Genomic DNA, 57,671 nt, shown 5'->3' with positions numbered 1-57,671 from the left:
AATTGATTATTGTTCACATTAATCGTTTCGCCATTATAATCCTGGTCCGAAAAATTAGTGCTTTGCGCTAAACCGGTTTCATTTGGAATTAAAAATACCGTTACAGGGAATTTCTCACCTTGAAATACCATGTGCAAACTTTTAATCCGACCAAAATAACACGTATTCGCAAATGATATATTTGGCAATGCATCAATAATCTCACCACCATAAGCCGCTAATTTTGAATTAATTTGAGCTAGGCTGTAGGTATAGTTATCACTGGCATGTTTTATATCCGCATTATGATGTGCGATAGCGTACTCACCAACATTATCAAAATTGTTAGTCAGTCCAAACTTTACAGAAATAACACCGACCAAAACAGCAACAGACGCGGCGATGGCCAAATGAACTTTTGTACGTTTACTTGAACCGTTCTGAGTATCGATTGATTGTGATAATAAAATTTTCTCAGCCAAATTGTCTGGAGTACTCACTGTTAAAGCTTGTTTTAATTTTGAATCAAATGTTTTCATATCTGATTTGAATTTCGCTTTATTTTTATCATCCTGGCATGCATCAACAATATCTTGTGCATTATCATGGGGATTAGCATAAATACGTTTACGAAAAGTTAAATCATCCATTTTCGATACCTCTGTTTTGTTCCTGTGGCTCTAATACGTCTTTCAATTGGTTTCTTGCTCTAAATAATCTTGTCATTACTGTGTTTTTATTTAGCTCAAGAATTACAGCAATTTCTTCACCTGAAAACCCACCAATAACCTGCAATACTAATGGCTCTCGATATTCAGGTTCAAGTTCGGCAATCTTTCGTCGTAACAAATGATTTTCAACCTCCTGCTCCGAACCAACCGACAACGTATCCGGAACATAAGACTCTTCAATATCCACTAAGTCGAATTGTTTCCTTTCAAAACGCCTAGCATTCTCCCGGCGTAAAATGGTAATTAACCATGACTTTGCCGCTCCTTGATCTTTTAAAGACTCTAAAGACCGCCAAGCACGTAAGAATGTTTCTTGAACTAAGTCTTCGGCTATGTTTGGATCGCGGCATAACCAGACACCATAACGATATAAATCGTCGCTATAGGCTCTCACTAGTGCTTCATATTTTAATTGTTTTGTTTTCATGCCTAAAGAGACCTGAGGACGTCGGAAAAAATTTCCCATAAGTGAAATCAAAAGTTAAATTAATGTGTCCACTAGAATAACCTATCTATTAACTATAATGAAAAAAATGATATCAAACATAAGTGTTGCCAGTATTCTCGACTCGAACAAACCTTGGTTAAAGGTGTTGTCCCCACTTATAGATAGGGTGATGGGCATCCATAAAGTTAGGCGTTTTTATCAAAAGTCACAACTGGCAGGCAAGGCAACGCAGGAGTTTTCTCAATTATTTTTAGAATCGTTAAATATAGAAGTACAAGGAACTCAAGGTCTTTTTGCACAAGTGCCTAAAACGGGCAGTGTGATCATAGTGGCTAATCATCCGTTTGGTTGTGTAGAAGGTGTTGCTTTAGCGTATGAGTTAAAGAAAATACGTCCGGATGTAAAAGTGCTGGCTAATAATGCGTTATCTATGTTTAGTGAAATACGAGATTATTTTATTTTTATAAACCCTTTGTCCGCGTCCGATCCTAAAAATGGCAAAGGTATTCGAGCATGTAAACAACACTTATTAGCAGGTGGCGTGTTATTGATATTTCCCGCTGGAAAAGTCAGTTATTACAGACCAGAGAAACAACGTATCTGTGATGGTCAGTGGAATAGGTTACCGGCTCAGTTATCTAAAACAACATCTTCACCTGTTTTGCCAATTTTTATCGAAGGTCACAACAGCCGATTATTTATCAATATGGGACGGGTTTATTACCGATTGAAATTGATTATGTTATTTCGTGAAATGTTGAAACATAAAGGACAACCAATTAAATTAAATGTAGGCCATATACTGACCAGTAAATTGTTAGGGAAGTTTGATGATGTTACTTCATTAAACGATTATTTAAGACTACAAACTTATTTACTGGACCCTAATCAGCAACAAACGTGGCCAGAAGATAATGTTATTGAATTTTCACCAATTATGAAGCCAGCTGATAAACATCAGCTCAAGTTAGAAATTGATGATTTACCCGAAACGCAGCATTTGGTCGACTATAAGTCATTTTCAGTTTATTACGGTAAACAAGGTCAGATGCCGTTGGTCGTGAAAGAGATCACTCGGTTAAGAGAAGTGGTATTTCGTCAATATAATGAAGGCTCAGGTCAAGCTTGTGATACCGACATCTTTGACGCCAGTTATTTACATCTTTTTATTTACAACAATGCTGATGGTGAAATTATTGGTGCATATCGAATGGGACAGTCGGATGTATTGCTAGAAAATGGTGATATTAATAACCTGTATTTAGCTAAAATGTTCAACTTTTCTACTGAGTTCATTAATCAGCAACGGCCTTGTTTAGAAATGGGCCGATCGTTTTTGGTGCCAGAACACCAAAAAAGTTTTTACGGTTTATTCTTATTATGGCGTGGTATAGGGGAGTTTGTAGTGAGGCACCCACAATACCGCACTTTGTATGGCACTGTATCTTTAAGCAAACTGTATTCGCCTATGAGTGTGCATTGTATAAACCAATTGTCATTAACTCCAAGCGATAAAGTGACAGCAAAAGTACCGTTTCAACACCCAGCCCATCCAGAATTATCCGAGTATTTTGTAGAGCAAAAAGGATTGGCAACCCAGTCCATGTTATCTAAGTTAGTAATGGGCATAGAAAGCGACAATAAAGATATCCCAATATTAATGAAACATTATCAAAAGATGGGGGCGCGTTTTTATTGTATCGGTATTGATAAAAGTTTTAATGATACTCCTGGACTTCTGTTAAGTGTCGACTTACCAAAAGCACCAGATAAATCATTAAACCAATATTTAGCGCAGGGTAAAGATTCTTATTTGCAATACAACCAAGAGCAATGTTAAATACGTCGCTCTGATTTTATAATGAATTCCAAAGGTAGGTTAATGCGAGCCAATCGTTTTGCTCAGATGTTTAGTTTTATTGTGATGTCGACAATCAAAATACTAACTCACATTTTTTATAAGTTTGAAGTTAAGTGGTTGAGTGAAAAACAATTTAAACAGTTAGATAACGTGAAACTTGTGGTGTTGTTAAACCACACTAGCCTTTATGAAGCCTTGTTTGTTAGGTTAGCGCCGTTTTCATTTTTGTGGCGAATAGCGCGCCATATGTTAGTTCCTGTGGCAGATGTCACCACCAAAAGGCCATTAGTAGGTATGTTTTTTCATGCATTAGTGCCTGGTGTAGTGCCTATTAGTCGTAAACGTGACGCGTCTTGGCGCAACTTCTTAACTCAAATTAATGATGACTCCATTGTTGCTATATTGCCGGAAGGGCGTATGCGCCGGCATGATGGTTTTGATAAACATGGTAAACCTATGTCGGTGAGAGCTGGCGTGGCCGATATTATTGAACAAATAGACAGTGGCGATATATTATTTGTTTACAGTGGTGGTTTACATCATATTCAAGTGCCTGGTCAGGCAATACCTAAATTATTTAAAAAAATAAAAACGCATATGGAAGTGGTGAGCGTCGATGACTATAAAGATGCTTTATACCATCCTGAAGTGAAAAACAGAAAAGTGGCTTTTGTCCGTGATATCCAAAAAAGGTTAAATGAGTTAACGCCATATTGTGAAGATCAGCCGTATAACAGAAAAAATAGTGATATATAGCTAAAACGAGAGCTTATTTGAGATATATCGCACAAAGATAAATTAATACTTTGCCATACTGTGTGTATCAAAATAACACTGAGAGATAGGTAATCCCTATTTAAGCAAATGACGGAAATTAAAACCTCGATAAACAAATTGAAAGCTGCGACTAAATTATTGGAAACAATCAGCAGTAAGTATGACAGTGAAATCGATATGCAGTCTTTAAAAGACACGTTAACGGAAATTAACGACTCGGTAGAAGATTTAAAAACGGAAGTGAATATCACTGAAAATTCACCTATTCGTTATAACAAATAAATTTACAATAATTGGAAAAAGGCTTACCGCAAGGTAAGCCTTTTTTATTTAACTTGTTCGTTACATTTTATGGGAGGGATAATACCTGTGGTCTGGGATTTTAATAGTAATTAACGCACCGCCCATACTTGAACTACTAATTTGTAACTGACCGCTGTGCCAAATAACTATCTTATTAACGATAGCTAAGCCTAAACCAAATCCACTTTTTGAAGTGTTGTTGTCCACTCGGTTAAATGGATTTAATACGGCTTTATGATGTTTAGCTTGAATCCCTTCACCATCGTCTTCCACGGTTAACGTTAGTTGTTTGTTGTGTGTTATCAGCGTCACCTTAACTTTTGATTTTGCATACTTAAACCCGTTGGTGATTAAATTTTGCAAACATCGCTCTATTAAATGACCATCACAATAAAAGGCATTGGCCTGATTGCAATCAATGTCTAATGTAAGATCTGAGTTTCGACTCAATTTGTCCGCTGTATTATGCATAAGCTGTTGTAAATCCACTTGCTCAATTTTAAGGACTTGTTTGTTTTCTAACCGTGCATAAGTCAATAATTCCGAGGTTAACTGGTCGATTTCTTCAACATCTTGCAACATCTCGTTAGTGGTCTTTGTGATCAACTGAGGCTGCGAGTTCAAGATGGCTAATGAAAACTTTAAACGGGCTAATGGGGTTTTAATGTCATGGCTGATGGCCTGTGTCATTTGTTTTTGGCTAGATATCAACTGCTCTATTTTGCTGGCCATTAAATTAAACGAACTCACAATAGGATAAATCACGGATTGTTTTCTGATTAAGGTATTGGGAGTAAATTGACCTTGTTTAACCTGTTCTGCCATGACCTTCAGTGTGGTTAAATCTCGCCATAATATTCGGCTCCATACTAAAACAAAGACAGCTAAAATCAGGTATGAGAATATAATGATGCCATTGGCAAGTTCCGTTGAAGGATTAGACAGTTTTATCGGCCCAATTTTTAACAACTGTTGCTGCTGATGTTTTACATATAAATTTAAGTTTTGCTGATTATCAAATAAAGAGATCACACTTCCTGACTCAATGGCGCTTGTTTGCTCTGGCTGCAAACTCATATGTTCAGCGTCTATAAGTTGAGCATCATAAGGGATGGAATCTTGTATTTTCGAGAGGCTGAGTTGGGAAAATGCCGATGCCAGTTGTGATAGGTTATTCAGTTCATTGTCTTTGTCAGTATAAAACTGATCTTGCAGGTGTTGGTATAAAAAGCTAGAAGCGTAGTTTATAATTACTAACCCCAAACATATTGCAAAGTATAAGCTTAAAAATAAACGCAACATTTATAAGTCATCCCATGCATTCGGGCAGAACATATACCCTTTGCCCCAAACGGTTACAAGTTTGAAAGGTTTGTTACTGTCATCATTTAGCTTTTTCCTTAACCTAGAAACACGTACATCAACGGTCCTATCTAGTCCATCGTATTCGCGACCAATCATAGATTTGTGGATCGACTCTCTGCTTTGAGGTTCTCCTGCACAACGGGCTAACAACCATAATAATTCAAACTCATGCGTGGTTAAATCAATCGGTTTACTGGCCAAACTTACTGTTCGAGCTTGTTTATTGATGGTGAGCTGCCCAAAGGTTAATTCATTTTTCGTAAGCTGATCTTTGTTGTTAACTTTACGTAAAATTAGATTAATTCGGGCTAATAATACATGTGGGTCAACTGGTTTAATGATGTAATCATCAGCCCCAATTTCCAGTCCCATTACATGGTCGATACTGCTGTCTCTCGCCGTGAGGAATAAGATAGGGTTATTAAATTGTTGCTTGATCTCACGGCAAATCGTAAATCCATCCTTGTCCGGTAAATTAATATCTAACAGCAATAAATCGGGCTGCAGACGAGCAATTTCGGTGACTGCATGTTGCCCACTATTTAATAAACTTACCTTAAAGCTATTCTGTTGTAAGAAATTTTGCACTAAGTTGGCGAGTCTTAAATCATCTTCGATTAATAAGATGTGTTTCATCAAAATATGCTCCATTGTGAGCGCAACCGTCGGCGATGAGTATCACTATGAGTATAATTAATTTTGATATTCTGCTGCGCCAGTATTACTTGGTTACCTTCTAATCTTAAGCTAAAACGGGTGTTTTTTATTAATGTTAAGGTTTCTTTATGCTGACCTTGTCGTGCATTTTCCCAGCATTTAATTAAGCGCGTTTCTTGATAAACACAAAAGTCTGAATTGATGTTACTGCGCCAGTTAAGTTTGATTTTTAATTCGCAATTGTTTCCTAACATTTGAGTAATACATATTAATGGCCGTATCTCAAATTGCTCAATTATAATTTTAGTTGAATTAACTTTAGGCAAACCTTGTTCTAAAGAAAAACCATAAGGCGAAAAGAACAGTAATAAAATGAAAGGGAGTCGAATATGTTTGTGAAAATCGGATACTAAACTAAAACACATAGGTTAACCCTATAAAGCTTGTATTGATCTGATCTGATGTTATCACCGGGCTTTTGGATATTTTGGCATTCAGGTTTTGATGTTTGATATACAACATCAAAGATAAATGTTTCGTTAACTTCCGGTTGAGATTTAGTGTAATGGCCGGGATCATAATGTGACCTGGATAGTATGGCTCGATATACGATGTTTCTAAATTTTCATCTGAGAAACCAAAATAATAGTTGGCGGAATTAGCGTCTAAATAATCTAAGCCCAAACCTAACTTAGCTCTCCAAGGTTGTTGGCCAAATAAAGCAAACTGAAAGCCCATATTCCAATTCAAATCAAATCTGTATCCATTATGCAAGTCAGAGACATCGTGTAAAAGACTGAAATCAATTCTTTGATTGGCCCCCAGAAAATAATTCAATTGGATGCCACCATCCAAAGAGATACGTTTTTTTCTCATTAACTCGGTAGTGACCTTTTTGGTCAGGATAAGGTATTCATTATCACTAGGCGTAATCACCTGATCACCACTTGCTGAATCTAATACGCCTTCATAATCCGGACTTGGAACTGCCTCAGAAAATTCTAAGAAGCTGTTGCTAATATGGTTGTGATTAAAATATTTAGCATACGGATTTAATTCAGTGATGACACTGAAAGCCCATTGAGCTTCTTCCTTGAAGGTATAACCTAAAGTGCCATTATCAAAAAATAAATGGGCGCCGTAATAACTAATTGAAGGGGCTAAATAGAGTTTTAAATCGTCTTGACCGACGACAAACTGATCCCGTTGTCCGATACCAAAAGACAAGCTGATATTGAACTGATCTATCTTTAGATTTTCAGTGTCGTTGACTTCGTTATCAGCATAGACTGAATAACAAATACCAAAGGTGAATGTAATTATTAGGAGAAGGACTTTAGCCATTATATTTTTGTTTAATGATAACTTGGCGCTCAATTTAACACGAAGTTTTGCAATACTATAGCCGGGTTACAATTGATAACATTTGATTGCAAATCACAACAGTCTACAAAATTTATTAGAGTAAAGTTTAATGCTATCGGTTTAACTGGAATCAAAAAAATGAAAATAAAAATCTTAGTCAGCCTTTTAGTAACAACGTTAGTCGCTTGTAATAATAATCATGTTTTAAATCATAATGACTTAAAAGAGATGGAACTGGATGGGAATAAATTAGTAAAAAGCAATGTAAATAAAACTGAATTAGTGATTAAAAATGGCGTGTTTTTATCCAGCACTCGTTCATACACTCAATACTTTTGTAATGAATGTGAAGAGCCAGTTGCAGTAGCGGAAAGTGTTTCTGCGGATAACAGTGCAACCCGATTCTCTGGCACCACCACTCAAGAAGCCGGTGTGGCTGAAAGCGATCGTGTTAAGTACAACGGCAACACTATGTATTTAGCAAGTAATAGAGATATTTACTCTGGAGGAGGTGACCAAGCTCCACATATCCGTGTTTTAGATAAGCAAAGCGATGACAGTTTGCTTGAAGTTGCCATTATTCCAACAGATACAAATGCAAATTATCTTTCCGATTTATACCTTAATGATCAGCGTATGATGGCGATTTATTCAAAAAATAGAGTTGATGATTTAACTACCGCAGGCGGTAATAGTGTGGTTGGAATTGCGGCAGAGTCTTATTGGTATCAGCCGCAAGCGTTTGGGGTAAACATAAATGACGTAACGGATCATGCTACCCCGACAGAATTAGTGAATTACAGTATTGATGGGCACGTGCTTTCTTCAAGAAGAATTGGCAATAAAGTCTATATCGTCAGTGCTTATCAGCCAGAACTTTCAACTTATTCCCGCGATTTGTCCTCTGACTATGAAATGCAATCTCTTTATCAAGACGTACTCGATACCGATATATCTGATTTATTACCTACCATCACAAAAAAAGGAAGCAGCGCTCAGTCATTGGTGAATATTGACCAATGTTATTTACCTGATTCTACCCTTAATGAAACGGGTTTTAACAAAATAACCACATTAACCACCTTTGACCTAAATGATCCTGAAACATTTAATTCAATTTGTGTCATTGCCCCATTAGATGGTTTGTATGCTTCACCAAATAATTTGTATTTGTATGGTCGAATATTCGAGCAAGAAAACGGTCAATATAAAACAGTAATCCATCAATTTGCACTAAACGATGACAATATAAGTTATGCGGCTTCAGGTTCAGTATTAGGTCACTTGGCTTGGAATAACTCACACTTAAGGTTTAGTGAACGTGATGAGTTCTTACGCGTGGTTACCTCGGACAATAATGTGTTAAATGATAATAATGAAAGAGTACATAGGTTATTCGTACTTAAAAGTAATGAGCAACAACAATTAGAAACCGTTGCAACCTTGCCTAATGATGAAAATCCAGCGTCAATAGGTAAGCCAGATGAAGACATATACGCAGTACGCTATTTTGCAGACAAAGCCTATGTTGTCACTTTTAGAAGAACCGATCCTTTATACGTCATTGATTTATCCGAACCTACACACCCTGTTATTGCCGGTGAACTTGAAATTCCAGGGTATTCTGGTTATTTACAGCCATTAAATGACAACTTTATTTTAGGTATTGGCCAACAAATTGATCCCAATACCAATGGTTTAGTCAATGCCACTGAGCAGGAATTTACAGAAGGGGCTAAAGCAGAATTGTACGATGTATCTAATCCCAACAATCCTATTGTGGCAGCGACTTTAGTGTATGAGAACCGATCGTCCGTAGCAGAATGGGACTACCATGCGTTAACTCAACTTAAAGTTGATGACACCAATTTCAAATTTTCATTTCCTTTATCTGGTTGGCAACGAAGTATTGCATCAAACGGTGATTTAAATTGGCAGTATTTCCAGTCTATGCAAATGGTGGAAGTTAGTTTAGATAACGGCGGAGTCCTCAATAATGTTGGTAACTTAACGACAGATTCAAATTATTATGGCAGTTGGGGAGACAGAAGTGTTATCCATGGTGATGTGTTTTATTACATCCGTGACAATTTAGTGTGGCAAACATATTGGTCTAATCCGACTAACATGACAGGTCCGTATTAAGATTACTTGATAATGTGATTATTATTGAAGGAAAGGCAATGAGATTGCTGATTATTAGTTTATTTATAATTTTATTGCTGGGATGCAGCAGCGGTAATGATGATGAAATACATTTATCTAAATTGTATTCCAGTGACATAGAGTTAATTCAAGCTGATAAACTGACTTTTTCGGAACTTGACTTAGTTAATGAAGAACTAAATGTTAATGAAAAGTTGCTCAAGTTAGACACATTTTTATGGCGTGATTTTATGCCAGGAAATTCGTTAGATAGTTCGCTGAAAATGAGCCTGAAATTAGTTGAACAGTATTATACAAACCTTTCTGATTTTAATGTGGCGGCTGTATATATTATTAACGGTGATGAGGTGTGGTATTCAGAACAACTAGAGAAACAAGAATATCAAGATACTAGTTCGGAGTCTCGATATAGACTTGATGATGGGCCTGAATGGGATACTGGCATTTTTGTTGACGTGGTAGCCGTTATAGAGTTCCAGCAACAAAATTTTTATTTAAAAGCAACAAAGCAATTTATCGATGAGACTCATTAAGCATCAGTTAGGCGTGTTTTAATTTATTTATTGGGCGTTTTTCATTTATAAGACTCGAAAAACGCCCTAATAGATTGACCGTTTGATTAATCGATTGTTACTTGTGCGGCTTGCACATCTTCACTTGGGTAACAACCTAACACCTTAAGGTATGGGGTTAATGCTCTTAGATCTCTAATTGCATTCGCAAGGTTTTTATCTTGTAAGTTAGCATGGACATCCACATAAAACATTTCTTCCCAAGGGTTACCTGTAATTGGGCGAGATTCCAATTTACACATATTCACCTTGTGTTCTTTTAACACCAATAAAGCATCCACTAACGCACCTGGTTTTTGTTCGGTAGACATAATCCACGTTGTTTTCGCTGGTATTTGTGTTGATACCGAGACTTCTTTAGGTGCTAACACAATAAATCGGCTGTAGTTTTCTTTTTGGTTAGCTAAGGCTTCGGCAATAATTTGTAAGCCATATAACCTAGCGCCTTCACCGCTGCCTAATGCAGCTAACTCACCAGAGGTATCATTTTTCACTTGTTCAAATGCGGCAGATGATGCTTCACAGTATTCAATTTCTACATCGTGGAATTGGTTTAAGTAATTACTGCACTGTGCGTAAACTTGCGGGTGGGCAAATAACTTTTTAATTTTTTCTGGTTTAGTATCAACCGCAGACACCATGCAGTGATTAACGGGGTGTGTCAGCTCGCCAACGATTGATAAATTGGTGTGTTGCAGTAAGTCATAAACTTCGTTAATACTGCCTGAAGACGTATTTTCGATAGGTAAAATACCATGGTCGGCTTTGCCTTGCTCTACCGTATCTATGATCTCATTAAAGCTGGTACAGCCTAATTGTTTTAATTCAGACGGATGTCTAGAAAAGTACTTTTGAGTCGCTAAGTCGCTATAAGAACCTTGACTACCAAGATAAGCAACACGATTAATAGGCAAGTGGCTAGAAGCTGCATTTGAGTGTTTTTGCAATAACGCTTGTTGATGTAATACCGAATCTTCAATTACCGTTTGAAAAACTTGTTTTACATAATAACCGTCAAGGCCAAGTGATTTTCCGCCATTGATCAATTCAACTAACATTTGCTCTTCACGTTTGATGTCACGAACCGGTTTATTTTGCTGAATTTTAGCTTCTGCTACTAAGTGAGAAATGCGACGACGTTTAGCCAGTAAAATCATTAACTCATTGTCTATTTCATTTATATCTTGTCTTAATTCCGATAACTCAATCACTTGTTAGCCTTAATCATTTTTACTTGCATAAAAAAACCTTCCGTGTGGAAGGTTTTAGAATTGGTTTCTTTTTAACACACCAAGTCCACCTTCCTATTCACAAAGTGTAAATAGAAAAAAGTGTCTAAATGTAAAATTTAAAAATAAAGTATTTGTTTTCATGCATTCCAATCTATTTTTGTTTGGAATTAATGTCAATCATTTATTTGGGTAAAAACTCTAATTTAAATGCATAAATCCAGCATAAAAAGAATAATAAGACATCAATATTGATATAAATTAACCTAGTTTAAAATTTAACGCTATCTTTGGATAATAGCCATTGAATAAATTTTCTCAATTGGTATAAGTATGTTTTAGTCTAGGTTAAACATAGTTTGACGGTAACTATCATATTCCGAATAGGGCACATCATTTGTGAGCGTATTAAGTTCAAGAAGCATCATCTTTAAAATTACTTTCATTATTGTGACCAGCTTATGTATTTTTATGTTGTTAGCCGCAACTCTTTATTTTAAAAATGAAAAAAAGATATCCACTCAGTTAGTTACTAATAATTTACTCAAACAGTCAGAATACATAACAAGATTGTTTGATAATCAATTACACAATCATCAACAAAACACGCAAGTTTTAGGTTCTTTATTCGAAGAATTATTGTCATCAGAACACAATTTAAGCATTGAACAAAGTTGGCAAATTGTTTTACCTTTAATCAGTAATAATGTAGTCATCAGTTATATGACCAATGGCCTTGATGTGCGACACAGTGCCCCCGAAAATTGGCAAATATCCAATGACATTCGACGTAAACAAAAAGAACTCATAGATCAAATATCTGCGGCTGAGCCAAGCCTTGAACAAGGAACATGGAGTTCGTTGTTTTTTGAACCTCTAGTTAAACAGTGGTTATCATTCTATATGTCACCGATAGCGGTGGATGGTAAATCAGTGGGTATCTTTGCCAGTGCAATTAATGTCGATAATGTCATTAATGAACTTCGGAACAAATTAAAAGAGTCTCAAAATGGGTCAGAAATATTCATTTATGACGCTAGCGGCAATTTAATATTTCATCCTGATTATGGTTCACGTTTAATTCGTCAAAATGACAACTTACACTTATTACAGCGGACTAACTCAATTGTACGTTCATCAATCGTTGACTTTATTAACCTTGATAAACAAAGTGGTGAGGTCTATCAGTTCACCGATTGGGGGAATAAGGTTTTTGCCGTCGTGCAAGAAATTTCTGAAAATGGCTGGACTGTGGTTAGTTATGTTCCTGAAAAAGTGATGTTGCAACATGCCAATCAACAGTTGATGAAGATGTTATCAATCATTGCCATATTACTTACCATCTTGTTCTTCATTACTATTTGGTTAACTAGACGTTATGTATCAATACGTTTAAGACAAACCGCAAACTTAATAACCAGAGCGAGTAACGGTCATCTAGACTTACGCCAACACATTCAGGGGGAAGATGAAATTGCACAAGTTAACGATAAACTTAATCATTTGTTTGATCGTTTTGGTAGCCGTTTAGAGAGTAAACGAAATGTTATAGAACAATTAAAATTAGAAGTTGAAGAAAACCGGGCACTAGCTCAAGCGGTTAGTTATTCAGACAATGCCGTTCTAATTTTAGAATTGGATTTCACCATTAGTTTTGTCGATAGTAAGTCGTTAAAGCTATTAAATTGTGACCGAGATATCGTGTTAGGTTCTCGTTTTTTCAGTCACATTCATAATCTGATGGCCTTCATTCCAGAGCAGATAGTCAATGATATTAGACGGAAACAAAGCTGGCATGGGGAACTGGTGTTAAAGGAGTTTGGCTCTGAAAATCAAGTGTGGGTCAATACCACAATAACACCGATGCGAGATGATAACGGACACGTCACTAAGTATGTGGTGTCGTTACAAGATATATCGTTTATCAAAGACAGCCAAAGCAAAATTGAAAAGTTAGCTTATACCGACGAATTAACTAATTTAGCTAACCGTAGCTTTTTTGTTGCCCAGTTAGAAAAGTTTGTAGAGATGAATAAACGCGGCCACTTTAATTTTGCCTTATTACATTTTGATATTGATGACTTTAAACGAGTTAATGATAAATATGGTTATGAAGGCGGCGACTCAATCCTAATTCAACTTGGTCAACGTTTAACCGAACGCTTGCGCCGAGAAGATGTTGTGGCTCGTATGGGCGGGGATGAATTTGCGCTTATTATAGGCATGGGTGACTCTGAACAAAGTATTTTGAATACGGCAACCACCATTCTCAATTTAGTTGCGGAGCCATTTAAGATTAAAGATCAAAGCGTGCAAATAAACACAAGTATAGGTATCACGCTGTCTAATGATGACGTTAAAGATGCAGAGATATTATTACAGCATGCAGATCTGGCGATGTTTGAAGCCAAAAATAATGGTAAGAACACGTTTAACTTTTTCACTCAAGAATTAAATGACACAGTCAAAGAGCGTTTAGATATTGAACTGGCGCTAACCAAGGCGTTAAGCCAAGATAAGTTGGAATTATATTATCAGCCAAAAGTTGACTTTCATAAACAACAAATTGTTGGTTATGAAGCCTTATTACGCTGGATGGATGACGATTTAGGTTTTGTATCGCCGGCTAAATTTATTCCCATCGCTGAGCAAAGCCATTTGATATTAGAGATCAGTGACTGGGTAATGGAAAACGCCATTAAGTTTGTTAGCAGTTTAGATAACAAAGTCCCTGTGTCTATTAATATTAGCGCACGTCAGTTTGAATCAGGAACCTGCAGTGAAACCATAGAGTTACTGATCAAAAAATATAATGTTGATCCAAACCTGGTTGAATTGGAAATAACGGAATCGTATCTGATGGCGGATGTTGAAGATGCCATTTTGCAGTTGCACGAAATGAAACAAATAGGTGTGCAGATCTCCATTGATGACTTTGGTACTGGTTATTCGTCTCTGAGTTATTTAAAACGTTTCCCTGTCAATACTCTTAAGATTGATAGGTCATTTATCCAAGATATACCGCATGATGTTAATGATGTTGAGATCACTGGCGCTATCATCGCCATGGCCAAAAAATTAGGGTTGGAAGTCATAGCCGAAGGGGCTGAAACACAAGAACAAATAGACTTTTTACAATTAAACGAATGTTACTTAGTACAAGGGTATTTCTACAGTAAACCATTACCTGAACATGCCGCACGTCAATGGCAATTTACGAATTCGAAATAGACAGCTAAAGCCATTAGTCGCCTAATGCCAGAGACGTTAAGTCAGCGAACTATTTAACATTAGGTTTAGCTTTGCTAGTTTGCATCAACAGGCATAGAGAAACTAAAGCAATACCTAACCAACCAATAAATTTAAATCTTTCACCAATAATTAAAACAGCCAAAAGAGTTGCAACTAATGGCTCTATTAAGGTAATGAGTGTTGCTTTACTTGCATCTATGTAATTCAAGCCAAAACCAAATAATAAATATCCCAAAAACATTGGGATAATTGCCATATATAAAGATACTAGCGTATTTGTTCCGCTTGAAAATAAGTTCTCACCGGTAAAGTATAATGATGGGAGCAGTAAAATTGCAGCACAACCAAATAGTCCAGACATGGACGATTTTGAATTAACACCACTTTCAATAAATTGTCTAGCGGCCCATGAATAACCTGCATAAGTTAATCCTGCAATGCCGCCTAAAACAATACCTAAACTCTGTTGATTAATACTATACGACGTAATACTGCTTTGGTCTCGACCAATAGTTAACATGACTATACCTATAGCCCCTATGATAAAGCTTAAAATCCATTGCAATGATATTTTCTTTTTACTTATTAGATGTTCAAAAATTGCAGCAAAAAAAGGCGCGCTGGCTATTGAAATTACAGTACCGACGGCTACACCAGATAAATGCATAGAACTATAAAATGCTAATGGGTAAATAGCGACTGAAGCGGCACCCAATATTAATGTTTTAGGTTGATTTAACATCACCTTATAATCTATAAGTAACTTTGTCCTAGCGGTGATTACAAGTAAAACTCCGCCTATTCCCATAGAAAACGCACCAATCGCCAAAGAGTTTATATCAGGTGAAAAGCTTGCCACAGTGCCAGTTGTACCCCACAGAAAACTAGCAATAATAATAGCAATGACGCCTTGAAAACTGTCTTGATTCTTTTCCATAATGAAACCTAGAATATTAACTTCAATACAGGAATAATATGTTAATTGTGACAGGCGATTTTAACAATTAAGACGCTATTGTTAACAATTCAGACTCAGTTTATTTTTTGAATTTATTAGGTGATATACCAAAGTATTGTGAAAACCTACGGCTAAAAGCAGAAGGTTGTTTGAATCCTACTTTTTCACCAATAATAGGTAAAGGATAGTCTGTGTGAGTTAGTAATGCTTGAGCTTTCTCCATTCGTGCCTTTGTTATGAATTTCATTACAGTCAACCCTGTTTGCTGTTTAAATAATTTCTTAAATTGTGTCTCGCTTAAGAATGCAGATTCAGCTAAACATTTAATATTAAGTTTCCCAGCAATATTTTGCTCTATGAAGGAGATTGCTGTTCCAATACGATTATCTACTTTTGGTAATAACGGTTCTTCCGCCAGCAGTAAATTAAACATTTCGAACATTGCTCGTTCTAATTGAGCATTAACCTTGTTTTCCAGTTGATTTTCTATAAACGTTAAGTAACGGCTGAGGGATGTGTTGATTGCAAAAACAACACAGTTTGAAGATAAAATATTTGAGGGAAGGGTTTCTATATCAACGACGACAAATCTAGCTTCAGTATTAGCTGTAAACAAGTGTTCTTCGTTGGTTTTAACGACAACACATTCACTAGGTGCTACTTTACCATTGAAATTACCAACAGATATATTGATGACGCCGCGCAAAGGTAAAACCAGTTGATTAAATTGATGTGAGTGACGTGTTGGCTTGGTACTATAAGAGCGAATGGATAATAGATTTTTCATAATAATACAAAATGTATGGTCTTACTTCATCTTGATTATACATATTAGAGTAATGGATAATAAAGTGAAGAGTTAACTTCGCTATTCACTGTCACAAAACTTCTAAATAATATGAGTATCAGGAAAGTTATGCGCTAGCGTAACTAGTTCATTGAGAATAACTAACGCTTTATTTTAAAGGACAAGGATTGTTTTACAACAGGCCACTCAGATTCAATTATGGAAAACACCACAGTATCCCTTATTGTGCCGTCTAACCCTATCTGGTGATTACGTAATACGGCATCTTGTTTGGCACCAAGTCCTGCAATCGCGGCTCTTGATTTTACATTATGCCAATGGGTCCTAAATTCAACCGCAATGCAATTTAATTGCTCAAAAGCCAGTTGTAATAACAATAGTTTACATTGACGATTCACAGCGGTTCGCTGGACACGTTTGGCGTACCAAGTGTAACCGATCTCAATTCGTTTATGTTGTTCAACGGCATTACAAATACGTGTGCAACCAACAACGGTTTGTGTTGCATTCTCAATGATGACAAAGGGTAAAGCAGTGCCATCTTGTTGCTGCTGTAATGCTTTTTCAATATATCCGTGCACCGTATCGGCTGAGGGGACGGAAGTAAACCATAAGTTCCATAATTCACCGTCAGAGGCGGCCTGTACTAATGCCTCAGCATGTTCTAGGCGTAATGGCACCATAGATACTAAATCACTGGTTAATGTGGTCTCAACTAGCCATGGTGTAGTCATAACACTATCCTATCCATTTAACGGTGGTAAATTACTGTCGCTCTGTTTTTTGTTCGTAGAGTTAAACATTTTAAACGCATTCCAAAAGGCTTTACCAGACCACTCGGTATTATGTTTTGAATATTGGCTGTTTTGTAATATTGAAATTTGTTGCTGTAATTCAGGATTAACCAATGGCATTAACGCCGATAAGGTTAATACTGGTTGAGTAAATTCGATTTTTGCCCATTTTAATAATTCGGCGCGCACCATGTTCGCTTGGTTGTTCAAACACGCTTGTTTTAATACTGATTTATCATAAGTCACTTTGCTATTAGGTGACTGAGATTGTTTATTTTGTTTACTGCGTAATAAGCTGGATAGCAACCAACTTAATGAGGTGAATATCCATAATGCCCAACCGGCCCACATTAATAGGGTGTTATAAGAACCGGTAGGGAGATTGCTGCTGTCGTTGTCTGAATGAGTTGAATTAGATGGCAGATCACAAGTTTGTTCACCTATAGCCGTTGATTCTATGATAGGTGTTTGTAAATTGGTCATCGGTGCCGCTTGAGCATTTGTTGATGGAACAATGTTGATTGTTTTAGCTGGAATTGTGGCAACTTCTTCACGTTTTGTTTTGGTATTAAACCAATTCACGGAGACTTCAGGTAAAACAAACTCACCAGCTTTTGTGGCAACTATGGCTTCTGTACTTACCCGTTGCGACACGATGGCATTTTGACGAACTTCCGAATGCGACTCAGATTGATCTGGGTACGTTTTAAATGAGTCTGGATAATTACCAATAACTTCTGGCAACTGCTCTTCGTTTACGTTTAACGCGGTTAACGTGAAGGTTCGAGTGATAGGTTCACCCACTTCATAACTGTCTTGGTTTGGCTGCCATTCTTCGTTTAACATCACTAAGTCACTTGGTAACCAAGTGCCAGAATATTGTTTTGGAATCGATGAAACATTTATCTCTATATCACTGCCAATACTTGTCACTGGTTTAGTTCCACCAAAGTTACTAAACGTAGAACGTCGACGACCTGTGCTAATTTCACCATTAAAAGCCGGTGAACTAATGGTAAATGTGCCACTTGATTGCGGCGTTACAGTGTAAATACGCTCAATCACACGATAACGAACCCCCATAATAATTTCGCTGGAGTCCTTGTCTTTACCGTGCTGTTTGATAAACGCTTGATCCAAAATAGGATCGCTTAACGTACCGCTTTGTAAATCTACATTTGGCGCAAAGTATAAACGTGTGACTAGCTTGACGGTTTGCTGTAGATATAAGTCGGTTTGTTCAATTATGTTTTTTAAGAAAATAGTTTGATTGTTTTGACCTGCTGCGGCATTGGACTGCACTACAGATACGGTAATAGGCTGACTTGAAACTCCATCAATAGTGAGAGAAGGAATAGTATAATTGCCTTCTTTTCTTGCTAATAACACGACATTCCAGCTAGTGGTTTTTGAAATACTGCCATTAATGATCTGCGTTGAAGAACTCGTTGCTGTTCGACCCACCACTAAACCAGATTGTCTAAGCGGGGTTAAATCAAGATCATTACCGTCCAGAGAGTCATTTGCCACAACTTCTAAGACAAAGGATTCGTTAACCATAACAGGGTTTCTATCTACTGTGACGGAGACGTCCGTTGTTGCATTCACTGTTGCAGAAATTAATAAAAAACAAATGATTGAAATTCGAGTAAACATGTTAATAACCGTCATAAATTGAGTGCATACTTTTGAATAATTAAGGTCTGATTGAAAAAGGGCTACCATGACTTAGTTGCTCCTCTTGGCGAACGAGCATTTTGCTGACGTTTTTTGCTTTCTAATATCATTTTATTTCTTAATAACGTTGCGGGATCATCTGATACTTTTCGTAACAGTTGTTCTATTTTTTGCTGTTGTTCTTTATCTTCAATTTGTTCTTGGCTCATTTGAGCCTGTGTCGCTTGAGCTTCTTGTTCGGTTTGCTCAACTTTCGTTTCTTCAGCATCACTCGCGTTCTGTGATTCTTCTTCTGTTTCTTGTTCTGAAGGCTCTTGACCTGACTTTTGTTGTTCAGGCGTTTCTTGGTTTTCAGATGGCGTTGGTTCAGGTTGTTGATCTGACTGAGAATCTGAACTATTAGAATCTTCGGCGTTAGCATTTTCTTTATCAGACTCTTGTTGCTCCGAGTTTTGTTGCGACTCTTGATCTGATTCTTTCTCTGAATCTTGCTGATCTTGTGAATCTTGTTCTTGACCGCCTTCCTGATCTTTATCTTGCTGTCCGTCCTGATTTTGTTGATCGCCATCTTGTTTTTGTTGGTCTTGTTGCTGCTTAATTTGTTCTAACAAAGCACGATTAGCCATGACTTTTTCATCATTAGGGTTAAGTTTAAGTGACTCATCATAGGCTTTAATAGCATCATCTAATTTATTTAAATTGGCTAATGCATTGCCTTGGTTATAAAAGCCTGTGGCTGAGTTGTCTTGTTTAAAATAATCAAGTGCGGTTTGATAGTCACCAGCCTTATAAGCTGAAGCGCCTTTCCACTGAGTGTTTTCAAATGATTCTAATGCTTGATCAAACTGTTGTTGATTAAATAACTCTGCACCAACTTGATCTTGTGTTTTGAACGCGTAATCCGTCCAAGAAGGGGGGGGAGTAATAGCAGCCGTCTCATCTACTTTTGCTTGTCCGTTGTCGGCCGCAATAGCTTTATTTGGCGTAAAGCTAAAAGGTAAAATCAACATCATTAAGATAGTGGCACCTTTACGGAAAAAGGTAAGCACTAATGGTAAAATTAATAAAATGATGTATGGCCCAAATTCTTGCCAATCATCACCCGTTAAGGAGTTATCCTCGTTTGTCTCGCTATCATCTTGATTTTGTTGCTCCCTAGGGCGTGAAACCGTTGCCGCTAATAAGGTTCTGATATCAGCGTCGGTTGCTGTGGAATTAACAAAAACACCATTACTAATGTTACTAAAATTCATCAACACGCGGTTGTTTAATTTAGGGATCACTATGCTGCCTAAATGATCTTTTAATAAACTGTTATCCAACATTTTTATGGGCGCACCGTCTGCAGTACCCACTGTCATGATATTTACTCGATAAGGCGTTTGCTCTGAAAAAGAGGTTAAGTCTGGTAAATCTTCATCATCCACCCCATCGGTGATCCAATAAATGTCTCCCGTTGGGTATCCGGCTTGTTGCAATAATTCACTTGCTTTGGTTAGACCTAATAGAGGGTAACTGCCTTGTACTGGCATGATCTCAGGTTTTAAACTTGGGATTAAAGCCGTTATATTTCGGGTGTCAGGCGTTAATGGTGAAATAGTAAATGCATCACCGGCATAAGCAACCAAAGCTACTTCACCGTCAGTGATAGCATTAGCTAAGTCGATGGCTTTAAATCTGGCTTTAGATAAACGATTGGGTTTGATGTCTGTGGCGCGCATGGACATTGACATGTCCAATACAATGACACTGGCACGTTTAACTTGGAATACAGGTTTTTCTATTTTATCCCACGTTGGCCCGGCCAAAGCGATAACGGCTAATAACCAAATAAAAGGCACAAAGGTTCTTTTTTGTTTTACTTTATTATTTTTATTATTGCCTAACATGGCATTGGCTAGATGTGGAGGGATCACTTGATGCCACTGAGTCGTTGTTACTACTTTAAGTTTTAATATCCAAAAAATGATCAAGGGAATTAATACCCAAAACCAGTCAGGTCGTAAAAAATGAAATTGTGAAAATTGAGCTAAATAATTGGTCATGGTCAATTAACTCTTTTGGTTTGATGGAGTGAATTTATTACGTAAATTACTCCATTTTAATGTGCGCTGTATAAGTGGGAAATATACAGCTAAAACGGATAAAAATAATGCAACACTTAACGGATAGAAAAACAATGATTGCATAGGTCTTAGCTGAATAGGGTCATCTTCAATGGGTTCAAGTTCATCTAATATTTCATATATTTGTTGTAAACCTTGGGTGTCTCTGGCTCTGAAATATTGTCCGCCGGTTTGTTTGGCGATATCACTCAATAATGCTTCGTCTAAGTCAGCAGACGGGTTTACTTTACGATTACCAAAAAAACTGCGTACTAACATTTCGTCAGCTCCAACCCCTATGGTATAGACCTTAACGCCAGCGGCTACTGCTATTTCTAATGCTTCTTGGGGCTGAATATTGCCAGCGGTATTTTGTCCGTCGGTTAGTAAAATTAAAATACGATTTGAGTCTTTTTTATCATTAAAACGTTTTGCGGCTAAACCAAGTGCATCGCCTATGGCGGTTTTCTCACCCACTAAACCTAATACTGCTTCATCTAACATTTGGCGTACGGTTTTTCTGTCATAAGTTAATGGTGTTTGCACATAGGCTGTGTCGGCAAATAGAATTAAACCAAGGCGGTCACCCACACGACGTTCAATAAAGTCATTAAGTACGTACTTAAGCATGACTAAACGATTAACTTTTTGATTGCCAATCATCATGTCTTCATATTGCATTGAACCTGACAAGTCCACCGCTAACATTAGCTCACGGCCTTCTTGTGGAATCGTCACCGGCTCCCCTAACCATTGTGGTCTAGCAGCAGCCAACACTAGCGCTATCCAGATGAATAAAGCAAACCAAGGAAATCCCCGTTTTATTTCAGACTGAGAAGGTGTGCCAATAAAATCAAACGTAGGTAAAAATAATGCAGTAGATTCTTGTTTTTTTACCGCAGGCAACAATCGAATAATAAAAGGTGCAATTAACAAGGTTAATAACCAAGGCCAAGCAAAACTAAACATTTTGTTCTCCTTGTGATATTGATTTTAATGCCTGTTTACTCAAAGGTAAGCTTTTATTAATCCAGTTTTTACTTTGTTTTAAATACTCACTGGCTTGTTCAGAACTGCAATTTGCTTGATACGCTAGTTGGACAAATTCAGAGTTTATTTGAGCATTTTTATGACCGTGTGTATTAAGCCAAGTAGTCCATTTTTCGCCGTTGAGATTGGCAACTAGATCTCGCTCGCAATAAGCCAAAACCACACGTTTCAAAATACTATTAATGGTTTGTACTGCTACAAGCGGGTTTTGTTTTGGACTTACTTGATTTAATAATTTAAGCGCTTGTTTTTTTGCTTTACGTTGTTGAATAAAACGATATACCGAAGTGCAAATGAACACGAGTAGTAGAAGCGACAAAATAATCACAACCCACCATCCCCAAGCTAATGGCCAATGACCAACTTGTTGTGGTGTTTGTATGTCTTGAAGTTGAGAAAGTAAATCAGGTTGCATAATTAAAGTTGCTCACTTAATGGCATTCCAGCAGAGATAGATAACCATTTAATGTTGTAATCTAACAGGGCATTTTTTTTAGACGCAAAATGTTGTTTAGCTTTTAATTTATATTCAGCTAATTGCGCAGTGTTATTCACTATTTTAGTTTCGTTACCATCTGTCACAGGCATTAAGCCAGACATAGCCGATGGTAAAGTTTGCTCGATAGGATCGTTGACCCAACAAGCCACGACTTCACAATGTTTTTGCAATTGATATAAGTGTTGCAATGCATCATTAGTTAAATGCTGAAGATCACTAATTAAATAGACTAAACTACCGGGATGCGCGACACGTCGTAAATGTGCACAGGCTTCAATAAACTTTTTCTCTTGAGTTTGTTTATCAAGCTCAGTTGTTGTCACTTCTTGCTGCATAGGCAAGTCATTATGATTGTCTTTTAAAGCTTTTAACCAATGTAACACTGCTTGTTGACGACTTCTTGGTTTGGCCTCAAATAGGTTGTTTTCTGATAATATCAATCCACCAATTTTGTCACCACGCTGTTTAGCGGTCCATGCTATCAAAGCACTTAAATGACAAGCTTGAACCGATTTAAACAATAATTGGCTGCCAAAGCGCATCGAGGGTAATAAGTCGCAAAACACAAAAACAGGGCGGTCTTTTTCTTCACGAAAAATTTTAGTATGGGTCTTACCCGTACGTGCGGTAACGCGCCAATCAATTGTACGTACATCGTCGCCGGGTTGATAATGACGTGCTTCGTCAAACTCCATGCCTCGACCTTTAGTTTTGGCTAAGTATTGGCCAGACATCTGATGTTTAACTTTACTGTTGGGTTTGTTTGATAACAAATGAGTAAAGTTTCGATACATCAATAATTCGTCAAAGCTAATATCAACACCTGATAAATTATGGCGATGAAGCCACTCTAAACCAGTTTGCAATTGTATTGCAGCAGAGTCAGTCATAATGTTACTTAATATCCTGTAATGCTCTGTATTATGGAACGGCAACCAATTCAAGAATACGACTAAGTATTTGATCTGCTGTAACGCCTGCGGCTTCCGCTTCGTAACTTAATAAAATACGATGGCGTAAGCAGTTAAAAAATACAGTTTGAATATCATCAGGGGTTACAAAATCGCGACCATCTAACCAAGCCGTTGCTCTTGCGCATTTATCTAATGAGATTGTGGCACGCGGGGAAGCACCAAATGCAATATGTTTTTTAAGCTCAGGATCAAACTGTTCTGGTTGACGGGTTGCGATGATCAATTGCACTAAATATTGTTCTAACTCAGTCGACAAATGAATTGAAAGAATATCTTTTCGGGCTGCGAATATATCAGCCTGAGTTAATGGTTCCGGCTTTTCTACCGGTTGCTGTAATGCTTCACCACGAGTTAATCTTAAAATTTCTATTTCCGTTTCAGCGCCAGGATAATCAACATTTAAATGCATTAAAAAGCGGTCAAGTTGCGCTTCTGGTAACGGGTAAGTCCCTTCTTGTTCAAGCGGGTTCTGGGTTGCCATAACAAGAAATAATTCAGGTAAAGGATAGGTTGTTTTACCAACCGTTACTTGTCTTTCTGCCATAGCTTCTAATAAAGCGGATTGCACTTTAGCCGGTGCACGGTTGATTTCATCGGCCAAAACTAGATTGTGAAATAATGGTCCACTTTCAAATTTAAACTCACCCGTTTCCGGACGGTAAATGTCGGTACCGGTTAAATCGGCTGGCAGTAAATCAGGGGTAAATTGAACGCGGTGGAAGTCACCTTCTAAACCATTAGCTAATGCATTGATTGCTCGGGTTTTTGCTAGTCCTGGAGGGCCTTCAACTAATAAATGTCCATCAGCTAACAGTGCAACTAAAATACCTTTGGTGAAGTCCGGTTGACCGATCACCTGTGAATCTAAATATTGTTTTAATTGGTTAAAACGGGTTACTGACATGTTTTACATTCCTGAGCTATGAATCTGAGCTATATATAAGTGACTTAAAGGTTAAACGTCACTAAATCGATATCTATGATAATCATAGATATATAAGGTTCCCCAAGCAGAAAACAAGTGACTAAAAATCAAACGATGATATTTTAAACAATTGTTTCATACTCCTTAATTATTGCGTTAGGAGACAGTTGTAACAAGATGTTTGCGCACTTTTAACGTTTGGCTAATCTGCAGTTAATTTTACGCATTAGTTGCGATTTTAAATGTAAGTAAAGAGACAACTAAAAATATTGGTTTTAATTCTATATAGATATGGTTATTATCACTGGGTTACTATCAGGTCAGACCAGAGGGTCTGAGATAATTTGTTCGGTTATGTTATGAACAACTACACTTGGACAAATAATAATTTATACAGGGTAAAATAATGACAGCTAATAAACTTCAAACTAGAAATGGTGATCGTATCGCGGTTGTTGCCGGATTACGTACTCCTTTTGCTAAACAAGCAACGGCTTATCATGGAGTGCCAGCTCTTGATTTAGGTAAGATGGTTGTTTCTGAAATGTTACAACGTTCAGAATTAGATCCATTAGAAATAGAACAGTTAGTTTATGGCCAAGTTGTTCAATACCCGTCAGCGCCTAACATAGCACGTGAAATCGTTTTAGGCACAGGAATGAATGTGCATACCGATGCTTATTCAGTATCGCGTGCATGTGCTACAAGTTTTCAGTCTACCGTAAATATCTGTGAATCTATCATGGCAGGCCACATATCTGTGGGAGTTGCCGGTGGTGCCGATTCATCTTCTGTCTTACCTATTGGTGTAAGTAAAAAATTAGGCAGAGCCCTTGTTGATTTAAATAAAGCGAGAAGCTTAGGCCAGCGTTGGAATATTATTAAGAAGTTAGGTTTTAAGGACTTAATGCCGGTTCCTCCTGCCGTTGCTGAGTACTCAACGAACCTAAGCATGGGCCAAACGGCCGAGCAAATGGCTAAAACCCATAATATCAGCCGTGCCGATCAAGACGCATTAGCGCATCGCTCACATTCATTGGCAACTAAAGCTTGGGAAAGTGGCATCTTTAAAGATGAAGTTATGACTGCACATCCTGAACCGTTTAAAGGGTTTATAGATATGGACAATACGGTTCGTACTAACTCTACCGCGGATGGTTACAGCAAGTTACGTCCAGTATTCGATCGTAAACATGGTACGGTAACGGCTGCAAATTCAACAGCATTAACGGATGGTGCATCAGCAATATTATTGATGAGTGAAAGCAAAGCAAAAGCGTTAGGTTATGAACCTTTAGGTTATATCAGAAGCTTTGGTTTTGCAGCAATTGACGTGTGGGAAGACATGTTAATGGGACCGTCGTATGCAACGCCAATTGCACTAAAACGTGCGGGCATGAATTTAGCTGATTTAGATTTAATAGAAATGCATGAAGCATTTGCTGCGCAAACATTGGCGAATATGAAAATGTTTAGCAGTAAGAAGTTTGCTCAAGAGCAATTAGGTCAAGACAAAGCCATTGGTGAAATTGACATGGCTAAATTTAACGTTAACGGTGGTTCACTTGCTTATGGTCACCCATTTGCCGCAACTGGTACACGTTTAGTAACGCAAACTATTAATGAACTACGTCGTCGTGGTGGTGGTGTTGGTCTAACAACCGCTTGTGCCGCTGGTGGTTTAGGTGCATCTATGATTGTTGAAGTTGACGGATAATCTAAGCCGCGATTAAGAGTAAAACGATTCAGTCTAATTTTAAGAGAGCCGAAAGGAAACTCAAATGACTCAAGATATTAAAAACGCATCAGCGTTTAGTTTAGAAATAAAAGAAAATGGCATAGGCGTGATCAGCATAGATGTTGCTGATGAATCAATGAATGTATTAAAAGCCGAATTTGCCGAGCAAGTAACCGACGTTTTAGATCAAGTTGAAGCCAATAAAGAGGTTGTTGGTTTAGTCCTTATATCTGGTAAAGACAACTCATTTGTAGCTGGTGCTGACGTGGCTATGTTAGATAGCTGTGAAACTGCAGATCAAGTTAAAGAAATTGCTCAGTTGGGGCAAAAGTTATTTGACCGTATTCAAAATATGTCGATTCCTGTGATTGCTGCGATAAACGGTCCCGCTTTGGGCGGTGGTTTAGAGTTGGCAATGGCATGTCATGGCCGAGTTGTTTCTGATAGCGACAAAACCGTATTAGGTTTGCCTGAAGTTCAACTAGGTTTGTTACCGGGCTCTGGTGGCACACAACGTTTACCTAAGTTAGTAGGTTTACAAAAAGCTTTAGACATGATGTTAGCGGGCAAACAATTAAGAGCAAAACAAGCTGTTAAAGCTGGTTTGGCTAATGAAATTGTTCCAAATAGCATACTTCTTAATACTGCAATTGAAATGGCGTTAAAAGGCAAACCAGTTGTTAAAAAGAAAAAACAACCACTTGTTACTCGTTTGTTAGAAAACAACCCGTTTGGTCGCAAGGTCTTGTTTGATCAAGCTGGCAAACAGGTGATGCGTTTAACAAAAGGTAATTATCCTGCTCCATTTAAGATTATCGAGTGTATTCGCACTGGCGTAGAAATGGGTTATGCAAAAGGGCTTGAAATTGAAGCTCAGCGTTTCTCAGAACTTTGCATGACTCCAGAATCAAAGGCATTACGTGGTTTATTCTTTGCTACAACAGCAATGAAAAAAGAAAACGGTGTAGAAGGGGTTGAACCCGCTAAAGTTAAAAAAGCCGGTATTTTAGGTGGCGGCTTAATGGGTGGCGGTATTGCATTTGTTACGACGACCAAAGCTGGCATCCCAGCTCGTATTAAAGATATTGCTCATGAAGGTATCCGTAACGCGTTTAAATACAGCTACGATATTTTAAGTAAAAAAGTTAAACGCCGTTTTATGCAACACTCTCAAATGCAAAAACAGCTTTCTATGTTGTCTGCAGGGACTGATTTTGTTGGTTTTAAAGATGCTGATATTATTGTTGAAGCGGTATTTGAAGATTTATCACTTAAACAACGAATGGTTGCTGACATAGAAGAAAACTGTAATGACAAGACTATATTTGCGTCAAATACATCTTCATTACCAATTCGTGATATTGCCGCTAATGCAGCACGTCCTGAGAATGTCATTGGATTACATTACTTCTCACCAGTGGACAAAATGCCATTAGTGGAAGTTATTGCTACCGAGAAAACGTCTGACGAGACTATTTCAACAACTGTTGAATTTGCTCGTCGTCAAGGTAAAACTCCGATTGTAGTAAAAGACGAAGCTGGATTTTTTGTTAACCGCGTTTTAGGTCTATACATGAATGAAGCGGCTCAAGTTGCAATGGAAGGTGAGCCAATTGAGAAAATAGACAAAGCGTTAACTAAGTTTGGTTTCCCTGTTGGTCCTATGACGTTATTAGATGAAGTGGGTATTGATGTTGGTTCTAAAGTATCTGCGATTTTGTTTGATGCATTTGGTGAACGTTTTACCGTTCCATCTGCGATGGAAAAATTAATTGCTGATGACCGTAAAGGCAAGAAAAACCAAAAAGGTTTTTATAAATATGGTAAAGCTGCACAACCTAGCTTAATGGACAAATTAACGTTTTCTGGTAAAGGCAAACAAGTTGATGAGTCGGTTTACTCGGTGTTAGGTGTGACGCCTAAAGGCAGTTTGTCATCGGATAAAATTGCAGAACGTTGTGTTGTTCAATTACTAAATGAAGCAGCGCGTTGTTTAGATGCTGGTATTGTTCGTAATGCGAGAGACGGGGATATCGGCATGATATTTGGTACTGGTTACCCTCCGTTCCAAGGTGGTCCATTCCGCTATATGGACAGCTTAGGTATTGATAATTTAGTTGAGATATTAAACGGTTATAAAGAGTTACATGGCTCGCGTTTTGAACCGGCTGAAATATTAGTTTCAATGGCTAAAGACGGTAAAACGTTCTACTAGAAAGGCATTGTCTTCGTAAAACAAACGCACTCAAGAGTGCGTTTTTTTATGCTTGTTTGTCTGGATATCGTTTACAGTAGATTACTGTTGGCAACTTTGGCAGATACCCTTTAATTCCAGTTGACTTGTACTTAGTTTAAATCCGGTTTTCTCAACACTGGCCGTTAATTCACTCATTACTGATTTTTTAACACTAATTTCAGAAACTGAATTACATATCTCACAGATTAAAAACTGAGGGACGTCGTGGCTATGTGAACAAGTAATGTGTGAACAGGCTATGTATTTATTTGCCGATGTGAGTTTATGGACTAAAGAGTGCTCAGCAAGAAAATCCAAAATTCGATAGACTGACATCGCAGGAATACTTTGTTCAAATATATCTCGGTATTGCTCAGCTAGTTCATATGCGGACACGGCTTCACTTGCTTGTATTAATGCCGATAAAACATGTTCGCGTTTGGTGGTTAATTTGACACTATTCTCACTGCAAATTTGATGTGCATGTTTAATGATGTCTTCAAGTAATATATCTTTAACCACAAATGATCCAACTAATGAATAAGAGCTTTATTGTAGTGAATACTCGCTTTGAGGTAAATATCAAAATTGAATAATCTAAATTAGTGTTAATTAATTCTATTTAATTGAAATTTTGAGTCAGATATAAGCTAAACTTATCAATAATATAATCAAGAATAGTTTTATTTTTATGGACTATAATAAACCGAATGACTCAACGAGACGTTAACATAATTTCAATAACTCAATCTCCTATCTATAGAAACCTATTAAAATGGTTTTTGGTTTTATCTATCCTGCCACTGGTGATCATTACAGCCGTAAATTATTACCAATCAAAAACACACCTTGAAAAAATCGCACTAGAAGAAGCAACACTTATCGGGGAAAGTCGTAAGCGTTATTATAATAATTGGTTTCAATCTCGTTTTGATGATTTAGAAGAGCTTTCCGTTTCTCCAGTCACCTTAAAAGTATTAACTACTCTTGAACAAGCATTTGATAAATATAATGGTGATACTAAACAATTTGTTGAATCCAATGTTTGGAATGAGGTCAATGTTCATTCGGCACATGAATTGGCGTTAGCTAGTCTAACCCATGATTTCACACATGATATTTTTATCATAGATAACGAGGCTAATATTCTCTTTAGCATGGCGAAGGAAGATGATCTTGGAACCAATTTAAAAGTTGGAAAATATAAAAATACCTTATTTGCCCAATCAGTTTTGGATACCTTGGATACTGGGTATGAAGTGTTTTCCGATTTAGAACGTTACACCCCCTCTGATGGATTGATATCTGCATTTCTCACTGCTCCTATTTTATTAGATAATCAAATTAAGGGGGTCGTTGCAGTTCAAATTAAATTAGACACGATTCATAATGAGTTAAATTTATTAAACAAAAAACAACCATCACTGACTCAATATATTTTAGGGATGGATGGTAAGTTAAGAAGCAGTTTAACGGATGATTTTAAAGACGTATTAACGTTAATAACAAACTCCAGTTTATTCACTAAGTTTCAGAATAATCCTAGTCTTCAAGGTCGCACCAGCAAAGAATATATTAATAGTTTTGGTGATGTTGTCGTTGGACATATTGTTCCCATTAATATCGCTAACGTGACTTGGCTTCATGTCACTGAAATTAAAAGGACCGAAGCCCTTAAACACGCCGATGAATTTCTCAATTATTCCATAATCTTGTTAATGGTTTTTCTTATTTTTGTTATTTTCCTGGCAAGTAAAAAGGCCAGCGCGTTTATAAAACCAATTTTACAACTAGTTGAACATTCTAATTTAGTTGCAAAAGGACAAAATGTTACAGGTGTCATTGTTGAAACTGACGACGAAGTGGGGCGATTAGCAAAAGCGTTTAATGACATGTTAGTTGCATTAAAGCAGCACGAATCTTTGTTAACTAAAAGTCAAACGGAAGCTTTAGAAGCATTAAAAAAATCAGAACATCAACAATTTGCGATTGACCAACATTGCATTGTCACCATATCAAATCGAGCTGGTATTATTGAATATGCCAACGACAAATTTACCGAGATCACTGGGTACAAACGATCTGAATTAATAGGTGTGACTCACAAGATAATTAATTCTGGTGTTCATCCTAAGTCTTTTTTTAGTGCAATGTATGACGAGATCACTGTAGGTAAAACTTGGCATGGAGAAATCTGTAACAGAGCGAAAGACGGGAGTTTATATTGGGAGAGTACAACCATAGTCCCATTTTTGAATGACTTAAACGTCGTTAAAAATTACATATCAATACGTACCGACATTACAGAAAGTAAACAAAATCAAGCCGCTCTATTTCAAAGTAAAGAACAGTATGAGTCGTTAGTAAAAAATATCCCGGGCATCGCTTATCGTTGTTTATACGATAACGATTGGAGTATGTTGTTTATGAGTGAGCAATGTATAGAGATAACCGGCTATAAGGTAGAACAACTCCTTAATAACAATGAATTGGCCTTTGCTGATTTAATCTTACCTGAGTATCAAAACCAAGTTTTGGAAGACATAAACACAGCGATTAACAATAAAGCCCCTTGGAATATTGAATATAAAATTAAAACCAAAAGTAATGATATTCGCTGGTTATATGAGAAAGGTAATGCGGTTTATAACGAAAGCGGTAAGATTTTATATTTAGAAGGTTTCATTGTTGATATTACTCAAAGAAAACAGTCTGAGAAAGACATGGCTAAGTTATCTAATATAGCCTCACAGACTGATAATGCCGTTATTCTAACGGATACCTCTGGAAAAATTGAGTGGGTTAACAGCGCGTTCACAAAAATTACAGGGTATTACTTACATGAAGTCATTGGCAAAATCCCAGGCCGAATACTCCAAGGTGAATTGTCGGATCTTGATACGGTACATCGCATTAGAACAGCGATTAAAAATAAACAAGCGTTTAATGAAACGCTGATTAATTATAATAAAAATGGTAATCCATATTGGATTGAAATCCGTTGTAAGCCAATTACAAATGAGAATGGCGACGTAACTGGTTTTATGGCTATGGAAATGGATGTATCGGCCAAAAAAGAAATTGAAGATAAAGTGCGTTTGCAACAACGTTTATTAGAAAGCATGAGTGATCAAGCTAAAATTGGCGCATGGGAAGCTAATTTAATTGAAGGTTATGTTTATTGGTCACCAATGACCAAATTGATCCACGAAGTGGATCCGGATTTCGTTCCAAATTTAGAAACTGGAATTAATTTTTATAAAGAAGGTAAAAGCCGAAACCGGATTGTAGAAGTTATTAACCTTAGTATGAAAACCCCTACTGAGTGGCATGAAGAGTTACAAATCATAACTGCCAAAGGACGCGATTTGTGGGTCATTGCACATGGTGAGTCTATTATTGTTGATGGCGTGTGTGTACGGTTATTTGGTTCATTCCAAGATATCAACGATAGAAAACTCGCTGAGTTAAAAGCATTAGATGAAGCAACGCAGAATAAAGTTTTAGCTAACTTAACGGTAAATGAAGCGGTATTAACTGGTAACTTAGACGTTGCTAAAAAACTAATAGTTAAATCAGTCTCGCAAGCATTAAATGCTGAACGTGTGTCTTTATGGACATTCAATAGTGAAATGGCCGCAATTGAGTGTATATCTTTATATGAGCAGTCCAATGATCACATAAGTGAAGGACTTATTCTTTACCAAAAAGATTACCCTGAATATTTTTCAGCTATTGCAACTGAAGCTTTGATCTCTGCCGATGATGCACACTCTCATCCTGCGACAAGATGTTTTTCTGAAATATACCTTACCCCTTTAAATATCAGTTCAATGTTAGATGGTATTTTTTCAACCGGTAATGGGGAATTTGGCGTGTTATGCGTTGAACAAATAGGTGAAGCAAGAACATGGAGTGACCATGAGAAACGTTTTATTATGTCAGTCTCTACGTTAACCAGTAGTATTTTCGCATTAGGTAAAAGACGCATCGCAGAGAAAAAGTTGTTGATAGCAAAAGAGGAAGCAGAAGCGGCGGTAGTCGCAAAATCTGATTTCCTTGCAACCATGAGCCATGAGATAAGAACACCGATGAATGGTGTATTAGGGATGTTAGAGCTCCTGGAACAAGATGGTCTAGATAACGAGCAACTGAAGAAAACACAAGTGGCTAAATCGTCTGCCAATACCTTGTTAACATTGATAAATGAGATACTTGATTTCTCTAGATTAGATGCCGGTAAAATGGAACTAGAGTCCATAGATTTTGATTTAAAAGTATTAGTTGGCGACACATCATTAGCGTTAGCTTTAATGGCGCAAGAAAAAGGCCTTGAGCTAGTTTTAGATTTAACCAAGCTTAATCACAAAATGGTGGTAGGCGACCCTGCAAAATTAAGACAGATCTTAACTAACCTATTAGGGAATGCGATTAAGTTTACCAAAACAGGTGAAGTCAAAGTCGTTGTTAGTACAACGTCAAAAGAGCAAGATGAAGACAGCATCATTGATATAAAAATTGAGGTAATTGATACTGGAATAGGGATCCCTAAAGAAAAACAAAAGCAGTTATTTGACCCCTTTACTCAGGTTGACGCGTCGACAACTCGCCGATTTGGCGGTTCAGGTTTAGGCTTAGCAATATGCCATAAAATTATTACTTTAATGCAAGGGGAAATTCAGGTTTCAAGCTGTGACGGTGAAGGCAGCACCTTTACTATTAACCTATCGTTAGATAAGAGTGCGGTTGATAATCAAACAATGCCGCCATTAGATATTGTTGGGCATAAAATACTTATCGTTGAAAAAAATGAAAGTAGTCGTCTTGTATTACAAAAGCAGTTAGAAGATTGGGGCGCGGTGATCACTTCAGTGTCTTCTTCATATGGGGCATTAGATTTATGTGATGCAATAGATGTAAACGGAACGGATAGCCCATTTGATGTCGCCATTATTGATAAACAGTTACCGAGTATTAATGGGGCTGAGTTAGGAAAACTAATACGCACTAAGCCCAATTGCACAAATATGCCTTTAATAATGATGACAAATCTCGGTGAAAAAGGCGATGGTAATTACTTGGCGTCCATCGGTTTTTGCGGCTACTTCACCAAACCAATCATTACAGAAGACTTAGTTTCAGCATTATCAATCGTGTTTGACGCTGACAAGCTTGTAAGTCAGGCTAATCCTCTGTTGACGTCACATTACATACATAGCTTAAAAGACACGACATCCCCACAATTTGATCAGATGACCACTTTGACTAAACCTGTAAAAGCCACTGAATCGGTAATTAATCAAAGTAGACAAAGCAGTGACGTAGCTGACGACGTACATCAGACTAATAAATATAAAATATTATTAGTTGAAGATAACGTTGTTAATCAGCAGGTTGCTAAATTTATGTTAACCAAACTGGGTTATCAATATGAGTTGGCTGAAAATGGGTTACAAGCAATTAATATATTAAGTAATAGCCAAGAACACTTTGATTTGATCCTAATGGACTGTCAAATGCCAGAAATGGACGGGTATGAAGCAACCAAACATGTAAGAGAAAATAATGCAGGTAAAGTGAATCAAACGATTCCTATTATTGCGTTAACGGCCAATGCAATGGAAGGTGACAAAGATAAATGTATTGCAGCTGGAATGGATGACTACTTAAGTAAACCTATTCAACTTGCTAATTTACAGCAAAAGTTAGAAGAGTATTTATACTAGTTAGAGAGTGCTCTACTGATTGTTGTATAGAGTTTTAAGTTGCTCATATATTAAATTCGACGTTGGAGTTGGTATCCCTAGTTCCTTACCTAACTTCACCACATGTCCTGTGATAAAATCAATTTCAGTTTTTTTATGAGCATCAACGTCTTGATACATGGATGAGTAATTATTAGCGGTTGCTTGGATCACTTGGTAAACCTTATTGATAAGTTGATCGTGCTTTAACCTTACCCCTATAGCTTGGCCTACCGCTAGCGTTTCATTAACAATATTAGTAATGCTTGAACGATAGACATCTTGGTTTAACGCACCATTTTTTATTTTATTAATCGCGGTTAGTGGGTTAATAGCACAATTAATAACTAATTTTTGCCACAATACCTGCTGTAAATTATTTACCATGTTTGCGCTCCCCAAAAGGGACGTAAAATCGTTATTCGTTAACTTTTCCGGTTGAAGTCCAGCGACATGGCTCCAAAGTGATTCTCCTAATCCTGCTTGAAAAACGCCTTGTTCATTTTTATACAAACCGTTGTTGGTGGTGCAAAAAAATAAATCCATGTTATCGGAAATTAGTTCGGTTGCTAGTTCAATAGTACCTAAGCCATTATGGCAGAGGACGATTGCAGCGTTTTCTGCTAAAAATGGTTTAACCTGCGTTAAAAAAGGAACGATGTCATAAGCTTTTAATGGCACGATTAAAAATTGAATTGATGCTGGAACTAAACCAGAAAAGGGCAGCGATTCGGGTAATAATATCGAGTCTTTATTAATCGGGTGAAAGCAAGTTTGGCTGGTCTGTGTTAAATCACGAACGATTTGTTTGCAGCTAATACCTTTGTCCATTGCATTGTATGCAATGAAACTCCCAATAGAACCTTGTCCTGCTACAAACCAGGTTTTATTGTTCATTAAGGAGTTTGTTGAGTAAAGTTTGAAAGTATTTACGCGCTAATAACAAGTAGACAGCGACACCAAATACGTCTGCGATTACATCACCTAAAGACGCTTCTCGGTATGGTAAAAAGCTTTGCATGAATTCGATTAAAACACCGTAAGCTGAAAGTATAATAAGACTTTTTTTAACTGAAAATTGAAAAGCTAAATCCAATAATAAAGCTAACGAAAAAAATATAACAAAATGGCCAACTTTATCAGCATGTTGAAAGCTAATACCTGAGTGTCCACCTTGTTTTAAAAATAAAAATGAGGCAAAAATCACGGCAAGCAGAAATGTTAACTTCAAAACTGCTGGTTTGCTGAATTCAAAACGTATCATAAGAGTAATATTGGACCATGGTGTTAAAAATGAGGTACACATTGAATTCTAACAAAATAATCAAGTCTTTAGGTAGTCTTTAAATTGATATTTAAACTTTTCTAATTTAGGGGTCACAACAATAGCACAATAGGCTTGTTCTTTATTTTCATTCGCATAGTTTTGGTGATATGCCTCGGCTGGATAAAAAACGGATACCGGGGATACTTCGGTCACAATCGGATTGTCCCAAATTTTTAACTTCATTAATTCTTTGATTTGAGATTCTGCCAGTTGTTTTTGCTCTTCATCGTGGTAATAAATAACGGATCGATATTGTGTCCCAACATCATTCCCTTGACGATTTAGTTGTGTTGGATCGTGCAATTGAAAGAAAAATAACAACAGTTGTTCAAAACTAATAATATCTTGATCAAACTCTACTTGAATGACTTCAGCATGACCCGAGTCCCCTTGACAGATTTGTTGATAAGTCGGATCTGGTGTTTGTCCACCTGAGTAACCAGAGGTCGCTGAGATTACACCTTCAACTAAATTCAATGCCGCTTCAATACACCAGAAACAACCGCCTCCTAGTGTTGCTAATTTTATGTTAGACATATAACGTATCCTTAGTATGTATGACTCATTACCCTAATGTATAAAACAAAGAAGATAAATGAAATTTTTTAAAACGGACTGCCCAGTTTGTAACCGATTAAGAGCCGCGATTGTTTGGTGCGTTATCTGTTTATCGATATATTTTATATTTAAGCCATTTTGAACAATTTAAGTTTACTAAAACCTTATAAACTATAGAGAAATTAAATTGTACGCTTGATCAATCCAGCTTATCAGGCTAGAGTTGAATCAGGAAATCTAACAAAAAGTAGAAATTGTAGAGAAATAATATGTCTGAAGCTGCCTATATCACTAGTGGACGTAATACTATCATTCATAAAATTAGAAAAATGGATTTATTGATTGTAAGTGAAATCGAACACCCAGTTATTAAAGTAACACAAAATGGTTTAATGGTTCATGATGGTCCAGTTCCTCGTAACAGAAGAGAAGCTAAGGATGCATACTGTGAAGTAATTCATATTGCATCTCCTGATATCTTTGGAGAGCCAAAAACATTGTTATTTGTTCAATGTTTAAATGGTAAAGAATATAAAGTAGATTACTCGAAAACAGATTCACCTCTATTCATTCGAGTACATCAGCAAAGTTATATTTAACGCTTAGTTAAACGCTAACTTATTTAGAAGTCGATACGTCGGCTTTTTTTATGCTTAAAATTTAATATTTAACCTAAAAAACTAACCGATTTAGGGTTATTCCCGATTTTATTATTGTGTATAGACCTTAAAATACCGCCTAAATAAACTAAATGGTGGTTTCGATGTTGATCTTATTGATAATGTTAATTGTCCTTTGTTTTTCAGTCTACGTAGCGATAGAAGCTATGAAACACGGTATGTCTGAAAAAAGTTGGTTTATAGCTGGTATGTGTTTTGGACCAATTATTTGGCCGATGTTTAATGCAAAACGTAAAATGGCGTTATTAAAATACACGGAAAGAGGATCGGTTCGGTTTCGAGCTTAGTAGAGCTGATATCAATGCCGGTTAGAATTTATAAGGCTAACCGGTTATTCAGTATTGTTGGGATAAACTTAGGCTTTTTGTTTATTAGCAAAACGTGAAAACTCTTTAGCTGATAACGGTTTGGAATATAAGTAGCCTTGAATTACATCACATTTCATCGATGACATGAGCGCTTTTTGCTCTTCGGTTTCAACCCCTTCAGCGACGGTGGATAAACTTAAATTCCGCGCTATGGTCACTATAGTATCTATCATCGCTTTACCAATATTTGTACTGCAATCATCCACAAATGCTTTGTCTATTTTTAACGTATTAAGTGGAAATTTACGTAAATAAGACAATGAAGAATAGCCAGTACCAAAGTCATCTAAAGCTAAATGAATGCCACGCTCTCGTAATTGATGCATGATCGTAATGGCATGTTTAGGATTATCCATAACCGTGCCTTCAGTAATCTCTAATTCTAGATTAGTCGGATTTAATCCTGTTTCAGCTAGTATTGTATCAATACGTTCGATTAGATCCGGTAGAGTAAACTGACGTGCTGATAAATTCACGGCAACACGTCCTGTTATTATGTCGTTATCAATCCAGCGTTTCATATCAATACAGGCTTTACGTAAAACTAAGTCACCGATATCAATGATCTGTCCCGTTTCTTCTGCAATAGGAATAAATACGCTAGGGCTAATTAATCCTTTTTTCGGCGTGATAAAACGAACCAAAGCTTCCATGCCTACCAACTTGTCAGTTTTTAAATTGGATTTAGGTTGGTAATACACTTCAAAATAATCTTCTTTTAAACCATGGCGTATTAAGTTTTCTATTTGTAAGCGTTTAACCGCTTGTTTATTCATTTCATTATTAAAGAATAAATATTTATTACCATCGGCTTTGGCGTAATACATGGCCGTATCCGCATTACGCAATAATGTTTCAGGTTTTAAGCCGTCATCGGGGTATAAGACAATTCCTATGCTGCCTGCAATAACAAACTCATGTTGGTTAATACGATACGGAGTGGATAATAAGGTTAAGATCTGTTTAGCCGCTAATGTGACTTTATGGATGTCATTGGTATTTTCCATAACAAAAGCAAATTCATCACCGCCTAGTCGGTATAAAGTGTCATTATCTTCTGCTAGGGGTTTTATTCGGTCGCCTATTTGTTTTAATAACTCATCGCCCAGTTGATGGCCAACGGAGTCATTAATCTTTTTGAAGTCATCTAAGTCGAAAACAAGTACAGCGGTAGGGGATTTTTTTGAGACTTGTTTTTGTAGATTAGAAAAGAAAACATCGCGATTTGGTAAGCCCGTTAACGTATCGGTTTTGGCCATTTTGACTAATTTTGCTTCAGTTCGCTTGCGCTTGGTGGTATCAGAAACGATGGCCACATAATTGGTGATCTTACCTTGTTCATCTTTGATGCAGTTGGCCGTAATATAAGCCATATAAAAACCACCAGAGACATTTTGACCGGAAACATCGCCTTGCCAATGACCAATCCTATCGACTTCAGATTTTATTTCTTGGGCCAATGACATACTAATTTGGTTGAATTTTAATTTAGTCCCAACTATTTCCGTGGCTTTGTGTCCTGTTATTATTTCATATCCCGGATTTACGTGGACAACGGACAATTGGGCGTCAAATATGATCACGCCTTCAGCAATACTTTCTATACTTTGGGCAAATATTTTAAGATTGTTTTCTATTTTCTTTAATTGATGAATGTCTTTGAAGGTACCTGTCATTCGAATTGGACTTCCATCTTCATCAAAACTGACCACTTTGCCTTTATCTAAAACCCAATTCCAAGAGTTATCGTTGGACTTTAATCGATAAGCACATTCAAAGGATTCGGAGTCTCCGTCTAAATGCAATTTGAGCTTTTTTGCAACCCGAACAAGATCGGCTGGGTGAATGACTGCTTTATTGGGAGGAAATGTATCTAAATCAATACTTGGTAAGGTATACACGCCATTCGCATTAGTTCTATACAGTGTACCGTCTGCAATATTCCAGTCCCACATCTCATCACCACTGGCCCACAATGACAACTTTAATCGTTCATCACTGGCGGTAATATCTGACTGATAACGTCTAAAGCGGATTAAGTTGTATAATAAAAAGGCGGCAATGACTATTGCAAACAAACACAACATTAACATGAAGGAAATGTCGATTTTATTCGATAGGAATATAGAATTAGCCTGTTCTTGAGCTTGGCAAGTAAAACTAAAGCTCAATAATACAGCCACCCATTTATTATTTTTATTAAGTGGAAATATCAATATCATTACAACTGAAAATGAATACGCCAAGCGAATCTAACTTAATTAAGCGTGAAATGTCAAAACAATAAAGGAATCAGGTGAGGAACTTTAGTGTCATAGTAAATTATAAAAGGAGTGGGAAGGGCTTGTCTGGAAAAGGTAGGTAAATTAAACCGCTGCTTTTTTAGACCCAAGTTGGATACCTTGTAAGTTATCTTGGTTAAGTTTACTCCTACACCAATTTATTAATTGTGGTTTTGTGATAGAAGATATCTCATTAGCAATCATTTCTTTTTGGATAAATCCATAATCTTGGTTGCCAATACTAATCCATAATTGTTGCGACTTTTGGTTTAAGTTACTTGGTAACTCGTTATATTGGTGGATCACAGCTTGTTTATGCTGTTCAAACTCTTGGTTATCCATCATCTCAACTTCTTCGATAAAATAAGTTAAACAGTTAAGAATATTAGAATTTAATGGAGGGCTAGTGTAATCATGTGATTGAATATAAATAGCCAAGCCTGGAGTATTGCAAAGTGGCATATAACCACTCCCTGCAAGATAGCCTAATTGTTTTTCTGCTCTTAGATAGTTAAATGAAAATGGTGAAAGGATCTGACTGACCAAAATAAATACGGCTTTTTCCATATAGTCAAATTTTGTATTTACAACATCGGTTAAACCTTGAATGTAGAGTAAAGCAGCATTGTCATTATGTTCAATTTCTTTATCAAAATACAATAACTCAGCAGGTGCTAGCGAAGTGATTGCACGTGGTAACTCATCGACTTTATGGCAAGATGTTAATTTCAGTTTTAATGACTGGTTTATGCCAATTGCCTGTGAAGTTGTCCAATTCCCGTATAATAATATCTCTGCATAAATCTGTGAGAACAATTGACTGGCAAACAGTTCAAATTCTTCAAAGTTAACGTCATTTAATTCAATGGCTAGTTCGTTGGACGTAGCCGTAGTGGGCATTAATTTGGAGTTTAATAAGGCAAATAATTGACTGATAGGCTTATTACTTTCTGCGTTGCGCCAATGTTTAATCAATTGACGTTTAACTTCTTTAAAACGCATATTGGTGAATTTAATTGTGATCATTGATTCCAATAAGGTCAACATTAAGCTGTCTTGGTTATTGCTTAGTCCCGACGTATATAAAGTCACACCTGCGTTATGCGCATATAAATTGTAATGTAAACCTGCCATTTCAGCTTGGTAATGTTGCTCTGATACTGAGTCCATAAATAGGTCACAAAAAAAACGCATCATGGCTTGATTACGCTTGGATTTCACCCCAATAGGGAGGTCTAAACCTAGGTAAATATTACCTTTCGGAACTCTAAAGCTTACATCTTGTTTAAACCAAGTTTGCCAACCTAAGTCGTGATCAATACTGACGGGGATCATACTGTTAAAATCAGGGGATTCTAACTTTATTGGTTTGGTTAAGTAAGGATTTCTAACTGGAAAATGGTAACGACCCGAAGCGGCTTGTTGTTCGTTGAGTTGCGTTATTTGGTCAACGGACAGGGCTTCAACATAATAAGGCGTGTGATACCAATGCGCTTTTTGGTTGGTGTGAATATTTTGGCTGACAAGGGTTAACCTCATGTTATTCGCGTCAAAATAGCTAAATAATTCCTGCCATTGCTTGCTTGTATAACCATCCATACAATAATCACCGTAAACATAATTATCTACATCGTAATGATGCATGTTTAATGCAATATTATTGGCTAACGTTAATGGTTTAATGTCTTCTTGGTACTCAAAACTGATTTCAGTAAGTTTTTTTTGTTCGTTGTATAAGTAACTAGGAACCGATTGTTTTTCAATCCAATGTAAGTAAGCAAATACTTCGTTTAAAACGGTTTCTAAATCATCCTCCCCTGCATGTGTTAACTCCAGAGATATGTTAAAGTCTTTGAAATTACTGCCTGATATACCATTACCAGCAGCCAATGCATTGATTAAACCTTGTTCTTTTAAGTGTTCAAATAATGAGCCTTCACCTTCATCACCAATTAAATGGGCAACAAAGCTGACTATTTTACTTTTATAGTATTTATCAATACTTGGTAACGGAAAGGTAATGTTGAGTTTGTGTAGCTCTTTAACAGGCTTGATAGCAATGAATTGAGCTAGATCTTGTGGTCGATATAAATTTTCAGTTAGTTCGGGTTTAGCATGTTCTAGGTTAATGGTTTGTATTTGTGAAAATAACTCATCCACTTTATTTGTTAATAATTCTATAGGTAATGGGCTCACGACACATAAAGTCATAAACTGACTTTGATAATACTGTTGCCAAAATTGAATTAACTCATCTTTCACCGGTCGTTCCGGTAAGTTCGCTAACGTATGTTTATTACCCACAGTAAATTTATGAAAAGGATGAGCAGGATTACAAGTTTCTTTATGGACCTGTTGAATACGTCGACTGTCATCTTTTAACTTGAGTTTATATTCCGCGTGTATTGCATTTTGCTCTTTCTCTATAGCGTCATCGGTAAATAGCGGCTCGATAAACATATTGGCAAAATAATCTAGGGCTTGGTCAAACACTTCATGTTGAACATCAAAATGAAAACTGCTGTGCTCTGTTGCTGTCCATGCATTGCAATGACCACCATGTTTGGCGACAAACTCGTTTAACTTAGCAGGCTCTGGATGTTTTTGGTTGCCGTTAAATAATAAGTGCTCAATAAAATGCGCAAAACCAGGGCGGTCAATAGGATCATCAAAACTGCCGGTATTTACAACTAACGAACAAGCACTCTTATGAACATCTTCAGAATGAATAAGCACCACTTTAATACCATTGTTAGTGGTAAAGTTGTGATAGGTCTTATTATCGTTCGGACTGGTTCTCAATGCTTGGCCTTAGGGAGTTAATTGATTGCATCATTGCTTAAAAATATCGTAGCGTATTTTAGCAAAATTACTAGGATCCGTTTATCTTTCATTCTAATCAAGGTTGCTGAAATTAAAAGATAAATAGACATTAGTTAAATTAAGAATTAAGCGTTAAAAATATACGCTATATTCTAATATAACTGTGGCACATTAAACTTGAATTGACTATATTGCTGCCTAATTGATGTATCTTATTTTACAAGATGGTGTTAATCCATATTTGTTGGAAAATTTTATGGCTGTTTATCTTTATATTGTAAGACATGGTGAAGCTGAACCTATGACCAAGGCTGATGAGTTACGTCAGTTAACTGAGCATGGTAAATGGGAAGCAAAACGCACGGCATTGTGGTTAAAAACGCAAGTGGCTAGTTTCGATTATGTTTATGCAAGTCCATATATAAGAGCACAACAAACGAAAGATATTATCTTAGCGCGAGGCATTGAAGCTCAAAACGAAGAAGTAATAGATGCGCTAACGCCAGAAGGTGATGCTAAACGTGTGACTGATTACGTTTTGGCTAACATCGACGATAATTATAAAGATGCTAAAAAAGATACCAATATTATCTGTGTATCTCACATGCCGCTGGTCAGTTATTTTATCGGTGAATTAACCGGGTATACACCAATCATGGCAACCGCTGGCGTGGCAAAAATCAAATTGGATTTAGATAAGTGGAATGGATTATTAGAAACGCTATTAGCGCCAGAACAGATGTTATAGCACCTTAAATTTAAACTATTACTTTATAAACTGCTTTCTAAAAAAGAAAGCGCTTATCTATTTAACAAATGTTCCAACTCTTCTCCAAGGTCAATAATAAAAACGATTGCGCCTTGGCCTCCCCATTCTAGTGGCGCTTGATGTAAAGCAATTACATCTGGGTGTTGAATTAAATAATGCGGTAACTTGGTTTTTAACACACCACCGCCTACACCATGAACAACACAAGCACAGGGAATATGTTTTGCTTTGCAATCGTTGATCATGGCAGCTAAATCAAATTTGGTTTGTTCTTTGTTATAACCATGTAAATCCAAAATCACTTCAGGTCTAACATCCCCACGCCTTAACAGTTTAGTGTAATAAGCTGGAAAGCCATCTTCTACATAACTTAGAGTTTGATTGTTGCTGATTAACGGCTCATATTCGTCAGAAAAGTGAAATGCAGGAGGATTTTTCAGGTTTGGCTTATTATCGCTGGTTCTATCATCTGCATATTTGTTTACTTGCAGGGCTTTGTTTTGCTTGCTGTTGTCCTTTCCAAAGTGTATTTTGTCTTGCTTAAGCGGCTTAATTCCTTGCATGACATTTGCAAAACAATCTTCATCAAATGGATGTAGATGTTCATCTTCAAATTTTGACATGTAAACACCTTAACAACGTTTATTAGCGATATGAAAATCATAGGTTCGTTATTGTAAGTTAAGGTAGGACATCAGCCAATAAAAAATGCATTTGTTTCTTTATAAACCCAGTTAGGTAACTCAATGGAATTAGATTTAGACATCTTGTCTCAACAAGCGATTGATGAATTAAAAACAGTAAATGACTTTTTACGTTGGGGCGTAAGTCGCTTCAACGGATCAGATATATATTATGGTCATGGTACTGATAATCCTTGGGATGAATGTTTATCATTAATTAGTTTTGCGTTAAATATGCCGCCACAATTAAATGCAGACGTATTGTCATCGAACCTGACATTGTCAGAAAGAGAAACAATCGTCGAGTTAATCGCTCTACGTATCACAACGAAAAAACCAGCAGCGTATTTAACCAATGTTGCTTATTTTGTTGATTTACCATTTTACGTAAATGAAAGTGTATTAGTGCCACGTTCACCAATAGGTGAGTTGATAAGAAATAAATTTGAAGGGTTAATCAAACAAGAACCAACTCGAATTATGGACTTATGTACTGGTTCAGCTTGTATCGCAATCGCTTGTGCTTATGCGTTTCCCGACGCAGAAGTGGATGCCTTAGATATTAGCCCAGAGGCATTATCAATAGCAGATGAAAATATTCACAGATTGGATGTTGCTGATCAAGTCGTGCCTATCATGTCAGATGTATTTTCTGGTGTGAGTGGTTTGCAATATGACTTAATTGTGTCGAACCCGCCATATGTTGATGCCGAAGATATTGACGATATGCCAGAAGAATTCCATCACGAACCGGCTATTGGATTAGCAAGTGGTAATGATGGTTTAGACATTACACGAGTTATTTTAGCGCAAGCGGCGGATCATTTAACGGATGATGGTGTATTAATTGTGGAGGTGGGTAATTCGATGATCCACTTACAAGCTGAATATCCGCAAGTGCCGTTTAATTGGATTGAGTTTGAACATGGTGGCTTAGGTGTATTTTCATTGACCAAAGCGCAATTAGTCGAATACAAATCATTATTTACAAAATAAGCGCTCAAAAAAGCGCTCTGAGTAGCAACCTATATTGAATTAGAAAACAGAATTAAAAGGGTAAAAAATGGCTGGCAATACCATTGGAGAAGTATTTAAAGTTACCACATTTGGTGAAAGTCATGGGTTAGGCCTAGGCTGCATTATTGATGGTTGTCCTCCTGGATTAGAAATTGACGAAGCAATTATTCAAGTCGATTTAGATCGCAGAAAGCCTGGCACATCACGTTTTACAACTCAACGTCGAGAAGCGGATGAAGTTAAAATTTTAAGTGGTGTGTTTGAAGGTAAAACGACGGGAACGTCAATTGGTTTATTGATTGAAAATACCGACCAACGGTCAAAAGATTATTCGGATATCAAAGACAAATTCCGTCCGGGTCACGCTGATTATACTTATCATCATAAGTACGGTAACCGAGATTATCGTGGTGGTGGTCGTTCATCAGCGCGTGAAACGGCTATGCGTGTTGCAGCAGGTGCCGTCGCTAAAGCTTGGTTAAAGCATAAACTGGGCTTAGAAGTGTTTGGCTATATGAGTCAGTTAGGCCCTATTGCTATTGAAACGGTTGATACCTCACTGATAGAAACGAATGCATTTTTCTGTCCTGATGCAAATGCGGTAGAAAAATGGGACCAATACATGCGTGACCTTAAAAAACAAGGTGACTCAGTTGGCGCTAAAATTACAGTGATCGCTAAAAATGTTCCTGTTGGATTAGGTGAGCCTGTATTTGATAGGTTGGATGCTGATATTGCCAAAGCGTTAATGGCGATTAATGCAGTAAAAGGCGTTGAAATTGGTGACGGGTTTGATGTTGTGGCGCAAAAAGGCTCAGAACATAGAGATGAACTAACACCTGAAGGGTTTAAATCTAATCACGCTGGTGGCATTTTAGGTGGTATTTCGAGTGGACAAGATATTGTGGCTCATATTGCATTAAAACCAACCTCTAGCATCAGTGTTGAAGGCGAGACCATTGATGTTAATGGTCAAAGCCAAACGTTAGTCACAAAAGGTCGTCACGATCCTTGTGTTGGTATCAGAGCTGTCCCTATTGCTGAAGCTATGTTGGCTATAACATTAATGGACCACTTCTTACGTAACCGTGCCCAAAATGCGGATGTGGTTGTTGATACGCCGATCATACCTGCTAGCAAATAAGAGAACACATAGACTTAACCAGTCACTCGTTCATTAATAAACGAGTGACTGGTTAATAATCTTAAGATTGATTCAAACCTAAATTAGTTTGGTTTATGTTAATAAACAAAATATTTCAGTATTCACTCAGCTCTGCATTGGTATAATGTTCTCACGTTTTAATAAATACGATAGTTGCCCAGTGTCATTAGCTTATCAAAACTTGTCCCAAGTCGATCACGCGCTTACTCAAACATCAGCGCATAACATCCAAGATATTATTGATCTGTTTAACGACTGTTTTTTTGACCGTTTTAATACTCGATTAGTTAAAGGCAACGACGAACCGATTTATTTACCTGCCGGTGAAACCGATATTAATATACCTGCACAAAGTTATGCTCAAGTGGTATTCGCCCACGGATATTACGCCAGTGCATTACATGAAATAGCTCATTGGTGTTTGGCTGGAGAACAAAGGCGTAAGCTCGTAGATTTTGGTTATTGGTATTGCCCCGATGGCAGAACTGCTGAGCAGCAAAAGACATTTCAACAAGCTGAAATAAAACCTCAATCTATTGAGTGGGCTTTATCTATTGCCGCAGGTTTTAAGTTTAATGTCAGTTGCGATAATTTATCTGGTGATGAATTTGGCAATCAGCCAGATAGCCAAGCTTTTGAGCAAGACATACTAAAACAAATCAATGTATATCTCGTCAATGGTTTCCCACCAAGAGCACAACAGTTAATGGAAACGTTAGCAGAGCGATATCAGCAATCGATACCAACTAACATCAATCAATTTATACCTTCTTTCAAACTGGATATTAAATAAATGCCAGATAATAAAAGCGTAAATACCAATATTAACCAACAAAGCCGAGTTAACTTTAGGCTTGGCTTGATTATTAACCCTATTGCAGGCGTAGGGGGAAGTGTCGGTTTAAAAGGCTCTGATGGTGACAATACAGCAGAATTAGCTAAGTCCTTAGGGGCAGAACAAAAAGCTAATGATAGGGCGTCTATTGCCTTATCTATGTTGTCTGAATATATAGAACACGTCGATATATTCACAGTTGCTGGTGAAATGGGGCAAAGCCTTTGTGAGCAACTTCAATTCGCCCATAATGTGGTTTATACACCAACCTCTGCAGTGACAACTCATCAAGATACGGAAAACGCAGCTAAGGTTTTAGCGGATTTAAAAGTAGATCTGATTCTGTTTGTTGGTGGCGACGGTACCGCACGTAATATATGTGCCGCGGTGGAAGATAACGTAACGGTATTAGGGGTGCCAGCTGGCTGTAAAATTCATTCAGGAGTTTATGCCATTACACCAAAAGCAGCTGGACGCGTATTACAGCTATTAGTAACAGGCGAGTTAGTCACAGTGTCAGATGCGGATGTTATGGATATTGATGAAGAGAAGTTTCGTCAAGGCATAGTTAAAGCGCGCCGATATGGTGAGTTGTCGGTACCAAGTGAATTACGTTTTATTCAAAATGTGAAAATGGGTGGCAAAGAAAGTGATGAGTTGGTATTAAACGATATCGCAGCCCACGTGATTGAACTGATGGAACCAGAGCAAACTTATATCATGGGTTCTGGCAGTACGGTTGCTTATTTGATGGAAGAGTTAAGCTTACCAAATACCCTATTAGGTGTGGATGTTATTCAAGACCACAACTTGCTAAAACAAGATGTAACTGCCAGTGAATTGTTAAGCTTTATCGATGACAATACCAAGTTACTTATTACCTTAATTGGTGGGCAAGGGCATATTTTCGGCCGTGGTAATCAACAATTAAGCCCAGAAGTTATTAAGAGAATAGGCAAAGACAATATTTTAGTAATAGCAACTAAAACAAAATTAAAAGCACTTAACGGCAGACCATTAATTGTGGACACCGGTGATGTATCTTTAGATAAATCCTTATCGGGTCACATAAAAGTGATCACGGGTTATCACGATCAAGTATTATATCCTGTTGGATACGAAGAATTATAAAGTTAAACAAAACGTGTAAAACAACATAAATTGAAAAGGTTAAAAGATGTTAAATTTAGAACAACTTAGTGATACCGCCCAAGAATACTTTGATGGGTTCGTTGTCAGTGGAACGGACGATGAGTTGTTCGCAAGTGGTTATTTAAGAGGGCATGTTGATTTAGTGATTGGTACTGCTATGTTAGAAAATACCAGCATTGAGTTAGAGCAAGTCGTTACTGAAATCACCGCTAGCGTTAACAAAGCCATAAAAAATGGCGAGTTAGAGCAAGAAGATATCAAAGCGGTAAATACAGTTTTAAACTCCCTGCTAGTTCATATATCTAAATAAATTTTATATTCAAACTATTTAAGACTAGAGATACTTACTAGCTATATCCAATAGAAAGTGCGGGTGGCGGAAGCAGAAATATTTGTATACTGTTTCTCGCAACTCGCAACTCGCAACTCGCAACTCGCAACTCTAGCCTTTCTTAATTTCCATTAATGCGCGCTTCTCTTGCTCAGATAAAAAGGCGGCTTCAACACCATTAAGTTGTATTTGCCTTAACTCGTTTGCGGTTAACCCTAATACATCGGTCGCCACTTTGTATTCATGTTTAATGGTAATGTTTGATACCGCAGGATCATCAGTATTTAAACAAACAATCACACCATGGTTTAAAAACGTTTTCAGTGGATGTTTGGTTAAGTCTTTTATTGTTGCTGTTTGATAATTGGAAGTAGGGCAGGACTCAATGGCAATTTTGTTATCACGTAAATAATCCATGAGTTTCATGTCTTGAGTCGCAGCAACACCATGGCCTATTCGTGTTGCGCCGAGTAACTTAATAGCATTCCAAACACTTTCAGGGCCAGCCGCTTCGCCGGCATGAACCGTAATTTGTAAACCGGCATCACGTGCCTGTTTAAAATGATTAACAAACATTTCAGCAGGGTAATTAAGTTCATCTCCCGCTAAGTCTAGTGCTGTGATTTTGTCTTTGTGAGTCAAGATTGCGCTTAACTCTTGTTGGCAAATCTCAGTGCCATAGGTTCTACTTAATATACCGATCAAGTTCGTTTTTATATTAAACTCTTTGCTCGCAGTAGACACGGCATCAGCCACAACATTAACCACTTCCGCTATATTTAATTTGAATGTCTCAGCCATGTAATATGGTGAAAAACGTAGTTCGGTGTAGTCCAAACCTTGCTCTTTTGCATCTTTTACATTTTCATAAGCAACACGATAAACCGCATCCAGGTTAGCTAACACAGATACGCCATAATCTAGCTTTTTTAAGAAAGCCAGTAGATCTGAGGTTTGATCTTGTATTTGAGCGTGTGGAGTAAACTCATCAACATTTGCGCCTGGTAGTTTAATGTTATGTTGTTGGGCTAAATCCCAAACCGTCGCAGGATGGATGTTACCGTCTAAGTGACGGTGTAAGTCTACAAGTGGTAAGCTATGGTCTATCATCTAATTCAAATTCTATCCGGTGGTATTATGCAAATTATAACACTGTTAATGCAGAACAAGAGAGGGGAAACACTATGAGTGACGAAAAAATTAATTATTTGGAATTGCCATCAAAGGATTTAACAAAAACTAAGCAGTTTTTCAGTGCCGTGTTTAATTGGCAGTTTGTTGATTATGGGCCTGAGTATTGCTCATTTTCGAAAGAAACTGGAATGGATGGTGGGTTTTATTTATCAAATAAAATTGCGAGTACTGACTCTGGTTCAGTCCTTGTTGTTTTTTACTCCGAGGATTTAGCCGCAATTGCAAGTAAGATCGTTGATAATGGTGGTGATATAGTGCAAGAGATATTTGAATTTCCTGGTGGGAAACGTTTTCATTTCACCGATGTTACTGGTAATGAGTTTGCAGTTTGGTCAGATAAGTAACTGGATTACTTATCTAACAACTTATTTGAGCTTTCTATTTTGTAACATTTACCTGATAATTCGTACCTAGAAAGCTTTCAATTATAGTTCATTCCAGCTTCCAGCTTTTGGGGTTTTAGACCTGAAATTTGTCACACTTCGAAACTCGAAACTCGAAACTCGAGCCTCGCTTTTTTATAACTGCTCTCTCACCCAATTAGTTAATGAGGTTTTATCCATAGCGCCTGCTTGACGGGCAACCTCTTTACCTTCTTTGTAAATAATAATAGTTGGAATGCTTCTAATATTATAAGCCGCTGCTACTTGTTGAGCTTGTTCTGTGTCTACTTTGGCAAAACGGGCTTGGCTATTCATTTCACCAGATACTTGTTCATAAACTGGCGCCATCATTTGACATGGGCCGCACCAACTTGCCCAAAAATCGACGATGACAGGCAAGTCATTGTTTTGGATAAAGCGCTGAAAGTTTTGATCATTTAACGCTAATGGGGAGGCAATTAAAATAGACTCTTTGCATTTCCCACAACTAGGGTCTTGACTTGTTTTTTCAAGTGGAAGGCGGTTTTTAGCCATACAGTGACTACAAGTAACATGGATAAGTTCAGACATAATAGTTTCTCTAAAGTCGTTATCAGTGAATTAAATACATTTAGCTGGTTTTGGAAGACCAGCGATGCGAGTAGCTTGTTTAGCAGGACCTTTCGGGAATAGTTTATAAAGGTAAATACTATTACCTTTGTCTGCTCCTAACTGTTTTGCCATCGCTTTGACTAACATTCGAATAGCTGGGCTGGTTTTGTATTCTTTATAAAAATCACGCACAAAGTTGACCACTTCCCAATGATTTTCTGTCATGGTTACATTTTCTAACTCTGCAATATGTAAAGCGAGCTCTTGACTCCAGTCAGAAAGATGCAATAGATATTCATGTTTGTCGGTCTCAAATTGTTGGCCGTTAAATTCAATCATTATAAAACTCTAAAATATATTTATGTGATAACTCTTTAAATCTGATTCCTAAGCGCTTCATTCCAATAGCTTTCGGAAATAGCTTTATTAGCAAGAGCTTACTTACTAATAACTGCATTACCAAGAACTGTATTACCAAGAACTGTATTACCAAGAACTGTATTACCAAGAACTGTATTACCAAGAACTGTATTACCAAGAACTTATTTACCAAGAGATGAGGTTGTGCGCTGCCGTTGTTAATTCAACCCACTTAGTATCATCTATTACTGTGAAGTCAGCGGTTGGATGTATATTTCTAGCACTCATATCTAATTGTCTTACAAAAATCTGTTTACAATTAAGGCCTAAATCATTTTTAGCGACTAGATACACAGCATCCTGTAATAACAAGACTTGATCATTAACCTCTACTAACGGTTTCGCTTTAGTCCATGCATCGGGGGAGAAGATTAAATGTAATGTTGTTTGATTCATGATACCCCGTTAAACCACATAAATATGATCGGCATTGGATTTTAACTGTTTGATATCTAGCAGTGATATTTGCTCGACACCTTGGATTAACTCATGATTAGCTAACCCAAATTGTTGTAGGCTATTCTGACACGCAAAAACATGATCAATATCGTAAATACCGAGTGCTTTGATGGTGGACAGATAGTCTTTTTGATTTATTAATTCTGGCGTTTGTTGAGCTAATGTTTGAGTAACGCCTTGTTGGTAAAACAACACAGAAACGTTTTGTTCATAAGCACCAAAAATCAAACTCAAATCAAGGGCTTCTTTACCTTGCAAGTTATTAAGTCCTGATTGGGTATGTATGATAAGAATATTCTTTACTGTCAAAATAGGCCTCACTTAAATTGTATGACTTTATCGGCTTGAGTCGTTAACTCAGCAAATTCAGCAAGACCAGAAATAGTAAATTCAGGACTAATATTTCCTACAGATAATCCACGTTTTTCAGCCGCAGTTACGCACAACATTAACTTAATATTATGTTTATTACTGAGTTGTAATAAATGCGATTGACCATTTAATTCATCTGAAGGGATATCTAGCGTATTAACTGCGTTTAATACCGAATCTTGATAAAGAAAAATAGCAGGAACGTTATGGCCAGAATCAATTGCTGCTTGGGCAAACTGACAGGCACTTAATACACTTTGGTTTGACCAAGGTGTGCCATGTAACATCAATAAATAACTAGCCATATAGATATCAGTTTCATCAATTAAGGAGTGGGGTATTGTATGTGATTTTGACTGTAGAGCAAACTAAGTTGGAATATCTTTAGGCAATAAAAAAGGCTTAGTAAACTAAGCCTTAATTAAAATATTAATTAACGATTAATCGTCATTACCACCAAAAGCGGTAAGTAAATGGATTAAGCTTAAGAAGATATTATAGATAGAAACGAATAAAGTTACCGTTGCTAAAATATAGTTTCTTTCGCCACCATCAACGATTGCTTTTGTTTGTAACAAAATTGCGCCAGATGAGAATAAGATAAACAAAGAGCTAATCGCTAACGACAGTGCTGGGATTTGTAAAAATATGTTCGCAACAACAGCAACGATTAATACCCAAAAGCCAGCCATCATCATTCCGTTTAAGAATGATAAATCGCGTTTAGTCGTTAATGCGTAAGCAGAAACACCAAAGAAAGTTAGTGCCGTGCCGCCCAGAGCAGTCATAACGATTTCACCACCGCCATTACCTATGACCATATTTAATATAGGTCCTAGTGTATAGCCAAGAAAACCTGTGAAAGCGAAAACTGAAAGCAGTCCTGTAGAGCTGTTTGCTGTTTTATGAACTAAAAAAAGTAAACCGTAAAAACCCACTAAGGTAATAATCAACCCAGGATGAGGTAAGTTGAATGCCATTGCTGCACCCGCAACTACTGCTGCAAATGCTAATGTCATTGCTAATAGAGAATAAGTACTTCTAAGTACTTTGTTTGTTTGCAGTACTGAAGTAGATTCACTTTGATATACTGTTCTGTTGTTCATTTAAGAACTCCTGTTAATTTAACATTTTTAAACTAGGGCTAGTTTTCATTAAACTTCAGCCTTGGTCAATACATGTAGGCAATTAAACTTGTTTCAAGCACCTATTAAATGCTTTTTACAAATAAAAACAAGATAATGCCGATATATTCACCAAGCGGTTTGACTGCGCTTTATATTAATTGTTCCGTGTTTTATTAAATTTATGTGTATATTTTATAAATGTTGATTATGAAAAAGGCGTTTTGTTTTAAAAGTGACCATATAAACAATAAAATCAATAAAATATTAAATTTAGACTTTACAGGAGCCCATTAGGTCATTAATATGCGCCCCACAGTGGAGAGCTGGCAGAGTTCGGTCGAATGCACCTGACTTGAAATCAGACGAAGGGTTAAACCTTCCGGGGGTTCGAATCCCTCGCTCTCCGCCACTTTAATAAATATTGATGTAGTCTAATTCGATATTTAGAACGACCATAGGAAAGCTGGCAGAGCTCGGTCGAATGCACCTGACTTGAAATCAGACGAAGGGTTAAACCTTCCGGGGGTTCGAATCCCTCGCTTTCCGCCACATACGAATAACCCGATACTTTCACGAGTATCGGGTTTTTTCGTTCTTACACCTGATGTTTTTGCGAGGGTGAGAAGCCCCGTTGGGGTTTGACTAAATTTGTCTGGAACAAATTAGAACGCGCTTTAGCGCGGCCGCGAAGCGGTGAAATACAAGGATGTATTTCATAATCACACCTCGCTTTCCGCCACATACGAATAACCCGATACTTTCACGAGTATCGGGTTTTTTCGTTTAGGCTCGTAGCTCGATACTCGAAGCTCGTTAACTCGAAATTGCTTTTAACTCGCCACTGTCCCTTACAACTTTTCCTTGAGTATTGCCTGAGCATCTTTTAGTGTGAGCTTGTTTATTTACAACCAGAATATAGAGAGTTAAATGGCTAAGTTAGAAATGAACTTTGCGACCAAGTTTTTATTTGTGATGGCGTGTTTGGTGGTGATGTTAGCAGGTATTAAAGCCGCAACACCGATATTAGTGCCATTTCTGTTGGCTTTAGTCATCGCAATAATTACCAACCCTTTAGTTAACAAGCTAGTTAACTACAAGATACCTCGTGCTGTTGCGGTGTTATTTATTTTAAGTCTATTAGTTATCGTCGGTTTATCTTTAGCCGGCGTAGTAGGGCAATCATTTAACGATTTTTCTCGCTCAATGCCAATGTATCAAGAAAAGCTTTCAGGGCAGTTAGTTTGGCTAGTAAGCAAGTTAGCGCTGTTTGATATCGAAATAAATAAAGAACAATTTACTCAATATTTTAATCCTGGTGTTGCCATGTCTATGGTTGGTAATTTATTAAGTGGATTTGGTGGTGTAATGGCCAACCTCTTCTTAATTTTATTAACTGTTATCTTTATGTTGTTTGAAGCACCTGATGCAAGCAAAAAAGTACATATAGCGTTAGATGATCCTACTATGAAGATGCATCATATTGACCGTTTCTTGGACTCAGTGAACAAATACTTAGCCATTAAAACCTTAGTTAGTTTAGGTACCGGCATTTGTGTTGCGATCCTCCTGTGGATACTAGACGTTGAGTATGTATTGTTATGGGCCGTGTTATCTTTTCTGTTTAACTTTATCCCAAATATCGGTTCTATCATTGCTGCAGTGCCTGCTGTATTGCTTACCTTAGTTATCCAAGGCCCTGCAATCGCCGGTTTAGTTGCAATAGGGTATATATCTATCAATATGGTGATGGGTAACGTTATAGAGCCTAAATACATGGGACGCGGTTTAGGTTTGTCTACTCTGGTTGTTTTTTTGTCGTTAATCTTCTGGGGTTGGTTATTAGGTACTGTGGGTATGTTGTTGTCTGTGCCGTTAACGATGATAGTTAAGATTGCGCTTGAAGCGAATGAAGATAGTAAGTGGTTGGGCGTGTTGTTAGGTGATTCTAAATAAAATAGTTAGGTGTGAAGCATTAAATCGAGTCAATGCTTCACACCTTTTTATACAAAAAGAATTTATTCAAAAAGAATTTATAAATAAAACAATAAAAATCGTTAATAAATCATATTTTTATTCAATTATCCTTCAGCTAAAACGTCTAATAAATTCATCACTTTTTTACTTGCTATTTCCATCGATTTTAATTGTGAAATCGCTTTTTCCCTGTCACCAGCTACTAATGAATTTAGCGCTCCAACCCCACAAGTGTGAACTTGTTTATGAGGTTCACTAAGTTGGTTAAAGGTACTATTATTTGAAAATATTGATTTGCCTTCAGCGTTATACCATTTACCTAGTCGGCAGCTATTATGATCCGCAAACTCCGTCGTCGATTTAGAACTAAAACCCGCAGCAACAGCATATATATCACCTTTCCAAACCACATGATCTAATTTCACAGTTTGAATAAAACTTTGTAAACTAGCGTCTGTAATAGTAGCTCTCATCGAATTACAACATTCGATCAAATTACGATAATCGCTATCTAATGTAGTCACGCCAGAGGTGAGTTCTTCATTAGTAGAATGTATAGTATCCACCGACTTAACGGTTTCACTGGTTGAGCGAATAATCTCGTTTACTAATTCTGATACTTCATTGGCTGATTCGTTGGTATTGTTTGCCAGCGCTCTTACTTCATCAGCGACAACACTAAAACCACGACCCGCCTCACCAGCTCTCGCTGCTTCAATTGCTGCATTTAAGGCTAATAAGTTAGTTTGATCTGAAATTTTTGAAATGGTTGAAACAAATATATTAATTTTATCGGCCATTTCAGATAAGCCCGAAATATTGGATGTCATTGAGCCCATTTGAGCACCAAGTCCACTCATGCCGTGCACTATGTTTTTAAGTGTTTTAGAGGACGAGTCAAATAGATCGTTTATATGGCTAATACCATCACTTTCTTTTTTAATTTGCTGGAATGAACTAAATACTGTCTCGCGAATGCCTTGGAGCTGTTCAATAGAGTCAACGGTACAACCTAAAACTTGTTTATCAAACTCAAGGTTATCCGCTTGCTGATCATATTGAGCGTGTTGAAGCTCGGCGATCAATTCATCAGAATTACGAATTTGTTGTTGTAACGTTTGTATTTGTGTTTTTAGAGAAGAGTTTTCAGCGACTACGTTATTAAAGCTTTTTTTTGTTACAAACATCGTTATTTTTTCTCGATTCTATTATTTTTGTCTTTATGCTTTATCGGCTAATGTGAACGAAAGTTCAATTAAAATATAAGTAAACTACGCTAATGTTTGATTTACATTAAGTTAATTTTATAAATCAGGTTATTGCTATGAAAATTTATAAACTTAGGTAAACTTGTGGTCATACCAGAGAAGTGAGAAGGTGTTGAATCTTCCGAACCCCAATTTACATATTGAGTATTTACACATGAGTATTGATACCTTATTTGAAGCTTTTAACGAAACTAAATCTGAATACATAATTAATGTGCCTAAAACCTGGGGACAGGGCAGAACCTTATATGGCGGTATTTCTACCGCATTGGCTTATCAAGCGGCGGAGAACTTAATTCTTGATGATCGTTCATTACGTTCATTGCATTGTAATTTTGTTGGTCCATTAAATTGGGATGAACCTGTAGTTGTTTCTGCTGAAGTATTACGTACTGGTAAAAATGTTACGCAATTACTGGCCAAAGTCTGTCAAAATGGGCAAGTTGGTGTGATGGCTCAAATATGTTTTGGTATGAGTCGTGAGTCGAAACTATTTAGTCAAGCTCCAGATAAACATGTAATGCAAGTGCCAAAAAAAGGTAATTTCATACCTAATATACCTAAGTTAGTGCCTGCTTTTATTCAGCATTTTAATTTGTCATTACACAAAGGCAGTTTTGGTTTGGGCAAAAGTGAAGAAGCCGCTTTACACGGTTGGAGTCGTTTTGCTAGCGCACCCAAAACGATGAGAATGGCATATTTTATTGCCTTAATGGATGCATGGCCGCCAACCATGTTTCAAATGTTAAGATTACCAGCACCAGCTAGTACTATGTCTTGGGATATTGAGTTTATAAATCCAAAACACCCTTTGGACCCAACTGCTTGGTTTGCAAGTGAAACGATAGCCAAACATATCCAAGACGGATATGGTCATGAAGAAGCTAAATTTTGGGATCAAGATGGCAACTTACTCGCACTTTCTCGACAAGTCGTTACCGTATTTGCATAAAATACGGTACGTGATAAAACTCTGATTAGTTTTAAACGAATGGGCGTAACTGATCATTATACAGTTGACCTTTCTCTACATAATGCTGGGCAGACTTAGTTAATAACTCGGCTTGCTCGGCACTTATCTGCTTTACAACTTTACCTGGAACACCCATCACCAATGAATTATCTGGGATGGTTTTATTTTCTGTGATTAAACTACCTGCGCCAATAATGCAGTTTTTGCCAATTACGGCGCCATTTAAAATGGTCGCGCCCATACCTATCAAACTGTTATCTCCAACACGACAACCATGCAGCATCACTTTATGGCCAACAGTGACGTTGTTGCCTAGTTCGATTGGAAACCCCTCATCTACATGCAAGACAGAGCCATCTTGAATATTGGTGTTATCGCCTATGTTTATGGATGCATTATCGGCTCGTAAAACACACTGAAACCAAATGCTAACTTGTTCACCTATATTTACTTCACCAATCACATCAGCGCTATGGGCAATAAAATAATCTTCACTTTTAGATTGTGGTTTTTTGTCATTTAGTTGATATAACATTTATTTATCCTCAGTAAGCATACATATCTGTTTTGCGTTATTAACTTAACTTATACTAAACCCATTAATGTGTCGTATAAATTTGTTGTTTTTAGGATTTTTGGGGGTAGTAAATGAAGTTATCTGACTTAAGACGTGAATATTGTCAGGGGGAATTAACCGAACAAGATGT

General features: G+C 37.2%; 53 protein-coding genes and 2 tRNA genes (2 of these 55 cut by a window edge). 23 read left to right on the top strand and 32 right to left on the bottom strand.

Translation table 11 applies throughout. From position 1 onward, the window contains the following. Nucleotides 1-629, bottom strand: partial view of a DUF3379 family protein gene (locus KO505_RS07565; protein WP_216054841.1) — the 5' portion only. It extends 82 nt beyond the left edge of the window; 629 of the gene's 711 nt are visible here — the first part of the coding sequence; it begins with the start codon at nt 627-629; its stop codon lies beyond the left edge, outside the window. Beyond that, nucleotides 622-1,188 (bottom strand): sigma-70 family RNA polymerase sigma factor, encoded by a 567-nt coding sequence (locus KO505_RS07560; RefSeq protein WP_371819978.1) that lies wholly within the window; start codon nt 1,186-1,188, stop codon nt 622-624. The genes KO505_RS07565 and KO505_RS07560 overlap by 8 nt, the downstream gene beginning before the upstream one ends. Before the next feature lie 46 nt (nt 1,189-1,234). Here KO505_RS07560 and KO505_RS07555 point away from each other — a divergent pair, with 46 nt between their 5' ends. The 3 genes from KO505_RS07555 to KO505_RS07545 all read left to right on the top strand — a co-directional run bounded on the left by KO505_RS07555 (nt 1,235) and on the right by KO505_RS07545 (nt 4,078). Then, complete coding sequence (locus KO505_RS07555; RefSeq protein ID WP_252731695.1) at nt 1,235-2,998, top strand: lysophospholipid acyltransferase family protein; 1,764 nt, start codon at nt 1,235-1,237, stop codon at nt 2,996-2,998. Between the two features lie 42 nt (nt 2,999-3,040). Continuing rightward, on the top strand, nt 3,041-3,775 hold the full coding sequence (locus KO505_RS07550; protein WP_216054839.1) for a 1-acyl-sn-glycerol-3-phosphate acyltransferase: 735 nt from the start codon (nt 3,041-3,043) through the stop codon (nt 3,773-3,775). 108 nt (nt 3,776-3,883) lie between these two features. Further along, the gene (locus tag KO505_RS07545) at nt 3,884-4,078 is read left to right on the top strand and encodes a hypothetical protein (protein WP_216054838.1); all 195 of its coding nucleotides are present in this window, start codon (nt 3,884-3,886) and stop codon (nt 4,076-4,078) included. 60 nt (nt 4,079-4,138) lie between these two features. Here the strand turns inward: KO505_RS07545 and KO505_RS07540 are convergent, their stop codons facing one another. Genes KO505_RS07540 through KO505_RS07525 form a run of 4 tightly spaced genes read right to left on the bottom strand, consistent with a single transcriptional unit; the run spans nt 4,139 to nt 7,465 of the window. Then, nucleotides 4,139-5,401, bottom strand: coding sequence for an ATP-binding protein (locus tag KO505_RS07540; RefSeq protein ID WP_216054837.1), 1,263 nt, complete (start codon nt 5,399-5,401; stop codon nt 4,139-4,141). After that, nucleotides 5,402-6,100, bottom strand: a complete 699-nt coding sequence (locus tag KO505_RS07535) for a response regulator transcription factor (protein ID WP_216054836.1) — start codon at nt 6,098-6,100, stop codon at nt 5,402-5,404. Then, the gene (locus tag KO505_RS07530; RefSeq protein WP_216054835.1) at nt 6,100-6,546 is read right to left on the bottom strand and encodes a DUF3019 domain-containing protein; all 447 of its coding nucleotides are present in this window, start codon (nt 6,544-6,546) and stop codon (nt 6,100-6,102) included. The genes KO505_RS07535 and KO505_RS07530 overlap by 1 nt, the downstream gene beginning before the upstream one ends. Further along, nucleotides 6,536-7,465, bottom strand: a complete 930-nt coding sequence (locus tag KO505_RS07525) for a MipA/OmpV family protein (RefSeq protein WP_216054834.1) — start codon at nt 7,463-7,465, stop codon at nt 6,536-6,538. Before KO505_RS07525 ends, KO505_RS07530 begins: the two co-directional genes overlap by 11 nt. Before the next feature lie 159 nt (nt 7,466-7,624). Between KO505_RS07525 and KO505_RS07520 the strand changes: the two genes are divergently transcribed. Together KO505_RS07520 and KO505_RS07515 are read left to right on the top strand one after the other, a co-directional pair. Continuing rightward, nucleotides 7,625-9,631: a beta-propeller domain-containing protein gene (locus tag KO505_RS07520; protein WP_216054833.1), complete on the top strand. Its 2,007-nt coding sequence runs from the start codon at nt 7,625-7,627 to the stop codon at nt 9,629-9,631. A gap of 38 nt (nt 9,632-9,669) precedes the next feature. Further along, entirely contained in the window at nt 9,670-10,185 is a 516-nt protein-coding gene (locus tag KO505_RS07515; protein ID WP_216054832.1) for a hypothetical protein, read from the top strand. 86 nt (nt 10,186-10,271) lie between these two features. Here KO505_RS07515 and pheA read toward each other — a convergent pair whose 3' ends face one another. Then, nucleotides 10,272-11,432 (bottom strand): prephenate dehydratase, encoded by a 1,161-nt coding sequence (pheA, locus tag KO505_RS07510; protein WP_216055004.1) that lies wholly within the window; start codon nt 11,430-11,432, stop codon nt 10,272-10,274. 420 nt (nt 11,433-11,852) lie between these two features. Here pheA and KO505_RS07505 point away from each other — a divergent pair, with 420 nt between their 5' ends. Continuing rightward, nucleotides 11,853-14,684 (top strand): EAL domain-containing protein, encoded by a 2,832-nt coding sequence (locus tag KO505_RS07505; RefSeq protein ID WP_216054831.1) that lies wholly within the window; start codon nt 11,853-11,855, stop codon nt 14,682-14,684. A gap of 49 nt (nt 14,685-14,733) precedes the next feature. Here the strand turns inward: KO505_RS07505 and KO505_RS07500 are convergent, their stop codons facing one another. From KO505_RS07500 to KO505_RS07460, 9 genes are all read right to left on the bottom strand, one after another. Further along, a complete protein-coding gene (locus tag KO505_RS07500) occupies nt 14,734-15,642 on the bottom strand; it encodes a DMT family transporter (RefSeq protein ID WP_216054830.1) in 909 nt (302 codons plus the stop codon). A gap of 100 nt (nt 15,643-15,742) precedes the next feature. After that, the gene (locus KO505_RS07495) at nt 15,743-16,450 is read right to left on the bottom strand and encodes an AraC family transcriptional regulator (RefSeq protein ID WP_216054829.1); all 708 of its coding nucleotides are present in this window, start codon (nt 16,448-16,450) and stop codon (nt 15,743-15,745) included. Between the two features lie 161 nt (nt 16,451-16,611). After that, the gene (locus KO505_RS07490) at nt 16,612-17,205 is read right to left on the bottom strand and encodes a GNAT family N-acetyltransferase (protein WP_216054828.1); all 594 of its coding nucleotides are present in this window, start codon (nt 17,203-17,205) and stop codon (nt 16,612-16,614) included. Nucleotides 17,206-17,214: 9 nt separating this feature from the next. After that, nucleotides 17,215-18,990: a BatD family protein gene (locus KO505_RS07485; protein WP_216054827.1), complete on the bottom strand. Its 1,776-nt coding sequence runs from the start codon at nt 18,988-18,990 to the stop codon at nt 17,215-17,217. Next, nucleotides 18,984-20,987, bottom strand: a complete 2,004-nt coding sequence (locus tag KO505_RS07480) for a VWA domain-containing protein (RefSeq protein ID WP_216054826.1) — start codon at nt 20,985-20,987, stop codon at nt 18,984-18,986. Before KO505_RS07480 ends, KO505_RS07485 begins: the two co-directional genes overlap by 7 nt. Before the next feature lie 6 nt (nt 20,988-20,993). Continuing rightward, on the bottom strand, nt 20,994-22,016 hold the full coding sequence (locus KO505_RS07475; protein ID WP_216054825.1) for a VWA domain-containing protein: 1,023 nt from the start codon (nt 22,014-22,016) through the stop codon (nt 20,994-20,996). Continuing rightward, nucleotides 22,009-22,512, bottom strand: a complete 504-nt coding sequence (locus KO505_RS07470) for a DUF4381 domain-containing protein (protein ID WP_216054824.1) — start codon at nt 22,510-22,512, stop codon at nt 22,009-22,011. The genes KO505_RS07475 and KO505_RS07470 overlap by 8 nt, the downstream gene beginning before the upstream one ends. A 2-nt stretch (nt 22,513-22,514) precedes the next feature. Further along, nucleotides 22,515-23,486 (bottom strand): DUF58 domain-containing protein, encoded by a 972-nt coding sequence (locus tag KO505_RS07465; protein WP_216054823.1) that lies wholly within the window; start codon nt 23,484-23,486, stop codon nt 22,515-22,517. 31 nt (nt 23,487-23,517) lie between these two features. Beyond that, the gene (locus tag KO505_RS07460) at nt 23,518-24,474 is read right to left on the bottom strand and encodes a MoxR family ATPase (RefSeq protein WP_216054822.1); all 957 of its coding nucleotides are present in this window, start codon (nt 24,472-24,474) and stop codon (nt 23,518-23,520) included. A 427-nt stretch (nt 24,475-24,901) separates the two neighbouring features. Between KO505_RS07460 and fadI the strand changes: the two genes are divergently transcribed. Beyond that, nucleotides 24,902-26,212, top strand: coding sequence for an acetyl-CoA C-acyltransferase FadI (fadI, locus tag KO505_RS07455; RefSeq protein ID WP_216054821.1), 1,311 nt, complete (start codon nt 24,902-24,904; stop codon nt 26,210-26,212). 64 nt (nt 26,213-26,276) lie between these two features. After that, nucleotides 26,277-28,448, top strand: coding sequence for a fatty acid oxidation complex subunit alpha FadJ (fadJ, locus tag KO505_RS07450; protein ID WP_216054820.1), 2,172 nt, complete (start codon nt 26,277-26,279; stop codon nt 28,446-28,448). Nucleotides 28,449-28,529: 81 nt separating this feature from the next. Here fadJ and KO505_RS07445 read toward each other — a convergent pair whose 3' ends face one another. Then, entirely contained in the window at nt 28,530-28,991 is a 462-nt protein-coding gene (locus tag KO505_RS07445; RefSeq protein WP_371819977.1) for a Fur family transcriptional regulator, read from the bottom strand. Nucleotides 28,992-29,179: 188 nt separating this feature from the next. On the opposite strand from KO505_RS07445, the gene KO505_RS07440 reads away from it, so the two are divergent. Then, the gene (locus tag KO505_RS07440) at nt 29,180-34,195 is read left to right on the top strand and encodes a PAS domain S-box protein (RefSeq protein WP_216054819.1); all 5,016 of its coding nucleotides are present in this window, start codon (nt 29,180-29,182) and stop codon (nt 34,193-34,195) included. Between the two features lie 12 nt (nt 34,196-34,207). Here the strand turns inward: KO505_RS07440 and KO505_RS07435 are convergent, their stop codons facing one another. From KO505_RS07435 to msrA, 3 genes are all read right to left on the bottom strand, one after another. Then, nucleotides 34,208-35,110 carry a ketopantoate reductase family protein gene (locus KO505_RS07435; protein WP_216054818.1) on the bottom strand — a complete coding sequence of 301 codons (903 nt, stop codon included), beginning with the start codon at nt 35,108-35,110 and terminating at the stop codon, nt 34,208-34,210. Next, nucleotides 35,100-35,444, bottom strand: a complete 345-nt coding sequence (locus KO505_RS07430; protein ID WP_216054817.1) for a VanZ family protein — start codon at nt 35,442-35,444, stop codon at nt 35,100-35,102. Before KO505_RS07430 ends, KO505_RS07435 begins: the two co-directional genes overlap by 11 nt. A gap of 93 nt (nt 35,445-35,537) precedes the next feature. After that, on the bottom strand, nt 35,538-36,077 hold the full coding sequence (msrA, locus tag KO505_RS07425) for a peptide-methionine (S)-S-oxide reductase MsrA (RefSeq protein WP_216054816.1): 540 nt from the start codon (nt 36,075-36,077) through the stop codon (nt 35,538-35,540). A gap of 290 nt (nt 36,078-36,367) precedes the next feature. Between msrA and KO505_RS07420 the strand changes: the two genes are divergently transcribed. Together KO505_RS07420 and KO505_RS07415 are read left to right on the top strand one after the other, a co-directional pair. Further along, on the top strand, nt 36,368-36,697 hold the full coding sequence (locus KO505_RS07420; RefSeq protein ID WP_216054815.1) for a hypothetical protein: 330 nt from the start codon (nt 36,368-36,370) through the stop codon (nt 36,695-36,697). Nucleotides 36,698-36,861: 164 nt separating this feature from the next. Continuing rightward, on the top strand, nt 36,862-37,065 hold the full coding sequence (locus KO505_RS07415; RefSeq protein ID WP_216054814.1) for a hypothetical protein: 204 nt from the start codon (nt 36,862-36,864) through the stop codon (nt 37,063-37,065). Nucleotides 37,066-37,133: 68 nt separating this feature from the next. Here KO505_RS07415 and KO505_RS07410 read toward each other — a convergent pair whose 3' ends face one another. After that, nucleotides 37,134-39,368: a GGDEF domain-containing phosphodiesterase gene (locus KO505_RS07410; RefSeq protein ID WP_216055002.1), complete on the bottom strand. Its 2,235-nt coding sequence runs from the start codon at nt 39,366-39,368 to the stop codon at nt 37,134-37,136. A 144-nt stretch (nt 39,369-39,512) separates the two neighbouring features. Next, entirely contained in the window at nt 39,513-42,230 is a 2,718-nt protein-coding gene (locus tag KO505_RS07405; protein WP_216054813.1) for an insulinase family protein, read from the bottom strand. Between the two features lie 277 nt (nt 42,231-42,507). Here KO505_RS07405 and sixA point away from each other — a divergent pair, with 277 nt between their 5' ends. Further along, a complete protein-coding gene (sixA, locus tag KO505_RS07400) occupies nt 42,508-42,999 on the top strand; it encodes a phosphohistidine phosphatase SixA (protein WP_216054812.1) in 492 nt (163 codons plus the stop codon). A gap of 53 nt (nt 43,000-43,052) precedes the next feature. Here the strand turns inward: sixA and smrB are convergent, their stop codons facing one another. Beyond that, on the bottom strand, nt 43,053-43,643 hold the full coding sequence (smrB, locus tag KO505_RS07395) for an endonuclease SmrB (RefSeq protein WP_216054811.1): 591 nt from the start codon (nt 43,641-43,643) through the stop codon (nt 43,053-43,055). Nucleotides 43,644-43,766: 123 nt separating this feature from the next. On the opposite strand from smrB, the gene prmB reads away from it, so the two are divergent. From prmB to KO505_RS07370, 5 genes are all read left to right on the top strand, one after another. After that, nucleotides 43,767-44,699, top strand: a complete 933-nt coding sequence (gene prmB, locus KO505_RS07390) for a 50S ribosomal protein L3 N(5)-glutamine methyltransferase (RefSeq protein WP_216054810.1) — start codon at nt 43,767-43,769, stop codon at nt 44,697-44,699. A gap of 67 nt (nt 44,700-44,766) precedes the next feature. After that, complete coding sequence (gene aroC / locus KO505_RS07385; RefSeq protein WP_216054809.1) at nt 44,767-45,864, top strand: chorismate synthase; 1,098 nt, start codon at nt 44,767-44,769, stop codon at nt 45,862-45,864. 145 nt (nt 45,865-46,009) lie between these two features. Continuing rightward, nucleotides 46,010-46,678, top strand: a complete 669-nt coding sequence (locus KO505_RS07380) for an elongation factor P hydroxylase (RefSeq protein ID WP_216054808.1) — start codon at nt 46,010-46,012, stop codon at nt 46,676-46,678. Then, nucleotides 46,679-47,851, top strand: a complete 1,173-nt coding sequence (locus KO505_RS07375; RefSeq protein ID WP_216054807.1) for an ATP-NAD kinase family protein — start codon at nt 46,679-46,681, stop codon at nt 47,849-47,851. Between the two features lie 46 nt (nt 47,852-47,897). Beyond that, nucleotides 47,898-48,182 carry a YfcL family protein gene (locus KO505_RS07370; RefSeq protein ID WP_216054806.1) on the top strand — a complete coding sequence of 95 codons (285 nt, stop codon included), beginning with the start codon at nt 47,898-47,900 and terminating at the stop codon, nt 48,180-48,182. A 132-nt stretch (nt 48,183-48,314) separates the two neighbouring features. Here KO505_RS07370 and add read toward each other — a convergent pair whose 3' ends face one another. Then, nucleotides 48,315-49,313, bottom strand: a complete 999-nt coding sequence (add, locus tag KO505_RS07365) for an adenosine deaminase (RefSeq protein WP_216054805.1) — start codon at nt 49,311-49,313, stop codon at nt 48,315-48,317. Between the two features lie 74 nt (nt 49,314-49,387). Here add and KO505_RS07360 point away from each other — a divergent pair, with 74 nt between their 5' ends. Further along, a complete protein-coding gene (locus KO505_RS07360) occupies nt 49,388-49,741 on the top strand; it encodes a VOC family protein (protein ID WP_216054804.1) in 354 nt (117 codons plus the stop codon). A gap of 174 nt (nt 49,742-49,915) precedes the next feature. Here the strand turns inward: KO505_RS07360 and trxC are convergent, their stop codons facing one another. The 6 genes from trxC to KO505_RS07330 form a co-directional block, all read right to left on the bottom strand. Further along, nucleotides 49,916-50,350, bottom strand: coding sequence for a thioredoxin TrxC (trxC, locus tag KO505_RS07355; RefSeq protein WP_252731694.1), 435 nt, complete (start codon nt 50,348-50,350; stop codon nt 49,916-49,918). 30 nt (nt 50,351-50,380) lie between these two features. After that, nucleotides 50,381-50,710, bottom strand: a complete 330-nt coding sequence (locus KO505_RS07350) for a TusE/DsrC/DsvC family sulfur relay protein (protein WP_216054803.1) — start codon at nt 50,708-50,710, stop codon at nt 50,381-50,383. Between the two features lie 207 nt (nt 50,711-50,917). Then, nucleotides 50,918-51,187 carry a DsrH/TusB family sulfur metabolism protein gene (locus KO505_RS07345; protein ID WP_216054802.1) on the bottom strand — a complete coding sequence of 90 codons (270 nt, stop codon included), beginning with the start codon at nt 51,185-51,187 and terminating at the stop codon, nt 50,918-50,920. Nucleotides 51,188-51,196: 9 nt separating this feature from the next. Beyond that, the gene (gene tusC / locus KO505_RS07340) at nt 51,197-51,559 is read right to left on the bottom strand and encodes a sulfurtransferase complex subunit TusC (protein WP_216054801.1); all 363 of its coding nucleotides are present in this window, start codon (nt 51,557-51,559) and stop codon (nt 51,197-51,199) included. An 8-nt stretch (nt 51,560-51,567) separates the two neighbouring features. Continuing rightward, nucleotides 51,568-51,927, bottom strand: coding sequence for a sulfurtransferase complex subunit TusD (tusD, locus tag KO505_RS07335; RefSeq protein WP_216054800.1), 360 nt, complete (start codon nt 51,925-51,927; stop codon nt 51,568-51,570). A gap of 135 nt (nt 51,928-52,062) precedes the next feature. Further along, nucleotides 52,063-52,728: a Bax inhibitor-1/YccA family protein gene (locus KO505_RS07330; RefSeq protein WP_216054799.1), complete on the bottom strand. Its 666-nt coding sequence runs from the start codon at nt 52,726-52,728 to the stop codon at nt 52,063-52,065. A 338-nt stretch (nt 52,729-53,066) separates the two neighbouring features. Between KO505_RS07330 and KO505_RS07325 the strand changes: the two genes are divergently transcribed. From KO505_RS07325 to KO505_RS07315, 3 genes are all read left to right on the top strand, one after another. Then, a tRNA-Ser gene (locus tag KO505_RS07325) sits at nt 53,067-53,158 on the top strand. 48 nt (nt 53,159-53,206) lie between these two features. Further along, a tRNA-Ser gene (locus KO505_RS07320) sits at nt 53,207-53,298 on the top strand. 378 nt (nt 53,299-53,676) lie between these two features. Continuing rightward, entirely contained in the window at nt 53,677-54,702 is a 1,026-nt protein-coding gene (locus tag KO505_RS07315; protein ID WP_252731693.1) for an AI-2E family transporter, read from the top strand. A 125-nt stretch (nt 54,703-54,827) separates the two neighbouring features. On the opposite strand, the gene KO505_RS07310 is transcribed toward KO505_RS07315, so the two are convergent. Then, nucleotides 54,828-55,910: a methyl-accepting chemotaxis protein gene (locus tag KO505_RS07310; protein ID WP_216054798.1), complete on the bottom strand. Its 1,083-nt coding sequence runs from the start codon at nt 55,908-55,910 to the stop codon at nt 54,828-54,830. A 190-nt stretch (nt 55,911-56,100) separates the two neighbouring features. Between KO505_RS07310 and KO505_RS07305 the strand changes: the two genes are divergently transcribed. After that, entirely contained in the window at nt 56,101-56,943 is an 843-nt protein-coding gene (locus tag KO505_RS07305) for a thioesterase family protein (RefSeq protein ID WP_216054797.1), read from the top strand. Between the two features lie 31 nt (nt 56,944-56,974). Here the strand turns inward: KO505_RS07305 and KO505_RS07300 are convergent, their stop codons facing one another. After that, nucleotides 56,975-57,499 (bottom strand): gamma carbonic anhydrase family protein, encoded by a 525-nt coding sequence (locus KO505_RS07300; RefSeq protein WP_216054796.1) that lies wholly within the window; start codon nt 57,497-57,499, stop codon nt 56,975-56,977. A gap of 113 nt (nt 57,500-57,612) precedes the next feature. On the opposite strand from KO505_RS07300, the gene pdxH reads away from it, so the two are divergent. Continuing rightward, nucleotides 57,613-57,671: the start of a pyridoxamine 5'-phosphate oxidase gene (gene pdxH, locus KO505_RS07295; RefSeq protein ID WP_216054795.1), read on the top strand. 586 nt of this gene lie beyond the right edge of the window; 59 of the gene's 645 nt are visible here — the first part of the coding sequence; its start codon is at nt 57,613-57,615; its stop codon lies off the right edge, out of view.

Origin of the sequence: Psychrosphaera sp. F3M07 (assembly GCF_018860345.1) — a bacterium.
In the GTDB taxonomy this organism is placed as follows: Bacteria; Pseudomonadota; Gammaproteobacteria; order Enterobacterales; family Alteromonadaceae; genus Psychrosphaera; species Psychrosphaera aquimarina.
This window is presented reverse-complemented; position numbering and strand designations above follow the sequence as displayed.

Coding starts and splice junctions, on each gene's coding strand:
- KO505_RS07530 (WP_216054835.1), bottom strand. CDS start 6,546: ATGTGTTTTAGTTTAGTATCCGATTTTCACAAACATATTCGACTCCCT.
- KO505_RS07485 (WP_216054827.1), bottom strand. CDS start 18,990: ATGGTAGCCCTTTTTCAATCAGACCTTAATTATTCAAAAGTATGCACT.
- KO505_RS07415 (WP_216054814.1), top strand. CDS start 36,862: ATGTTGATCTTATTGATAATGTTAATTGTCCTTTGTTTTTCAGTCTAC.
- tusD (WP_216054800.1), bottom strand. CDS start 51,927: ATGGCTAGTTATTTATTGATGTTACATGGCACACCTTGGTCAAACCAA.
- msrA (WP_216054816.1), bottom strand. CDS start 36,077: ATGTCTAACATAAAATTAGCAACACTAGGAGGCGGTTGTTTCTGGTGT.
- KO505_RS07345 (WP_216054802.1), bottom strand. CDS start 51,187: ATGAATCAAACAACATTACATTTAATCTTCTCCCCCGATGCATGGACT.
- KO505_RS07375 (WP_216054807.1), top strand. CDS start 46,679: ATGCCAGATAATAAAAGCGTAAATACCAATATTAACCAACAAAGCCGA.
- KO505_RS07350 (WP_216054803.1), bottom strand. CDS start 50,710: ATGATTGAATTTAACGGCCAACAATTTGAGACCGACAAACATGAATAT.
- KO505_RS07330 (WP_216054799.1), bottom strand. CDS start 52,728: ATGAACAACAGAACAGTATATCAAAGTGAATCTACTTCAGTACTGCAA.
- KO505_RS07435 (WP_216054818.1), bottom strand. CDS start 35,110: ATGAACAATAAAACCTGGTTTGTAGCAGGACAAGGTTCTATTGGGAGT.
- KO505_RS07520 (WP_216054833.1), top strand. CDS start 7,625: ATGAAAATAAAAATCTTAGTCAGCCTTTTAGTAACAACGTTAGTCGCT.
- KO505_RS07515 (WP_216054832.1), top strand. CDS start 9,670: ATGAGATTGCTGATTATTAGTTTATTTATAATTTTATTGCTGGGATGC.
- trxC (WP_252731694.1), bottom strand. CDS start 50,350: ATGTCTGAACTTATCCATGTTACTTGTAGTCACTGTATGGCTAAAAAC.
- KO505_RS07555 (WP_252731695.1), top strand. CDS start 1,235: ATGAAAAAAATGATATCAAACATAAGTGTTGCCAGTATTCTCGACTCG.
- KO505_RS07420 (WP_216054815.1), top strand. CDS start 36,368: ATGTCTGAAGCTGCCTATATCACTAGTGGACGTAATACTATCATTCAT.
- KO505_RS07360 (WP_216054804.1), top strand. CDS start 49,388: ATGAGTGACGAAAAAATTAATTATTTGGAATTGCCATCAAAGGATTTA.
- KO505_RS07490 (WP_216054828.1), bottom strand. CDS start 17,205: ATGACTACACCATGGCTAGTTGAGACCACATTAACCAGTGATTTAGTA.
- KO505_RS07550 (WP_216054839.1), top strand. CDS start 3,041: ATGCGAGCCAATCGTTTTGCTCAGATGTTTAGTTTTATTGTGATGTCG.
- fadJ (WP_216054820.1), top strand. CDS start 26,277: ATGACTCAAGATATTAAAAACGCATCAGCGTTTAGTTTAGAAATAAAA.
- add (WP_216054805.1), bottom strand. CDS start 49,313: ATGATAGACCATAGCTTACCACTTGTAGACTTACACCGTCACTTAGAC.
- prmB (WP_216054810.1), top strand. CDS start 43,767: ATGGAATTAGATTTAGACATCTTGTCTCAACAAGCGATTGATGAATTA.
- KO505_RS07545 (WP_216054838.1), top strand. CDS start 3,884: ATGACGGAAATTAAAACCTCGATAAACAAATTGAAAGCTGCGACTAAA.
- KO505_RS07500 (WP_216054830.1), bottom strand. CDS start 15,642: ATGGAAAAGAATCAAGACAGTTTTCAAGGCGTCATTGCTATTATTATT.
- aroC (WP_216054809.1), top strand. CDS start 44,767: ATGGCTGGCAATACCATTGGAGAAGTATTTAAAGTTACCACATTTGGT.
- KO505_RS07410 (WP_216055002.1), bottom strand. CDS start 39,368: ATGATATTGATATTTCCACTTAATAAAAATAATAAATGGGTGGCTGTA.
- KO505_RS07315 (WP_252731693.1), top strand. CDS start 53,677: ATGGCTAAGTTAGAAATGAACTTTGCGACCAAGTTTTTATTTGTGATG.
- KO505_RS07470 (WP_216054824.1), bottom strand. CDS start 22,512: ATGCAACCTGATTTACTTTCTCAACTTCAAGACATACAAACACCACAA.
- KO505_RS07310 (WP_216054798.1), bottom strand. CDS start 55,910: ATGTTTGTAACAAAAAAAAGCTTTAATAACGTAGTCGCTGAAAACTCT.
- KO505_RS07540 (WP_216054837.1), bottom strand. CDS start 5,401: ATGTTGCGTTTATTTTTAAGCTTATACTTTGCAATATGTTTGGGGTTA.
- fadI (WP_216054821.1), top strand. CDS start 24,902: ATGACAGCTAATAAACTTCAAACTAGAAATGGTGATCGTATCGCGGTT.
- KO505_RS07480 (WP_216054826.1), bottom strand. CDS start 20,987: ATGACCAATTATTTAGCTCAATTTTCACAATTTCATTTTTTACGACCT.
- KO505_RS07465 (WP_216054823.1), bottom strand. CDS start 23,486: ATGACTGACTCTGCTGCAATACAATTGCAAACTGGTTTAGAGTGGCTT.
- KO505_RS07495 (WP_216054829.1), bottom strand. CDS start 16,450: ATGAAAAATCTATTATCCATTCGCTCTTATAGTACCAAGCCAACACGT.
- KO505_RS07440 (WP_216054819.1), top strand. CDS start 29,180: ATGACTCAACGAGACGTTAACATAATTTCAATAACTCAATCTCCTATC.
- KO505_RS07370 (WP_216054806.1), top strand. CDS start 47,898: ATGTTAAATTTAGAACAACTTAGTGATACCGCCCAAGAATACTTTGAT.
- KO505_RS07380 (WP_216054808.1), top strand. CDS start 46,010: ATGTTCTCACGTTTTAATAAATACGATAGTTGCCCAGTGTCATTAGCT.
- KO505_RS07475 (WP_216054825.1), bottom strand. CDS start 22,016: ATGTTTAGTTTTGCTTGGCCTTGGTTATTAACCTTGTTAATTGCACCT.
- KO505_RS07525 (WP_216054834.1), bottom strand. CDS start 7,465: ATGGCTAAAGTCCTTCTCCTAATAATTACATTCACCTTTGGTATTTGT.
- sixA (WP_216054812.1), top strand. CDS start 42,508: ATGGCTGTTTATCTTTATATTGTAAGACATGGTGAAGCTGAACCTATG.
- KO505_RS07300 (WP_216054796.1), bottom strand. CDS start 57,499: ATGTTATATCAACTAAATGACAAAAAACCACAATCTAAAAGTGAAGAT.
- smrB (WP_216054811.1), bottom strand. CDS start 43,643: ATGTCAAAATTTGAAGATGAACATCTACATCCATTTGATGAAGATTGT.
- KO505_RS07460 (WP_216054822.1), bottom strand. CDS start 24,474: ATGTCAGTAACCCGTTTTAACCAATTAAAACAATATTTAGATTCACAG.
- KO505_RS07535 (WP_216054836.1), bottom strand. CDS start 6,100: ATGAAACACATCTTATTAATCGAAGATGATTTAAGACTCGCCAACTTA.